The organism is Streptomyces calvus, from assembly GCF_006782915.1.
GTDB classification, from domain to species: Bacteria; Actinomycetota; Actinomycetes; order Streptomycetales; family Streptomycetaceae; genus Streptomyces; species Streptomyces calvus.
The window spans coordinates 115343-172484 of the sequence record NZ_VCNP01000017.1 but is presented as its reverse complement, the minus strand read 5'-3'; the positions used below and the strand labels follow the sequence as shown (position 1 = coordinate 172484).

Annotated in this window: 50 protein-coding genes and 1 pseudogene (1 of these 51 only partly in view); 30 read left to right on the top strand and 21 right to left on the bottom strand. The window is 72.2% G+C overall.

The window, feature by feature from the left end; translation table 11 throughout:
• The 7 genes from FGW31_RS08580 to FGW31_RS08550 all read left to right on the top strand — a co-directional run.
• Window positions 1-2630: the 3' portion of a DNA translocase FtsK gene (locus FGW31_RS08580; RefSeq protein ID WP_182675067.1), read on the top strand. 103 nt of this gene lie to the left of the window's left edge; 2630 of the gene's 2733 nt are visible here — the last part of the coding sequence; its start codon lies off the left edge, out of view; its stop codon occupies window positions 2628-2630.
• Between the two features lie 252 nt (window positions 2631-2882).
• On the top strand, window positions 2883-3716 hold the full coding sequence (locus FGW31_RS08575; protein ID WP_142192776.1) for a helix-turn-helix domain-containing protein: 834 nt from the start codon (window positions 2883-2885) through the stop codon (window positions 3714-3716).
• A gap of 93 nt (window positions 3717-3809) precedes the next feature.
• Complete coding sequence (gene rimO / locus FGW31_RS08570) at window positions 3810-5285, top strand: 30S ribosomal protein S12 methylthiotransferase RimO (RefSeq protein ID WP_142192775.1); 1476 nt, start codon at window positions 3810-3812, stop codon at window positions 5283-5285.
• The gene (gene pgsA, locus FGW31_RS08565) at window positions 5282-6184 is read left to right on the top strand and encodes a CDP-diacylglycerol--glycerol-3-phosphate 3-phosphatidyltransferase (protein WP_142192774.1); all 903 of its coding nucleotides are present in this window, start codon (window positions 5282-5284) and stop codon (window positions 6182-6184) included. The genes rimO and pgsA overlap by 4 nt, the downstream gene beginning before the upstream one ends.
• On the top strand, window positions 6181-6726 hold the full coding sequence (locus FGW31_RS08560) for a CinA family protein (protein ID WP_142192773.1): 546 nt from the start codon (window positions 6181-6183) through the stop codon (window positions 6724-6726). The genes pgsA and FGW31_RS08560 overlap by 4 nt, the downstream gene beginning before the upstream one ends.
• 109 nt (window positions 6727-6835) lie before the next feature.
• Complete coding sequence (locus FGW31_RS08555) at window positions 6836-7216, top strand: helix-turn-helix domain-containing protein (protein ID WP_003993396.1); 381 nt, start codon at window positions 6836-6838, stop codon at window positions 7214-7216.
• 181 nt (window positions 7217-7397) lie between these two features.
• Window positions 7398-7868 carry a Dps family protein gene (locus FGW31_RS08550; protein ID WP_142192772.1) on the top strand — a complete coding sequence of 157 codons (471 nt, stop codon included), beginning with the start codon at window positions 7398-7400 and terminating at the stop codon, window positions 7866-7868.
• 749 nt (window positions 7869-8617) lie between these two features.
• Here FGW31_RS08550 and FGW31_RS08540 read toward each other — a convergent pair.
• Both FGW31_RS08540 and FGW31_RS08535 read right to left on the bottom strand, forming a co-directional pair.
• Window positions 8618-9448 carry an Fpg/Nei family DNA glycosylase gene (locus tag FGW31_RS08540; protein WP_142192771.1) on the bottom strand — a complete coding sequence of 277 codons (831 nt, stop codon included), beginning with the start codon at window positions 9446-9448 and terminating at the stop codon, window positions 8618-8620.
• Window positions 9449-9531: 83 nt separating this feature from the next.
• On the bottom strand, window positions 9532-14478 hold the full coding sequence (locus FGW31_RS08535; protein ID WP_142192770.1) for an ATP-dependent helicase: 4947 nt from the start codon (window positions 14476-14478) through the stop codon (window positions 9532-9534).
• A 90-nt stretch (window positions 14479-14568) separates the two neighbouring features.
• On the opposite strand from FGW31_RS08535, the gene FGW31_RS08530 reads away from it, so the two are divergent.
• From FGW31_RS08530 to FGW31_RS08520, 3 genes are read left to right on the top strand one after another with little or no spacing between them, the layout of a single operon-like run.
• Complete coding sequence (locus tag FGW31_RS08530) at window positions 14569-15567, top strand: AraC family transcriptional regulator (RefSeq protein WP_142192769.1); 999 nt, start codon at window positions 14569-14571, stop codon at window positions 15565-15567.
• Window positions 15468-16184: an AzlC family ABC transporter permease gene (locus tag FGW31_RS08525; RefSeq protein ID WP_142192790.1), complete on the top strand. Its 717-nt coding sequence runs from the start codon at window positions 15468-15470 to the stop codon at window positions 16182-16184. Before FGW31_RS08530 ends, FGW31_RS08525 begins: the two co-directional genes overlap by 100 nt.
• Window positions 16181-16489, top strand: coding sequence for an AzlD domain-containing protein (locus tag FGW31_RS08520; protein ID WP_142192768.1), 309 nt, complete (start codon window positions 16181-16183; stop codon window positions 16487-16489). Before FGW31_RS08525 ends, FGW31_RS08520 begins: the two co-directional genes overlap by 4 nt.
• Window positions 16490-16664: 175 nt before the next feature.
• Here FGW31_RS08520 and FGW31_RS08515 read toward each other — a convergent pair whose 3' ends face one another.
• On the bottom strand, window positions 16665-17609 hold the full coding sequence (locus FGW31_RS08515) for a hypothetical protein (protein WP_142192767.1): 945 nt from the start codon (window positions 17607-17609) through the stop codon (window positions 16665-16667).
• Between the two features lie 78 nt (window positions 17610-17687).
• Here FGW31_RS08515 and FGW31_RS08510 point away from each other — a divergent pair, with 78 nt between their 5' ends.
• Together FGW31_RS08510 and FGW31_RS08505 are read left to right on the top strand one after the other, a co-directional pair.
• Entirely contained in the window at window positions 17688-17882 is a 195-nt protein-coding gene (locus tag FGW31_RS08510) for a DUF3046 domain-containing protein (RefSeq protein ID WP_142192766.1), read from the top strand.
• Window positions 17883-18003: 121 nt separating this feature from the next.
• Window positions 18004-19266 (top strand): AI-2E family transporter, encoded by a 1263-nt coding sequence (locus tag FGW31_RS08505; protein WP_182675069.1) that lies wholly within the window; start codon window positions 18004-18006, stop codon window positions 19264-19266.
• 57 nt (window positions 19267-19323) lie between these two features.
• On the opposite strand, the gene FGW31_RS08500 is transcribed toward FGW31_RS08505, so the two are convergent.
• Genes FGW31_RS08500 through FGW31_RS08485 form a run of 4 tightly spaced genes read right to left on the bottom strand, consistent with a single transcriptional unit; the run spans window position 19324 to window position 22023 of the window.
• Window positions 19324-20220, bottom strand: coding sequence for an ABC transporter permease (locus FGW31_RS08500; RefSeq protein ID WP_142192765.1), 897 nt, complete (start codon window positions 20218-20220; stop codon window positions 19324-19326).
• An 11-nt stretch (window positions 20221-20231) separates the two neighbouring features.
• Window positions 20232-21155, bottom strand: coding sequence for an ABC transporter ATP-binding protein (locus FGW31_RS08495; protein ID WP_142192764.1), 924 nt, complete (start codon window positions 21153-21155; stop codon window positions 20232-20234).
• A complete protein-coding gene (locus tag FGW31_RS08490; protein WP_142192763.1) occupies window positions 21152-21514 on the bottom strand; it encodes a transcriptional regulator in 363 nt (120 codons plus the stop codon). Before FGW31_RS08490 ends, FGW31_RS08495 begins: the two co-directional genes overlap by 4 nt.
• Window positions 21511-22023: a hypothetical protein gene (locus FGW31_RS08485; protein WP_142192762.1), complete on the bottom strand. Its 513-nt coding sequence runs from the start codon at window positions 22021-22023 to the stop codon at window positions 21511-21513. The genes FGW31_RS08490 and FGW31_RS08485 overlap by 4 nt, the downstream gene beginning before the upstream one ends.
• A gap of 312 nt (window positions 22024-22335) precedes the next feature.
• Between FGW31_RS08485 and recA the strand changes: the two genes are divergently transcribed.
• The gene (recA, locus tag FGW31_RS08480) at window positions 22336-23451 is read left to right on the top strand and encodes a recombinase RecA (RefSeq protein WP_142192761.1); all 1116 of its coding nucleotides are present in this window, start codon (window positions 22336-22338) and stop codon (window positions 23449-23451) included.
• Between the two features lie 3 nt (window positions 23452-23454).
• Window positions 23455-24264, top strand: coding sequence for a recombination regulator RecX (recX, locus tag FGW31_RS08475; RefSeq protein ID WP_142192760.1), 810 nt, complete (start codon window positions 23455-23457; stop codon window positions 24262-24264).
• Between the two features lie 175 nt (window positions 24265-24439).
• On the opposite strand, the pseudogene FGW31_RS08470 reads toward recX, so the two are convergent.
• The 8 genes and pseudogenes from FGW31_RS08470 to FGW31_RS08440 form a co-directional block, all read right to left on the bottom strand.
• A pseudogene (locus tag FGW31_RS08470) lies at window positions 24440-24844 on the bottom strand (rhodanese-like domain-containing protein); the annotation flags it as partial.
• Window positions 24841-25395 (bottom strand): cupin domain-containing protein, encoded by a 555-nt coding sequence (locus FGW31_RS08465; RefSeq protein WP_142192758.1) that lies wholly within the window; start codon window positions 25393-25395, stop codon window positions 24841-24843. The gene FGW31_RS08465 and the pseudogene FGW31_RS08470, both read right to left, overlap by 4 nt.
• A gap of 89 nt (window positions 25396-25484) precedes the next feature.
• Window positions 25485-25556 carry a putative leader peptide gene (locus FGW31_RS36065; RefSeq protein ID WP_309544753.1) on the bottom strand — a complete coding sequence of 24 codons (72 nt, stop codon included), beginning with the start codon at window positions 25554-25556 and terminating at the stop codon, window positions 25485-25487.
• Between the two features lie 243 nt (window positions 25557-25799).
• A complete protein-coding gene (locus tag FGW31_RS08460; protein WP_142192757.1) occupies window positions 25800-27449 on the bottom strand; it encodes an FAD-dependent monooxygenase in 1650 nt (549 codons plus the stop codon).
• A gap of 293 nt (window positions 27450-27742) precedes the next feature.
• Window positions 27743-28645 carry an amino acid ABC transporter permease gene (locus FGW31_RS08455; protein WP_142192756.1) on the bottom strand — a complete coding sequence of 301 codons (903 nt, stop codon included), beginning with the start codon at window positions 28643-28645 and terminating at the stop codon, window positions 27743-27745.
• Window positions 28642-29319, bottom strand: coding sequence for an amino acid ABC transporter permease (locus tag FGW31_RS08450; RefSeq protein ID WP_142192788.1), 678 nt, complete (start codon window positions 29317-29319; stop codon window positions 28642-28644). Before FGW31_RS08450 ends, FGW31_RS08455 begins: the two co-directional genes overlap by 4 nt.
• A 115-nt stretch (window positions 29320-29434) precedes the next feature.
• On the bottom strand, window positions 29435-30274 hold the full coding sequence (locus FGW31_RS08445; RefSeq protein ID WP_142192755.1) for a glutamate ABC transporter substrate-binding protein: 840 nt from the start codon (window positions 30272-30274) through the stop codon (window positions 29435-29437).
• Between the two features lie 81 nt (window positions 30275-30355).
• A complete protein-coding gene (locus FGW31_RS08440) occupies window positions 30356-31132 on the bottom strand; it encodes an amino acid ABC transporter ATP-binding protein (RefSeq protein WP_142192754.1) in 777 nt (258 codons plus the stop codon).
• A gap of 285 nt (window positions 31133-31417) precedes the next feature.
• Here FGW31_RS08440 and FGW31_RS08435 point away from each other — a divergent pair, with 285 nt between their 5' ends.
• Entirely contained in the window at window positions 31418-32104 is a 687-nt protein-coding gene (locus FGW31_RS08435) for a response regulator transcription factor (RefSeq protein ID WP_142192753.1), read from the top strand.
• A gap of 9 nt (window positions 32105-32113) precedes the next feature.
• Entirely contained in the window at window positions 32114-33517 is a 1404-nt protein-coding gene (locus FGW31_RS08430) for a sensor histidine kinase (RefSeq protein WP_142192752.1), read from the top strand.
• Between the two features lie 13 nt (window positions 33518-33530).
• Here FGW31_RS08430 and FGW31_RS08425 read toward each other — a convergent pair whose 3' ends face one another.
• Window positions 33531-34526 (bottom strand): TAXI family TRAP transporter solute-binding subunit, encoded by a 996-nt coding sequence (locus FGW31_RS08425; RefSeq protein WP_142192751.1) that lies wholly within the window; start codon window positions 34524-34526, stop codon window positions 33531-33533.
• A gap of 105 nt (window positions 34527-34631) precedes the next feature.
• On the opposite strand from FGW31_RS08425, the gene FGW31_RS08420 reads away from it, so the two are divergent.
• The 3 genes from FGW31_RS08420 to FGW31_RS08410 all read left to right on the top strand — a co-directional run bounded on the left by FGW31_RS08420 (window position 34632) and on the right by FGW31_RS08410 (window position 37484).
• Window positions 34632-35039: a pyrophosphohydrolase domain-containing protein gene (locus tag FGW31_RS08420; protein WP_142192750.1), complete on the top strand. Its 408-nt coding sequence runs from the start codon at window positions 34632-34634 to the stop codon at window positions 35037-35039.
• Between the two features lie 69 nt (window positions 35040-35108).
• On the top strand, window positions 35109-36629 hold the full coding sequence (gene miaB, locus FGW31_RS08415) for a tRNA (N6-isopentenyl adenosine(37)-C2)-methylthiotransferase MiaB (RefSeq protein ID WP_142192749.1): 1521 nt from the start codon (window positions 35109-35111) through the stop codon (window positions 36627-36629).
• An 84-nt stretch (window positions 36630-36713) separates the two neighbouring features.
• The gene (locus tag FGW31_RS08410; protein ID WP_142192748.1) at window positions 36714-37484 is read left to right on the top strand and encodes a class III extradiol dioxygenase subunit B-like domain-containing protein; all 771 of its coding nucleotides are present in this window, start codon (window positions 36714-36716) and stop codon (window positions 37482-37484) included.
• A 75-nt stretch (window positions 37485-37559) separates the two neighbouring features.
• Here FGW31_RS08410 and FGW31_RS08405 read toward each other — a convergent pair whose 3' ends face one another.
• A complete protein-coding gene (locus FGW31_RS08405; RefSeq protein WP_142192747.1) occupies window positions 37560-37832 on the bottom strand; it encodes an antitoxin in 273 nt (90 codons plus the stop codon).
• Window positions 37833-37855: 23 nt separating this feature from the next.
• Window positions 37856-38128, bottom strand: a complete 273-nt coding sequence (locus FGW31_RS08400) for a hypothetical protein (protein WP_142192746.1) — start codon at window positions 38126-38128, stop codon at window positions 37856-37858.
• A 182-nt stretch (window positions 38129-38310) separates the two neighbouring features.
• Here FGW31_RS08400 and miaA point away from each other — a divergent pair, with 182 nt between their 5' ends.
• From miaA to hflX, 6 genes are all read left to right on the top strand, one after another.
• Window positions 38311-39249 carry a tRNA (adenosine(37)-N6)-dimethylallyltransferase MiaA gene (gene miaA / locus FGW31_RS08395; RefSeq protein ID WP_142192745.1) on the top strand — a complete coding sequence of 313 codons (939 nt, stop codon included), beginning with the start codon at window positions 38311-38313 and terminating at the stop codon, window positions 39247-39249.
• A gap of 108 nt (window positions 39250-39357) precedes the next feature.
• Window positions 39358-39861 carry a hypothetical protein gene (locus FGW31_RS08390; protein ID WP_142192787.1) on the top strand — a complete coding sequence of 168 codons (504 nt, stop codon included), beginning with the start codon at window positions 39358-39360 and terminating at the stop codon, window positions 39859-39861.
• Between the two features lie 67 nt (window positions 39862-39928).
• A complete protein-coding gene (gene dapF, locus FGW31_RS08385) occupies window positions 39929-40822 on the top strand; it encodes a diaminopimelate epimerase (protein WP_142192744.1) in 894 nt (297 codons plus the stop codon).
• Between the two features lie 304 nt (window positions 40823-41126).
• A complete protein-coding gene (locus tag FGW31_RS08380; protein ID WP_142192743.1) occupies window positions 41127-43295 on the top strand; it encodes a RelA/SpoT family protein in 2169 nt (722 codons plus the stop codon).
• 132 nt (window positions 43296-43427) lie between these two features.
• Window positions 43428-45032: a M1 family metallopeptidase gene (locus FGW31_RS08375; RefSeq protein WP_142192742.1), complete on the top strand. Its 1605-nt coding sequence runs from the start codon at window positions 43428-43430 to the stop codon at window positions 45030-45032.
• 159 nt (window positions 45033-45191) lie between these two features.
• On the top strand, window positions 45192-46685 hold the full coding sequence (gene hflX, locus FGW31_RS08370) for a GTPase HflX (RefSeq protein ID WP_142192741.1): 1494 nt from the start codon (window positions 45192-45194) through the stop codon (window positions 46683-46685).
• Window positions 46686-46752: 67 nt separating this feature from the next.
• Here the strand turns inward: hflX and FGW31_RS08365 are convergent, their stop codons facing one another.
• Together FGW31_RS08365 and FGW31_RS08360 are read right to left on the bottom strand one after the other, a co-directional pair.
• Window positions 46753-47961 (bottom strand): trypsin-like serine peptidase, encoded by a 1209-nt coding sequence (locus tag FGW31_RS08365; RefSeq protein ID WP_142192740.1) that lies wholly within the window; start codon window positions 47959-47961, stop codon window positions 46753-46755.
• A gap of 131 nt (window positions 47962-48092) precedes the next feature.
• A complete protein-coding gene (locus tag FGW31_RS08360; RefSeq protein ID WP_142192739.1) occupies window positions 48093-49313 on the bottom strand; it encodes a trypsin-like serine peptidase in 1221 nt (406 codons plus the stop codon).
• Between the two features lie 410 nt (window positions 49314-49723).
• On the opposite strand from FGW31_RS08360, the gene FGW31_RS08355 reads away from it, so the two are divergent.
• From FGW31_RS08355 to FGW31_RS08340, 4 genes are all read left to right on the top strand, one after another.
• Window positions 49724-49933 carry a hypothetical protein gene (locus FGW31_RS08355; protein ID WP_142192738.1) on the top strand — a complete coding sequence of 70 codons (210 nt, stop codon included), beginning with the start codon at window positions 49724-49726 and terminating at the stop codon, window positions 49931-49933.
• A 199-nt stretch (window positions 49934-50132) separates the two neighbouring features.
• The gene (locus FGW31_RS08350) at window positions 50133-52079 is read left to right on the top strand and encodes an IucA/IucC family protein (protein ID WP_233452445.1); all 1947 of its coding nucleotides are present in this window, start codon (window positions 50133-50135) and stop codon (window positions 52077-52079) included.
• Window positions 51974-52726 (top strand): GNAT family N-acetyltransferase, encoded by a 753-nt coding sequence (locus FGW31_RS08345; RefSeq protein WP_142192736.1) that lies wholly within the window; start codon window positions 51974-51976, stop codon window positions 52724-52726. The genes FGW31_RS08350 and FGW31_RS08345 overlap by 106 nt, the downstream gene beginning before the upstream one ends.
• 230 nt (window positions 52727-52956) lie before the next feature.
• Window positions 52957-54969: an ATP-dependent DNA helicase gene (locus FGW31_RS08340; RefSeq protein WP_142192735.1), complete on the top strand. Its 2013-nt coding sequence runs from the start codon at window positions 52957-52959 to the stop codon at window positions 54967-54969.
• 197 nt (window positions 54970-55166) lie between these two features.
• Here the strand turns inward: FGW31_RS08340 and lexA are convergent, their stop codons facing one another.
• Window positions 55167-55946, bottom strand: coding sequence for a transcriptional repressor LexA (gene lexA / locus FGW31_RS08335; RefSeq protein ID WP_030845416.1), 780 nt, complete (start codon window positions 55944-55946; stop codon window positions 55167-55169).
• 575 nt (window positions 55947-56521) lie between these two features.
• Between lexA and nrdR the strand changes: the two genes are divergently transcribed.
• Window positions 56522-57079 (top strand): transcriptional regulator NrdR, encoded by a 558-nt coding sequence (gene nrdR / locus FGW31_RS08330; protein WP_142192734.1) that lies wholly within the window; start codon window positions 56522-56524, stop codon window positions 57077-57079.
• The last annotated feature ends 63 nt before the right edge of the window (window positions 57080-57142 follow it).

Sequence of the window (57142 nt, the reverse complement as noted above, 5' to 3'; positions counted from 1 at the left end):
AGAAGGCTCCTGCCAAGAAGGCCGCGGCCAGGAAGCCGGCACCCGCGCCCGCCCCCAACCCGACCAGCGGCGTGTACCGGCTCGCGCGCGCCCTGTGGCTCGGCCTGGCGCACGCCGTCGGCGCCGTCTTCCGCGGCATAGGGCAGGGCGCGAAGAACCTCGACCCCGCACACCGCAAGGACGGCATCGCGCTGCTGCTGCTCGGCATCGCGCTGATCGTGGCCGCGGGCACCTGGGCCGACCTCAAGGGCCCGGTCGGCGACCTCGTGGAGATCCTGGTCACCGGAGCCTTCGGCCGGCTCGACCTGCTGGTACCGATCCTGGTCGCCGTGATCGCCGTCCGCTTCATCCGGCACCCGGAGAAACCCGAGGCCAACGGACGGATCGTGATCGGCCTGTCCGCGCTCGTCATCGGCGTGCTCGGGCAGATCCACATCGCCTGCGGCTCGCCCGCCCGCGGCGACGGCATGCAGGCCGTACGGGACGCGGGCGGCCTCATCGGCTGGGGCGCGGCCACACCGCTGTCGTCCACCATGACCGACGTGCTCGCCGTGCCGCTGCTGGTGCTGCTCACGGTCTTCGGGCTGCTCGTCGTCACCGCCACGCCGGTGAACGCGATTCCGCAGCGCCTGCGGCAGCTCGGCGTGCGGCTCGGACTGATCCACGAGCCGGTGCCGGAGGAGTTCGGCGAGGACGACGAACGCTACGAGGAGCAGTGGCGCGAGGCGCTGCCCGCCGGCCGCCGCAGGCGTCGCCCCGCCCCCGAGGAGTACGACCCCGACAGCGCCGAACAGGAGGCCCTGTCCCGGCGCCGTGGCAGGCCGCGCAGGCCCGCGGCGCCCCGGGCCGGTACGGACCGGCCCATGGACGCCGTCGACGTGGCCGCCGCCGCGGCCGCCGCACTGGACGGTGCCGTGCTGCACGGGATGCCGCCCTCGCCGATCGTCGCCGACCTCACCCAGGGCGTGAGCGTCGGTGACCGCGAGTCGACCACACCGACACCGGTCCCGGCCGCCCGCTCCCAACAGGAGAAGCCGGCCTCGGACAAGCCGAAGGCGGAGAAGCCGCCGGCCGGCGTCCTGGACATGACCAAGGTGCCGCCCCGCGAGCCCCGCGACCTGCCCGCGCGTGCCGAGCAGCTCCAGCTCTCCGGCGACATCACCTACTCCCTGCCGTCCCTGGACCTGCTCCGGCGCGGCGGTCCGGGCAAGGCGCGCAGCGCCGCCAACGACGTCGTCGTCGAGGCGCTGCGGAAGGTCTTCACCGAGTTCAAGGTGGACGCCGCCGTCACCGGCTTCACCCGCGGCCCGACGGTCACCCGCTACGTCGTGGAACTCGGCCCGGCCGTGAAGGTCGAGCGGGTGACCGCGCTGACCAAGAACATCGCGTACGCCGTCGCCAGCCCGGACGTGCGGATCATCAGCCCGATCCCCGGCAAGTCCGCGGTCGGCATCGAGATTCCCAACACCGACCGGGAGATGGTCAACCTCGGCGACGTGCTGCGGCTCGCGGAGTCCGCCGAGGACGACGACCCGATGCTGGTCGCCTTCGGCAAGGACGTCGAGGGCGGCTACGTCATGGACTCGCTGGCGAAGATGCCGCACATGCTGGTCGCCGGCGCGACCGGGTCCGGCAAGTCGTCCTGCATCAACTGCCTGATCACGTCGATCATGATGCGGGCGACGCCGGAGGACGTCCGGATGATCCTGGTCGACCCCAAGCGCGTGGAGCTGACGGCGTACGAGGGCATCCCGCACCTGATCACGCCGATCATCACCAATCCCAAGCGGGCCGCCGAGGCACTGCAGTGGGTCGTCCGCGAGATGGACCTGCGCTACGACGACCTGGCCGCCTACGGCTACCGGCACATCGACGACTTCAACCGCGCGGTGCGCGAGGGCAAGGTCAAGCCGCCCGAGGGCAGCGAGCGCGAGCTCCAGCCGTACCCGTACCTGCTGGTGATCGTCGACGAGCTGGCCGACCTGATGATGGTCGCGCCGCGCGACGTCGAGGACGCCATCGTGCGCATCACGCAGCTCGCGCGCGCCGCCGGCATCCATCTGGTGCTCGCCACCCAGCGGCCCTCGGTCGACGTCGTGACGGGTCTGATCAAGGCGAACGTGCCGTCCCGGCTCGCGTTCGCCACCTCCTCGCTCGCCGACTCCCGCGTCATCCTCGACCAGCCCGGTGCGGAGAAGCTCATCGGCAAGGGCGACGGGCTGTTCCTGCCGATGGGTGCGAACAAACCGACGCGTATGCAGGGCGCGTTCGTGACCGAGGAGGAGGTCGCGGCGGTCGTCCAGCACTGCAAGGACCAGATGGCGCCGGTCTTCCGCGAGGACGTCGTCGTCGGCACCAAGCAGAAGAAGGAGATCGACGAGGACATCGGCGACGACCTCGACCTGCTGTGCCAGGCGGCCGAACTGGTCGTCTCCACCCAGTTCGGATCGACGTCCATGCTCCAGCGCAAGCTGCGCGTCGGCTTCGCCAAGGCGGGCCGGCTGATGGACCTCATGGAGTCCCGGAACATCGTCGGACCGAGCGAGGGTTCGAAGGCTCGTGATGTTCTTGTGAAGCCTGATGAGCTGGATGGCGTGCTCGCGCTGATCCGGGGGGAGTCTGAAGGGTAGGCGGACGGGACACGGTCGTCGCCCCGGGGCACCCTGGTGGCCGATCGTGACCCACCCGTAAGGGATCATTGAGCAACCGTTTCCCGTCGGCGTACGTCAAGTTGAGGGAAGCGAAGCACTATAGGCCCACCATCGGGATGTCGGGCCATTCCGATGGCGTACAAAGTACGACCGCCCGGTTGCCCCACCCTCTCGTACCCCTCCTAGACTGAACCTCCAGCACAGGTGGCTACACGCTCGAAAGGCGCCCCCGTGTCCATCGGCAACTCCCCTGAAGACGAGCGTCCCTTCGAAGACGATTCCGAGGAAGCCCGCCCCTCCGTCGGGCATGCGCTGCGCCAGGCGCGCATCGCCGCCGGGCTCACCGTCGACGACGTCAGTAACGCCACCCGGGTCCGTATCACCATCGTGCACGCCATCGAGGCGGACGACTTCGCGCGCTGCGGCGGCGACGTCTACGCGCGCGGGCACATCCGGACCCTGGCCAAGGCCGTGCACCTCGATCCGGCCCCGCTGATCGCCCAGTACGAGACCGAGCACGGCGGCGGCCGCCCGGCCCCGACCCCGGCCGCCCCGCTCTTCGAGGCGGAACGCATCCGTCCGGAGCGTCGCGGACCGAACTGGACCGCGGCGATGGTCGCCGCGATCGTCGTCGTGATCGGCTTCGTCGGGTTCACCATGGTCAAGGGCGGCGACGACGGCGGCAAGGCGAACGTCGCCGACGGCACCGAACCCACCACGACTCCCTCGCCCACTCCCACCACCAAGAAGCCCGCCGACCCCGAGCCGGAGGCGTCGGACAGCGCGATCGCCGCCGCGCCGCAGGACAAGGTGACGGTCAGGGTCAGCGCCGCCGACGGACGCAGCTGGATCTCCGCCAAGGACCACAACGGCCGCCTGCTGTTCGACGGACTGCTCAAGCAGGGCGAGACGAAGACCTTCCAGGACAGTTCCAAGGTCAACCTGGTCCTCGGCGACGCCGGCGCGATCGACCTGTTCGTGAACGGCAAGAAGATCGAGGACGACTGGCAGCCCGGCGCCGTCGAGCGCCTGACCTACACCAAGGGCGACCCGCAGGCCGGCTGAGCGGTCCCGGGGGTTGGTCCGCCGACGGGGTCGGCCATGATCGGCCAACCCCGTCGACGTGGGGTGTCGGCGGGACGAAGTACTCTAGAGCCCATGCCTGAACGCCGTACCGTCGCACTGGTCACCCTTGGCTGCGCCCGTAACGAGGTGGACTCGGAGGAGCTCGCAGGCCGTTTGGAGGCGGACGGCTGGCAGCTCGTGGAGGACGCCGAGGAAGCCGACGTCGCCGTCGTCAACACCTGCGGCTTCGTCGAGGCCGCCAAGAAGGACTCCGTCGACGCGCTCCTGGAGGCCAACGACCTCAAGGGACACGGGAGAACGCAGGCCGTCGTGGCGGTCGGCTGCATGGCCGAGCGGTACGGCAAGGAACTCGCCGAGGCCCTCCCCGAGGCCGACGGCGTGCTCGGCTTCGACGACTACGCCGACATCTCCGACCGCCTCCAGACCATCCTCAACGGCGGCATCCACGCCTCCCACACCCCGCGCGACCGGCGCAAGCTGCTGCCGATCAGCCCGGCCGAGCGGCAGGACTCCGCCGCCTCCGTGGCGCTGCCGGGCCACGCCCCGGCGGATCTGCCGGAGGGCCTCGCCCCGGCCTCCGGGCCCCGCGCGCCCCTGCGCCGCCGGCTCGACGGCTCCCCGGTCGCCTCGGTGAAGCTCGCCTCCGGCTGCGACCGGCGCTGCTCCTTCTGCGCCATCCCGTCCTTCCGCGGCTCCTTCATCTCGCGCCGTCCCAGCGACGTGCTGAACGAGACCCGATGGCTCGCCGAACAGGGCGTGAAGGAGATCATGCTGGTCTCCGAGAACAACACCTCCTACGGCAAGGACCTCGGCGACATCCGCCTGCTGGAGTCCCTGCTGCCCGAGCTGGCCGAGGTCGACGGGCTGGAGCGGGTCCGCGTCAGCTACCTGCAGCCGGCCGAGATGCGGCCCGGCCTGATCGACGTGCTGACCTCCACCCCGAAGGTCGCCCCGTACTTCGACCTGTCGTTCCAGCACTCCGCGCCGGACGTGCTGCGCGCGATGCGCCGCTTCGGCGACACCGACCGGTTCCTGGAACTGCTCGACACGATCCGCAGCAAGGCGCCCCAGGCTGGTGTGCGCTCCAACTTCATCGTCGGCTTCCCCGGTGAGTCCGAGGCGGACCTCGCCGAGCTGGAGCGCTTCCTGAACCACGCGCGCCTGGACGCCATCGGCGTCTTCGGCTACTCCGACGAGGAGGGCACCGAGGCGGCGACCTACGACGGCAAGCTCGACGAGGACGTCGTCGCCGAGCGCCTGGCCCGGGTCTCCCGGCTGGCGGAGGAACTCGTCTCGCAGCGTGCCGAGGAGCGGGTCGGGGAGACCGTGCGGGTGCTGGTGGAGTCCGTGGACGAGGCGGAGGGCGTGTACGGCCGGGCGGAGCACCAGGCGCCCGAGACGGACGGCCAGGTGCTGCTCACGAGCGGCGAGGGTTTGCGCGTCGGCCGTATGGTCGAGGCGAAGGTGGTCGGCACGGAGGGTGTCGACCTGGTGGCCGAGCCGCTGTTCGAGGGTTCGCTCGCGTGTAGTGAGGAGGCGGGCAGATGACGGGTGTCCCGGCATCGGCGGCAGGAGGCCCCTCCGGCGCGCGGAGGGCGGCGGGTGCCGCTCCCGGTGGCGTTCCCGGGGCGGGAGTCGGCCGCGTGGTCGCGCGTGAGGGCCGGGGGCCGGGCGCGGGCTCGTCCGGCAGCGGTTCCGCGCGACGTGGTCTGTCCGGCCGCGGCCCGGGCGGTGACCGGCAGCACGGCGACGAAGCAGCCCGTGCGGCCGCCGCGTCCCGCGGCGCCGACGACGCAGCGGACACCGGGGACGGGACGAGGCCGGCGCGCGGCGCGAAGATCGCGGCGGCGGCCGTCAACCAGGCCAGCCTCTGGAACATCGCCAATCTGCTGACCATGCTCCGGCTGCTCCTGGTGCCGGCGTTCGTGGCGCTGATGCTCGCCGACGGCGGGTACGACCCGGCGTGGCGGTCACTGGCCTGGGCGGCCTTCGCCATCGCCATGATCACGGACCTGTTCGACGGCCACCTGGCGCGCACGTACAACCTCGTCACCGACTTCGGGAAGATCGCCGACCCCATCGCCGACAAGGCGATCATGGGGGCGGCGCTGATCTGTCTCTCCGCGCTGGGCGATCTGCCGTGGTGGGTCACCGGCGTGATCCTCGGCCGGGAACTCGGCATCACACTGCTGCGTTTCCTGGTCATCCGCTACGGCGTGATCCCGGCCAGCCGCGGCGGCAAGCTGAAGACGCTCATCCAGGGCGTCGCCGTCGGCATGTACGTGCTGGCGCTCACGGGGTGGCTCGCCACGCTGCGGTGGTGGGTGATGGCCGCGGCGGTCGCACTGACCGTGCTCACCGGCCTCGACTATGTGAAACAGGCCATTGTGCTGCGCAGGCAGGGAATCGCCGAGCGCAAGGCCGCGTTGGAGGAGACGGAAGCGTGAGTTCTAGGGCCACCGAGGTGGTGCGACTACTCACCGTGAACGGCGGAACCCTCGCCGTCGCCGAGTCGCTGACCGGTGGCCTGGTCGCGGCGGAGATCACCTCGGTCCCCGGTGCGTCGAAGGTGTTCCGGGGATCGGTGACGGCGTACGCCACCGAGTTGAAGCACGGACTGCTCGGAGTGGACGCCACTCTGCTGGCCCAGCGGGGAGCGGTCGATCCGCAGGTGGCGGCCCAGATGGCGGCCGGTGTGCGCAAGGCGCTGGGTGCCGACTGGGGCATCGCGACCACGGGCGTCGCCGGTCCGGATCCGCAGGACGGACAGGCCGTGGGCACGGTCTTCGTGGCCGTGGACGGCCCTCGCACGGAAGGCTCCGGTTCTGCCGGTGGCGGAAAAGTGGAGCAGCTGCGGTTGAACGGCGACCGCGCGGAAATTCGTATGGAGAGTGTACGGAGCGTACTCGCACTGCTCCTGACGGAGCTTGCGGGCGAACAGACCGGGAATGAGCGGGCACAGGATACGGAACGGAACGGGGGGTTTTGATGTTTGCAGCCCTGAGTGAACACGACATCGCTCCCCGCACGGCCGCGGCGCAAGGCGGTACGGTGGGGCGAGAAGGATGCGGCTACGCGGTCCGAGGAGGGAGCCACCGATGATTCTGCTCCGTCGCCTGCTGGGTGACGTGCTGCGTCGGCAGCGCCAACGCCAGGGCCGTACTCTGCGCGAAGTCTCCTCGTCCGCCCGAGTCTCACTCGGCTATCTCTCCGAGGTGGAGCGGGGGCAGAAGGAGGCTTCCTCCGAGCTGCTCTCCGCCATCTGCGACGCGCTGGACGTACGGATGTCCGAGCTCATGCGGGAAGTGAGCGATGAGCTCGCTCTCGCCGAGCTGGCCCAGTCTGCTGCAGCGACCCCCAGCGAGCCCGTACCCACGCCGGTTCGTCCGATGCTGGGTTCCGTTTCGGTGACCGGTGTGCCACCGGAACGGGTGACCATCAAGGCGCCCGCCGAGGCGGTGGACGTCGTCGCCGCGTGAGCGTGCAGTTCCGCGCCCGCGTGGTGTGAAGGTGTGAGAGGCCCCGGTGGGGCCCTCCCGGGAGATCCGGAAGGGCCGCCGGGGTTTTCGCATGCCCGGAGAGCCCGGAGTGCGTTTGCCGGTGGCGCGCGCGGCGGTCATCGTTGAGGGACGAGGCGGGGGGACAGCCACGGAGGTGCGGATGTACGTCGTGAAGAGCCCCTTGTCCGACGCGAACCTGAAGACCGTGTCCGAGGCGTTGCAGGGCGCCCTGGTCGACCTGGTGGACCTCGCCCTGGTGGCGAAGCAGATCCACTGGAACGTCGTCGGGCCGCGCTTCCGTTCCGTGCACCTTCAGCTCGACGAGGTCGTGACGCTGGCGCGGGCGCACTCGGACACGGTCGCGGAGCGCGCGGCGGCCCTGGGCGTCTCGCCCGACGGGCGCGCCGCCACGGTGGCCGTCGGCAGCGGCATCGGAGTGACGCCGGAGGGCTGGGTCGACGACACGGCGGCGGTGAGCACGCTCGTGGAGGCGCTGGGCGCGGTGATCACCCGGATGCGGGAGCGGGTCACGGCGACCGCGGAGCCGGACCCGGTCAGCCAGGACATCCTGATCGCGATCACTGGCGACCTGGAGAAGCAGCACTGGATGTTCCAGGCCGAGAACGGGTGACGTGGCCGTGAGGGCCCGCGGGCCCTTCGCACGGAGCTCGGGAGCAGTCGGCGCGCCTGTGCGGTGTCCGTGCGCCCTTGCGGGGGTGTTGCGTGCTCCGATGGCGTCGGTCGGGCGGCCGTCGGCTCGGAGGCCGTCGGCTCGGAGGTCGTCGGTCGGGAGGCCTGCGGTCCGGGGGCCGTCGGTCCGTAGGTCGTCGGTCGGGGGGTCGTCGGTCGGGCGTTCGTCGGTTTGGGGGCTGGCTGTCCGGAGGTTGTCGGCTCGGCAGTCGTTGGCCTGGAGGCCGTCGGCTTGGCAGTCGTTGGCCTGGGAGCCGTCGGCCTGGAGGGCGTCGGTACGGGGGCCGTCTGCACGGGGGGCGTCGGCACGGGGGTGCGGGACGTGACGACGGGGCGGGGGGGGCGCTGGGGGCTTGTTGTCGGGGCGGGCGCCCTGTGGTGGTGGGCGGTGACGCGGCTGCTGCTGGTGCCCGGTGCTGGTGCGCTGGAGGGGGCGATCGCGGCCGGCGGGTGGGGGCTCAGCGTGCTGCCGGTGCACTGCGTGCCCAGAGCGAGGGCGGCCGGCGTGCCGGCGGCGGGGCGGTGGCGACGGGCCTGGCGCGCGGGGGACGGGGCCGTGGCGGAGGGCACTGCGGGGCCGCCGGGGTGGGAGGACGGCGGCGCGGGGTGGAGGGAAGAGGGGCCTGGGGGGACGCGCGAGTAGCCGCGGCGGTCGCGGGTGCGGGAGCGTGGCGGTTGCGGGTGGTGCGGTCAGCGGGTGGTGCGGCGGAGGTCGCGGGGCGGTCGGGCGGGGGCCGGTCCGGGCTGGCAGGTGGGGCACCAGTACGTGGGGCGTTCGCGGGAGCCGTCGCCCTGCTCGGCGACCCGCACGGGGGTGCGGCAGCGCAGGCACGGGCGTCGTGCGCGGCCGTACACGAACAGGTCCTGGCCGCGCAGGCCCGTCGTGTTGCGGACCGGGCGTTCACGGTTGGACTCCAGCAGCTTCCGGGCCAGCCCCGGCAGTTGCGCGGCACGGTCGGAGGGCAGGTCCGCGACGGGAAGCCACGGGGTCACGCCGAGCAGGAAGCAGAGTTCGCTCTTGAAGACATTGCCGATGCCGGCGAGGTTGCGCTGGTCCAGCAGGGCCTCGCCGAGGGGGCGGGCCGGGTCCTGCAGGAGGTTGGCCATCGCCAGGCCGGGATCCCAGTCAGGGCCGAGCAGATCGGGCCCGAGATGGCCGACCGCGCGGTCCTCCTCGCCGGTGCGCAGCAGTTCCAGCACCGGGAGCCGGTAACCGACCGCGGTGCGGTCGGCGGTGCCGAGGATGGCGCGGATCTGGTGGGCGGGGCCGCCGTTCCAGCGCTGCCCGTGCGCGTACACCCGCCAGGAGCCGTCCATCCGCAGGTGCGAGTGCAGGGTCAGGCCGCCCTCGACGCGGGTCAGCAGGTGCTTGCCGCGCGGGACGACGTCCAGCACGGTGCGGCCGGTGAGGTCGGCCGTCGCGAAACGCGGCACCCGCAGGTCGCTGCGGGTCAGCACCTTGCCCGCGAGGGCGCCGTGCAGCCGTCGCGCGGCCTGCCAGACCGTGTCTCCTTCGGGCATGCGTCAAGGGTTGCACGTCGGCCCGCGGGACGGTGCTTGCCCGTCGGCCCGCGGGAGGTGGGCGACGGGGCTGCGGCGGCGGGTCAGGCGCGCAGGCGAAGGCCCCGCGGAGTGGCGACGAAACCCGCGGTCTCCAGCAGGGTGCCCAGCGGCGAGGTCAGCGCCGGGGTGCCGTTGACGCGCTCCACGGTGACCGTACCGAGCGAGCCCGCGCGGGCGGCCGCGGCGAGGGCCTCCGCGGCGGCCGGCAGACGGGGGTCGTCGGCGGGCTCGCCGTCGGGGTCGGCGGGCCAGGCCAGCAGCGTCTTGCCGCCCCGCTCCATGTAGAGCGTCAGCTCGCCGTCCACCAGAACCACCAGGGAACCCGCCTTGCGGCCGGGCTTGTGTCCGGCGCCGGTGGGCGGCTCCGGCCAGCCCAGAGCGGCACCGTAGGCGTTCGCCGGGTCGGCGGCGGCCAGGACGACGGCCCGCACGGAACGGTCCGCCCTGGTGGAGCGGCCGGCGAAGGGGTCGTACGACGGGCCTCCGCCGTTCTGCCAGGGCGGAGGCGCCCCCGGGGCCCGGTCGCGCGGTGAGACGTAGTCGCCGGGCGTCAGGCGCGGGTACGGAGAGTCGTCCGCGTCCGGGAAGGCGCCGGGGAAGCCGTCGTGCCCCGGGGCGTGCTCGTGGGCGCCGTCGGTGGGGGAGGCGAAGCCGTGCGCGGTGAACGGGTCGGCGGAGCCGCCGAAGGGGTCCGGCGGGCCGCCGTCGGGGCCGGTGGGGCCCGGGGCGGGCGGCAGGGCGTCGCCCCGCTCCCGCGCGTTGGCCGCCGCGCGGAGGCGGTCCACCGCCCCGTCCATCGCGAACTGTGCGGCGCCCAGCCCTTCCACGACGTAGCCGCGGCGGGCCTGGCCCGTGTCCTCGAAGGCGGACAGGATGCGATACGTCGCCGAGAAGCCGCCCTCGACGCCCTCCGCGGACACGGCGCCGCGGGTCACCACACCGTGCCGGTCGAGCAGGGTGCGCGCCAGGGCGTGGGCGCGGACGGTGGGATCGGCCTCCCGGTCCGGCAGCAGGGACCAGCGGCCGGCGACGGTGGGCGGACCGTTGCGGGAGGCGCTGCGGGCGGCCGCCGTGAGCGAGCCGTAGCGTCCGCGCGGGACCGCGCGCTTCGCGCGGTGGGCCGTGGAGCCCGCGGTGCGGCCGGAGCCCAGCAGGGAGCGCAGGGGCGTGAGCGTGTCGTTGGTCAGCCGCCCGGACCAGGCGAGGTCCCATACGGCGTCGGCGAGTTGGGGGTCGGTGGCCTCGGGGTGGGTGGTGGCGCGGACCTGGTCGGCGATCTGCCGGAAGAACAGTCCGTAGCCGCCGGAGAGGGCGTCCAGGACGGACTGGTGGAGGGCGGTGAGCTCCAGGGGGTGCGGAGGCGGCAGCAGCAGCGGGGCCGCGTCCGCGAGGTAGAGGGAGACCCAGCCGTCCTTGCCGGGAAGCGAACCGGCGCCGGCCCACACCACCTCCCCGGCCGCCGTGAGCTCGTCCAGCATCGCCGGGGTGTAGCCCGCCACCCGGGACGGCAGCACCAGCTTCTCCAGGGCGGAAGCGGGCACGGAGGCGCCCTGCAACTGTTCGACGGCGCGCACCAGGCCGTCGATGCCGCGCAGGGCGTGCCCCTTGCCGATGTGCTGCCACTGCGGGAGGAACTGCGCGAGCGCGGCCGGAGGCACCGGCTCCAGTTCGTGTCGCAGGGCGGCCAGGGAGCGGCGGCGCAGCCGGCGCAGCACGGCGGCGTCGCACCACTCCTGTCCGATCCCGGCCGGATGGAACTCGCCCTGCACGATCCTGCCCGCCGCGGACAGCCGCTGCAGGGCGCCCTCGGTGACCGCCACGCCCAGGCCGAAGCGCGCCGCCGCGGTGGCCGACGTGAACGGGCCGTGGGTGCGTGCGAACCGCGCGAGGAGGTCACCGAGCGGGTCCTTGACCGGTTCGGTGAACGCCTCCGGCACGCCGACCGGCAGCGCCGTGCCCAGCGCGTCGCGCAGCCGGCCCGCGTCCTCGATCGCCGCCCAGTGGTCGGCGCCGGCGACCCGCACCCGGATGGCGCGCCGCGCGGAGGCCAGCTCCCGCGCCCACTGCGGATCGGCGCCCCGCTCGGCCAGCTCGGCCTCGGTGAGCGGACCGAGGACACGCAGCAGGTCGGCCACGCCCTCCGCGTCCTTGACGCGCCGGTCCTCGGTGAGCCACTGCAGCTCGCGCTCCAGCTCGGTCAGCACCTCGGCGTCGAGCAGCTCCCGCAGCTCCGCCTGGCCGAGCAGCTCGGCCAGCAGCCGCGAGTCCAGCGACAGTGCGGCGGCGCGGCGCTCGGCGAGCGGGGAGTCGCCCTCGTACAGGAACTGGGCGACGTAGCCGAACAGGAGGGAGCGGGCGAAGGGGGACGGCTCGGGGGTGGTGACCTCGACGAGGCGCACCCTGCGGGACTCCAGGTCGCCCATCAGCTCGACGAGCCCGGGCACGTCGAACACGTCCTGGAGGCATTCGCGGACCGCCTCCAGGACGATCGGGAACGAGCCGAACTCACCAGCCACCTGGAGGAGCTGGGAGGCGCGCTGACGCTGCTGCCACAGCGGGGTGCGCCGGCCGGGGTTGCGGCGCGGGAGCAGCAGCGCGCGAGCGGCGCACTCGCGGAACCGGGAGGCGAACAGGGCCGAGCCGCCGACCTGGTCGGTGACGACCTGGTCGACCTCGCCCTTGTCGAAGACGACGTCGGCGGCGCCGACGGGCGCCTGGTCCGCGTCGTACTCGCGGCCGGCCTTCACCGGTTCCTGGTCGAGCAGGTCGAGGCCCATCAGGTCGGCGTCCGGCAGGCGCAGCACGATGCCGTCGTCGGCGTGCATCACCTGGGCGTCCATGCCGTACCGCTCGGAGAGGCGGGCGCCGAGCGCGAGCGCCCACGGGGCGTGCACCTGGGCGCCGAACGGCGAGTGCACGACGACCCGCCAGTCGCCCAGTTCGTCGCGGAACCGCTCCACCACGATGGTGCGGTCGTCGGGGACGTGGCCGCAGGCCTCGCGCTGTTCGGCCAGGTACGACAGGACGTTGTCCGCGGCCCAGGCGTCCAGTCCCGCCGCGAGGAGCCGCAACCGGGCGTCCTCCTCGGAGAGCGAGCCCACCTCGCGCAGGAAGGCGCCCACCGCGCGGCCGAGCTCCAGCGGGCGGCCCAGCTGGTCGCCCTTCCAGAACGGCAGCCGGCCCGGCACGCCCGGCGCCGGGGAGACCAGGACCCGGTCGCGCGTGATGTCCTCGATGCGCCAGGAACTGGTGCCGAGCGTGAAGACATCGCCCACGCGGGACTCGTAGACCATCTCCTCGTCGAGCTCGCCGACCCGTCCGCCGCCCTTCTTGGGGTCGGCGCCGGCCAGGAAGACCCCGAAGAGGCCGCGGTCGGGGATCGTGCCGCCGGAGGTGACGGCCAGGCGCTGGGCACCCGGCCGTCCGGTGATCTCTCCGGTGACCCGGTCCCACACCACGCGCGGGCGCAGCTCCGCGAAGGCGTCGGACGGGTAGCGGCCGGCGAGCATGTCCAGCACGCCCGTGAACGCGGACTCCGGCAGCGACGCGAAGGGCGCCGCGCGCCGGACCGTGGCGAGCAGGTCGTCGAACTGCCAGGTGTCCATCGCCGTCATGGCCACGAGCTGCTGGGCCAGGACGTCCAGCGGGTTCGCGGGGACGCGCAGGGACTCGATGGCGCCCGTGCGCATCCGCTCCGTGACCACCGCCGCCTGCACCAGGTCGCCCCGGTACTTCGGGAAGACCACGCCCGTGGAGACCGCGCCGACCTGGTGCCCGGCGCGGCCGACGCGCTGCAGCCCGGAGGCGACCGACGGCGGCGACTCGACCTGGACCACCAGGTCGACGGCGCCCATGTCGATGCCCAGCTCCAGACTGGAGGTGGCCACCACCGCGGGCAGCCGGCCCGCCTTGAGGTCCTCCTCGACCAGGGCGCGCTGCTCCTTGGACACCGAGCCGTGGTGGGCGCGGGCGATGACCGCGGGCGCGCCCTGCGCGGCTCCGGAACCGCCCATGAGCTCGGCCGGGGAGTGGTGCTCGTCCAGGGGCTCCCCGGTGGCCCGCTCGTAGGCGATCTCGTTGAGCCGGTTGCACAGGCGCTCGGCGAGGCGGCGGGAGTTCGCGAACACGATGGTCGAGCGGTGCGACTGCACCAGGTCGGTGATCCGCTCCTCCACGTGCGGCCAGATCGAGGGGCGCTCGGCGCCCTCCGAGCCGTCGGCGACCGGTGAGCCGCCCAGCTCGCCCAGGTCCTCGACCGGCACCACGACGGAGAGGTCGAACTCCTTGCCCGACTCCGGCTGGACGATCTTCACCTTGCGGCGCGGGGACAGGAACCGGGCGACCTCGTCCACCGGCCGCACGGTCGCCGACAGGCCGATGCGGCGGGCCGGGCCGGGCAGCAGCTCGTCCAGCCGCTCCAGGGAGAGCGCGAGGTGCGCGCCGCGCTTGGTGCCCGCGACCGCGTGCACCTCGTCGAGGATCACGGTCTCCACGCCCGCCAGCGCGTCGCGCGTGGCGGACGTCAGCATCAGGAACAGCGACTCCGGGGTGGTGATCAGGATGTCCGGCGGCCGGGTGGCCAGGGCCCGGCGCTCGGCCGGCGGGGTGTCGCCGGAGCGGATGCCGACCTTCACCTCGGGCTCGGGCAGGCCCAGGCGCACGGATTCCTGCCGGATGCCGGTCAGTGGACTGCGGAGGTTGCGCTCGACGTCGACGGCCAGGGCCTTCAGCGGCGAGACGTACAGGACGCGGCAGCGCTTCTTCGGGTCGGCGGGCAACGGCGTGGACGCCAGCTGGTCCAGCGCCGCGAGGAAGGCGGCCAGGGTCTTCCCGGAACCGGTGGGGGCGACCACCAGCACGTCCGACCCTTCCCCGATGGCCCGCCACGCACCGGCCTGGGCGGCGGTGGGCGCGGAGAAGGCACCCGAGAACCAGCCGCGGGTCGCGGGGGAGAAGCCGTCGAGGGCCCGGTGCGGATTGCTGACCATGCGTCCATCGTGCACCCGACCACTGACAATGCGGCCGAGCAGGGCGTACGGGGTGTTCGACGGCCGCGGTGGCCGCGTGACAATGACCGTGTGGCGGAGACACGCAGGGAGCGGGCGCGGCACTGGCGGTACGACGAACTGCCCGGTGTCGATCTGCTGCGCGCCCGCTACATACGGAAGACGTTCGTCCGGCACACCCACGAGAACTTCGTGATCGCCGCCATCGCCGACGGGGTGGAGGTCTTCCACCACGGCGGTGGCGACGTGTACGCGGGTGCCGGAGCCCTCGCGCTCGTCAACCCGGACACCCCGCACACCGGCCGGGCCGGCGTCCCCGAGGGCTGGCGCTACGGGGCGGTGTACCCGTCGCCGCAGGTGGTGGCGGCGATTGCCGCGGAGACCACCACGTTGCGCGGCACACCCGGGTTCGCCACGCCGGTCCTCGACGACCCGTACACCGTCCGTCTGGTGCACCAGGTGCTGCGGGCCACCGACGACGGCAACGCGCTCGCCGCCGACACCCTGCTCAGGGTGGCGGTGACCCGTTTGCTGCGGCTGAACGGCGGGACGCTGCCGCGACGCGAGGTGCGCACCGCGGGCGCGCGGATCGCGGCACGCGCGCGTGCCCTGCTGGAGGAGCGGATGGCCGCGCCCCCGACCCTGGAGCGGCTGGCCGCCGAACTCGGCACCGGCCCGTTCGCCCTGCTGCGGGCGTTCCGGGACACCTACGGCATGCCGCCGCACGCCTGGCTCACCGACGCGCGCGTGCGGCGGGCGCGGCGGCTGCTGGACGCGGGCGCGGCGCCCTCGGAGGTCGCCGTCACCGTCGGGTTCACCGACCAGCCGCATCTGAACCGGCACTTCAGCCGGATCGTCGGCGTCCCGCCGGGCGCCTACCAGCGCGAGCGCAAGAACGTACAAGACGCGCGGAGCGGCCCGCCCGTACCGTCCGGGACGTGGCAGCAGAACGGACAGCAGCACTCGCGGACATGCACGACGACGGAGGAGGACAGCGGGACGGTGCCGTCGTACGGGACGCCCTCGGGGTCGGGATCGCCGTCGGACTCTCCGGGTTCGCCTTCGGCGTGACCTCGGCGGGCAGCGGCCTCACGCTGCTCCAGACCTGTGCGCTCAGCCTGCTGGTGTTCACCGGCGCGTCCCAGTTCGCGCTGGTGGGCGCGCTGGCGGCGGGCGGAGGCCCGTTCACGGCCGCCGCGGGCGCGTTCTTCCTCGGGGTGCGCAACGCCTTCTACGGGCTGCGCCTGTCGGAGTTGCTGGCGCTGCCGCGCGCGGTGCGGCCGTTCGCCGCCCAGTGGGTCATCGACGAGACGGCCGCCGTCTCCCTCGCCCAGCCCACCCGGCGCGCCGCACGCCTCGGGTTCGTGGTGACCGGGCTCAGCCTCTACCTCCTGTGGAACCTCACCACGCTGCTCGGCGCGCTCGGCGCCGAGGCCCTCGGGGACACCGACGCGTGGGGGCTGGACGCGGCCGGTCCCGCGGTCTTCCTCGCGCTGCTCGCCCCCATGCTGCGGACCGGCACCGAGCGTGCCGTCGCCGGACTCGCCGTGCTGCTGGGCCTCGGTCTGCTGCCCGTCCTGCCGGCCGGCGTGCCGGTCCTGGTGGCCGCGCTCGCGGCACCGGCCGTCCTGTGGGCACGGGGACGCCGGAACACGCCGCGCGGGGACGCACCGGGGGAGGAGCGTTGAACATCTGGATCGCGATCGGCGTGACCGCCGTGGGCTGCTACGCCGTCAAACTCGCCGGGCTGCTGGTGCCCGCCGGGGTTCTCGAACGTCCCCTCGTCCGGCGCCTCGCCGCGCTCCTGCCGGTCGCCCTGCTCGCCGCGCTGACGGCCCAGCAGACCTTCTCCGACGGGCAGTCCCTGATGGTGGACGCCCGCGCGGCGGGGGTGGCGGCCGCCGCCGTCGCACTGATGCTGCGCGCCCCGTTCCTCCTGGTCGTCGCGTCGGCCGTGGTCGTGACGGCGGGAGTGCGCGCGCTGGGCGGGTGAGGCGGTGGGGACGGACACCTGGGCTGGTGAACAGCGGCGGCTGCCGGTTGGACGGGTGAGGCGGTGGCGGTGCCTGCCGGGCGTGCGGCGGTGCGGGGCGGCTGATACGCGGATGCGTCGGACGGCGCATCCCGGCCGCCGTCCCTCCCCGGCAGGGGTTTCGGCCGCCGTCCCGTCAGCGGACACGGCGGCCGTACGCCTCCAGGGTGTGCAGGGCGTCGATCGTCACCATCGGGCGCGCCTCCATGGCGGGCGCCGGGGCCCACTGCCGCCACCGGATCGGCCAGCCGCCGTCCTCCTGCTGTTCGGCCGCGAGGAAGTCCAGGGAGCGTTCCATCTCCTCGTCCGTGAACCACGCGCGTGCCAGCGACCGCGGCGTACGCGCGTAGTCGTGCGGGAAGTGGTGCTCGCCCGGCGCGTAGCCCGGCGCGACCGGGTACGCGTCGAGGTCGTCCGGGTCGAGCACGGCGAGCCGCTGCCGGCGCACCAGCCGGCCCAGCCGGTCGGCGGCGGCCTCCGCGCGGGCGCGGTCGGGGGCGTGGTCGAGGAACGCCACGGCGGCCTCCACCTCGTAGGGGTGCGACCGCTCCAGCGACTCCACGGCCTGCAGACAGAAGTCCGTGGCACGGAACAGCCAGGCGTGCCAGACCTCGTTGCGGTGCAGCAGCCCCACCACCGGCCCGGTGGCCAGCAGCGATCCGGGCGGGTCGTCCTCGACCGGCACGAACGGCGCCGCCGGATAGCCGCGCTGACCGGGATGGATCGCCGGAAGCGCGCCGTCCGGCGTGGAGACGGACGTCAGATAGCGGCACACGTCCTCCGCGCGGCGGCCGCCGCACCGCCCCACGGCGTCCAGCACGCGCAGCGCGCGGGCGGTGTGCAGCGGCTGGCTGACCGGACCGCGCAGGTCCGGTTCGAGGCCGTGCCCGTATCCGCCGTCCGCGTTGCGGTACGCCTCCAGGGCCGCCTCCACCGGGTCGGCACCGCCGTCCCGGAAGTGGTACGCGAAGAGGTGCTGTTCGAGCACGCGCGCGGTGAGCCAGACGAACCGCTCCGCCCGCGCGAGCGGGCCCTGCGGCGGGGTTGTCGGGGGTGCTGGGGCAGCTCCGGTGTCGGCCATGGATCCGACCGTAGGCGCAAAGCGGCGCGGGCAGGCGCACCGGCTCGGGGCCACCCCCGCAGGCGGGATACTGGGGGCATGCGGTTGACGGTTTTCTGGGAGCGGATGGCGGAGCACTTCGGCGCGGGATACGCCGACACCTTCGCACGTGACCATGTCATGTCGGAGCTCGGCGGGCGTACCGTGCACGAGGCGCTGGCGGCCGGCTGGGACGCCAAGGACGTCTGGCAGGTGGTCTGCGCCGTCATGGACGTACCCCTGGAGAAGCGGTGACCCGCCCAGGAGAGGCGACCCGCCCCGAAGAAACGTCGACCGTCACCGTGGAGAAGTGCTGATCGTGACAGAGATCCCCGGTGGGCGGACGGCCACCGTCGGCGTGGGCGAGACTTGAGCCGTGGCAGCCACTGACGAAACCGGGCGGACGGCCCGGCAGCCCAGCGCGCCCGGAGCGCCGCCGCCCACCGGACCCCCTCCGGTGGGCCACGCGGCCGAGCCGGGCGCGCGCATGCCGCGCTGGCTGCCGCGCGCCATGGTGCTGGCGCTCGCGCTGATCGCCGTGTTCCAACTCGGCAGCTGGGCGTTCCACCAGCTCACCGGGCTGCTGATCAACGTCCTCATCGCCTTCTTCCTGGCGCTCGCCGTCGAACCCGCGGTGAGCTGGATGGCCGCGCGCGGGGTGCGCCGGGGCCTGGGCACCTTCCTCGTCTTCCTGGGCGTGTTCGTCACGGCGGCGGGTTTCGTCACCCTGCTCGGGTCGATGCTTGCGGGACAGATCATCACGATCGTCGAGGACTTCCCGGACTACCTCGACTCGGTGATCAACTGGGTCAACGCGCACTTCCACACCGAGCTGCGGCGGGTGGACGTCCAGGAGGGCCTGCTGCGCTCCGACTGGCTGCGCGACTACGTCCAGAACAGCGCCACCGGTGTCCTCGACGTGTCCGCGCAGGTCCTCGGCGGTCTGTTCCAGCTGCTCACCGTCGGCCTGTTCTCCTTCTACTTCGCCGCCGACGGCCCGCGCCTGCGGCGCACCGTGTGCTCCCTGCTGCCGCCCGCCCGCCAGGCCGAGGTGCTGCGCGCGTGGGAGATCGCCGTGAACAAGACCGGCGGCTACCTGTACTCGCGCGGGCTGATGGCGCTCATTTCCGGCCTTGCGCACTTCGTGCTGCTGGAGGTCCTCGAGGTGCCCTACGCGCCCGTGCTCGCCGTGTGGGTGGGCCTGGTGTCGCAGTTCATCCCCACCATCGGCACCTACCTCGCGGGCGCGCTGCCCATGCTGATCGCCTTCACGGTCGACCCCTGGTACGCGCTGTGGGTGCTGACCTTCGTGGTGTTCTACCAGCAGTTCGAGAACTACGTGCTGCAGCCCAAGCTGACCTCCAGGACCGTCGACATCCACCCGGCGGTCGCCTTCGGCTCGGTCGTCGCGGGCACCGCCCTGCTCGGTGCCGTCGGCGCGCTCATCGCCATCCCCGCGATCGCCACGCTCCAGGCGTTCCTCGGGGCGTATGTGAAGCGGTACGACGTCACGGACGACCCCCGGGTGCACGGCCACCGCGGACCCGGAGGCGGGCCCGGGCTGCTCCTGCGCGTCCGCGGGCTGTGGGCCCGCCGCCCGGACACGACCCGCCCGCGCGTCGAGGACGCGGGATCCTGAGGAGGCCCGACCGATGGGCGGGGCTCCTCGGTCGGGTCCGGCGGGCGGAAGCCCCGTCTAGGCCGGCACCGCGCCGTTCCGGGCGGCCTTGCGGTGGCGGTCGGCCAGGCGGGAGCCGGACTCGCGGCGGGCCGCGCGGCGCAGCAGGGGCACGGCCAGGAGGAACCCGAGGACCGCCCACGCGGTCAGCACCAGCGCCACCATGGGCAGCTCCCAGGAACCGGCCGCCTCGGCGGTCCGCGCGGCGTCCGGCAGCAGCGCCGAGCGCACGCCCTGGGCCGTCCACTTGAGCGGGAAGACAGCGGCCACCTGCTGCACCGGAACGGGCAGCGACGTGAGCGGGAACATCGCTCCCGAGATCAGCAGCAGCCCCATCGTCGGCAGCACGATCAGGGCCAGCGCCTCGCGCGGGTTGGGCAGCACGGCACCCAGGGCCGCGCCCAGCGGGACGACGGCGAGCAGCCCGAGCGTGGTGACCCACAGCAGCGTCAGCCAGTCGTCCGTCCCGCGCGGCAACGGCCCGTCCGCCAGCAGCGCCGCGGCTCCCAGCAGCAGCACCAGAGTGCCGACCGCCGTGACGACCACCAGCAGACACTTGGCGACCAGGTAGGCCGGTATTCCGCCGGGGGTGGCGCGCAGCCGCAGCAGCACTCCCTCCTCGCGCTCGGTCACGAGCATCTGCGGGACGTTGAGCAGCCCGATCTGGAACAGCAGGTACGCGGCGAAACCCGCGATCACCAGATGGGCCATCGGCGTACGGGTCCCCGGTACGTCGTCACTGATGTAGGCGGCGACCAGCAGTGCGACGCCGACATTGGTGAGATGGCCGGTCATCTCCTTGGGATTGTTCAGCAGGTGCCGCACCTCGATGGCGCCGCGCAGCAACCCCGCGCGCCAGGCCGTGCGGCGCGGCCTCGGCACCCCGCCCGCCGCCCGGGCCGTCCCGTTCGTCATCCGCCCGTCCCTCATGCGGCCCCCGCCTCCTCGTCCACCACTTCGTCCACAGCCCCGCCCGTGCCGTCGGCCTGCCGGTGCACCATGTGCAGATAGGTGTCCTCCAGCGTCGGACGCCGGACCTCCAGACCGGGGATCGGCCCGTCCGCGTCCCGGTGGAGCTCCCACACCAGCCGTGACGGGTCCGCGGTCCGGGCGCGGTGACGCGTGCCGTCGTCCGCGGTCCAGCGGACCTCGGCCTGAGCGGCGGCCTGCCGGGCCAGCTCCGACGGGGTGCCACAGGCGCGGATCCGGCCGCCGACCAGCATGCCGATCCGGTCCGCGAGCCGTTCGGCCTCCGCCAGGTCGTGCGTGGTGAGCAGGACGGTGACGCCCTCGTCCCGGGCCAGCCGTTCGACCAGGGAATGGAACTCGTGCCGCGCCTCCGGGTCGAAGCCCGTGGTCGGCTCGTCCAGGAACAGCAGCTCCGGCCGCCCGACGATGCCGAGCGCGACGTCCAGCCGCCGCCGCTGACCGCCGGACAGCAGTTCCACCCGCTGGTCGGCCTGCCCGGTCAGCCCGGTCAGGCCCAGCAGCTCGGCCGGGTCGCGGGGGTCGGGGTAGTACGTCGTGAAGTGCGACAGGAGCTCGGCCACCCGCCAGCGGCGGTGGTCGCGCCAGGACTGCAGCACCAGTCCGATGCGTCCGCGCCAGACGTCGTCGCCCCGCTCCGGGTCCGCGCCGAGGACGCTGACGTCACCGGCGGAGCGCTGCCGGAAGCCCTCGAGGATCTCCACGGTCGTGGTCTTCCCGGCGCCGTTCGGCCCGAGCAGGGCGAACACCTCGCCGCTGCGGATCTCCAGGTCGACGCCGCAAAGGACGTCGACGGCGCCGTACGACATGCGCACGTCGCGTGCCCGGACGACGGACCGGTCGGTGGAGGTGGCGGAAGTCATCGCCCCGCCTCCGCGTGCTGCTGCGTGACCGGACCGGACTCCGCCGCGCGGGAGCCGGGGCCCGCGCCTGCGCCGTCGACGATCGCCCGCAGCGCCGCCACATGCCCGTCGAAGGCGCTGCGGCCGCGGTCCGTCAGCCGGACCCTCGTGCGCCGCTTGCGGCCGCCGCCCTCCTTCAGGACTTCCAGATATCCGGCGTCCTCCAGGGTGTGTAGCTGTTTGGAGAGCGCGGAGTCGCTGAGCGAGAGGCTCTCGCGGACGAAGGCGAAGTCCGCCCACTCGGTGGTGGCGAGCAGCGCCACCACCGACAGCCGGGTGGCGGGATGGATCAGTTCGTCGAAGCCTTCGGGAGTGCTCATCGTCCCTCACCCTCGCGGGCCGTCCGTTCGGCGTGCCCGCGCAGCGAGCCGACCGCCCAGCGGCTCGCCGGCCCGACGAACAGCAGGAACGCGGCCGTCGTGACCGTGGCCTGGATCAGTCCGGCGAGCGGTGCGTCGAGCGACTCGACCAGCCGGCCGGACAGCAGGACCGTCCCGCCGGTCACCAGCGCGCCCCCGGCGAACGTGACGAACGTCCGCTTGTTGTAGCGGGAGTGGTGCAGCTGCATCCGGCTCCTGCGGCTGTGGACCACGGCGAGTGCGCTCAGCAGTACGACGTAGGCGACCAGGGACAGCAGGACGCCCCACAGGGGGAGGTCCAGGCTCGTGCCGACCAGGAAGACCCACATGAGCGCGGCCGCGGCGTAGGTGGCGCCGGGGCCGCCGGAGGCGGACCGCTCCATCTCGTCGTACACCCGCTCCTGCGGCACTCGGATGCGCTGCAGATCCTTCCAGGCCTGTTCGGCATCCACCGGTGCGCTCACGGCCATCTCCTCCCCTGGCGACGTGCGACAGTTAACTTTCCTGGTGGGAAAGTTACCTTTGACTTTCCGGGTAGGCAAGTCAGGGGTGGGAGGTGGTGAGGGTCGTGGATGTGCCGCGCGGTGCGGCTTGACACAAAAATCGAACATCCATTCTTATGGAGGTGCCGGTGAGGCTCAACGGCGGGTGTTCTGCTCCGGTTTGGGTGGAAAAGAGGCCGCGTTGTCCACAGGCCGGAGGTGCGTCGGGGCGCGTTGTCAGTGGCAGGCGTTAGCGTCTTTGACGTGAAGCGATCGACTCAAGCAAATCGGGTGGAACCCATGGCAGGAACCGACCGCGAGAAGGCGCTCGACGCCGCGCTCGCACAGATTGAACGGCAATTCGGCAAGGGCGCGGTCATGCGCATGGGCGAGCGGTCGAAGGAGCCCATCGAGGTCATCCCGACCGGGTCGACCGCGCTCGACGTGGCCCTCGGCGTCGGCGGCCTGCCGCGCGGCCGTGTGGTGGAGATCTACGGACCGGAGTCCTCCGGTAAGACGACCCTGACGCTGCACGCCGTGGCGAACGCGCAGAAGGCCGGCGGCCAGGTCGCCTTCGTGGACGCGGAGCACGCCCTCGACCCCGAGTACGCGAAGAAGCTCGGCGTCGACATCGACAACCTCATCCTCTCCCAGCCGGACAACGGCGAGCAGGCCCTGGAGATCGTGGACATGCTGGTCCGCTCCGGTGCCCTCGACCTCATCGTCATCGACTCCGTCGCCGCGCTCGTCCCGCGTGCGGAGATCGAGGGCGAGATGGGTGACAGCCACGTCGGCCTGCAGGCCCGTCTGATGAGCCAGGCCCTGCGGAAGATCACCAGCGCCCTCAACCAGTCCAAGACCACCGCCATCTTCATCAACCAGCTCCGCGAGAAGATCGGCGTCATGTTCGGTTCGCCGGAGACCACGACCGGTGGCCGCGCGCTGAAGTTCTACGCCTCGGTGCGTATCGACATCCGTCGCATCGAGACCCTGAAGGACGGCACCGAGGCGGTCGGCAACCGCACCCGCTGCAAGGTCGTCAAGAACAAGGTGGCCCCGCCCTTCAAGCAGGCCGAGTTCGACATCCTCTACGGCCAGGGCATCAGCCGTGAGGGCGGCCTGATCGACATGGGCGTGGAGCACGGCTTCGTCCGCAAGGCCGGCGCCTGGTACACGTACGAGGGCGACCAGCTCGGCCAGGGCAAGGAGAACGCCCGCAACTTCCTGAAGGACAACCCCGACCTCGCCAACGAGATCGAGAAGAAGATCAAGGAGAAGCTGGGCGTCGGCGTGCGGGCCGAGGAGCCCTCCGCCGAGCCGGCCGCGGATGCCGCGGCTTCCCCGGCCGAGGCGGCCGCGGTGCCGGCCCCGGCGGCCAAGTCCACCAAGTCCAAGGCCGCGGCGGCCAAGAGCTGACCCGTGACCCGACGAACCGACTGGGCCGAGTACGAGTTCGCCGCCTCCGGTGTCCCACGGGGGAGGGACACCGTCGGCGGCGACGGCTCAGCCGTGGGCGAGGACACGGCGTACGACAGCACCGGCGCGGGCGGCTTCCCGGACGCGGACTCCGGGAGCGGCCGGCGGCGCGACGGGGGCGCACGGGCGGGCGGCTCGCGTGACGGCGGGCCGCGCGGTGGACGCGGGCGCAGACGCCGGGCCTTCGGCGAGGCGGCCGCGGCGGACGGAGGTGCCTCTTCCTCGTCGAGGGCAGAGCGGGAGGAGCCTTCGGGGGACCCGGTCGAGCGGGCGCGGGCGATCTGTCTGCGCCTGCTCACCGGGACCCCGCGCACCCGGAAGCAGCTCGCCGACGCCCTGCGCAAGCGGGAGATCCCGGACGAGGCCGCCGAGGAGGTGCTATCCCGGTTCGAGGAGGTCGGACTCATCAACGACAGTGCCTTCGCGGACGCCTGGGTGGAGTCCCGGCACCACGGCCGGGGGCTGGCCCGGCGGGCGCTCGCCCAGGAACTGCGCACCAAAGGCGTCGACCCCACGCTGATCGACGAGGCCGTCTCCCAGCTCGACTCCGAGCAGGAGGAGGCGACCGCGCGCGAGCTGGTGGCCCGCAAGCTGCGCGCCACCCGAGGACTCGACCGGGACAAGCGGATCCGTCGCCTCGCGGGCATGCTCGCCCGCAAGGGCTACCCCGAGGGCCTCGCCCTCCGCGTGGTCCGACAGGCACTGGAGGAAGAGGGCGAGGACACGGAGCTCCTCGGAGACGAGGGTTTCTGACACCGGCGGGAACGCGGCGGCACCGCACCGACGCCCCGGCACGACGCGCCACGGGGGCGCGTCGTCCCGGCACGTCCTACGCGGGCCCAGGCGTGTACTGGGCAGGCCCCGGCGTGTCCTGCGCGGGCCCCGGAGTTTCATGCGCGGGCCCCAGCGCGTCCTGCGCGGACGCGGGTACGACCGGCAGCCCCGCCGCCGACCAGGCCTGGAACCCGCCGACCAGATCGGTGGCCCGGTGCAGTCCCAGCCGGTGCAGGGACTCCGCCGCCAGGCTGGAGGCATAGCCCTCGTTGCAGATCACGACCACACGCAGATCGTGGTCCGTGGCCTCGGGAAGGCGGTGGCTGCCCTGCGGATCCAGGCGCCACTCCAGTTCGTTGCGCTCGATGACCACAGCCCTCGGGATCAGCCCGTCCCGCTCCCGCAGGGCGGCATAGCGGATGTCCACCAACAGTGCCTCGCCCGCGCGTGCCGCCTCGTAGGCGTCCCGGGGCCCCACACGCTCGTAACCGGCGCGCACCCGCTCCAGCAGCGCGTCGATGCCCGTCGTGCCGCCGGGCCGTTCCTCCGTCCCGCTCACTGCCAGTCCTCCGGGCGCTCGACCTGCTCCAGTCGGAGAATGCCGCCGCTGCGGCTGTAGCGGCGGATCCGCGGCAACGGCGGATAGTAGGCGTGCACGGAGATCGCGTGCCGGTCCGGGGACTCGTTGAGCACCTCGTGGACGTGATGCCGCCCGAAGGCCCTGCCCTGCCCGGCCGGCAGCCGGCGTTCCCGGTCGACGCCGTCGGTGAGTTCGAGGGTCTTCCAGCCGTCGGTGGGCAGCCGCGCGGCGAGTGAGTTCTCCTTCAGCTCGCCCGACGCGGTCATGAAGGCACCGACGGAGTCGGCGTGGTCGTGCCAGCCGGTGCCGGTGCCTGGCGGCCAGCCGATCAGCCAGGCCTCACTGCCGCCTGGCCCGTCGAGCCGCACCCAGGTGCGGCCCTGCGGGTCGAGGGGAAGCGAGGCGATCAGCTCGGCGTCGGCAGCGGCACGCCGTACGAAGTCGAGGAGTTCAGCCTGGGTGGGCGCGGAGACAGGGGGCGGAGCCGGGGAGGTGGTGGAGACCGCGGGGGAGCCGGGGGAGACAGACATGTGCACCGTCCTGAAGAAGGGTTCGCTCAGGCGCGCGGCGGCGGCACGAAGGGCCGTGCCAGGCGCGCGAGAAGAAAGGAAGAGGCGAATCAACAGGACGGACGACACACGCAGCCCGCGTAGCGGACGAGGTCCATATGGACCCTCCGCCACAGGCGCACACAGGTGTCGGTCACGCTCGGGAGTACACCACGAGCCCGGACACCGATTCAACTCGTCGCCACCCTGCGGACGGGACCGCCCGGTGAGGAACCGCCTTGCCCGGGACGGTGGCGCGCACCCGCAACAACCGGCAGCCGGCAGCCAGCAGTCGGCGGTCGGCGGTCGGCGGTCGGCGGTCGGCGGTCGGCGGTCAAGCCGCAGGCGTGCCCGCACACGTACCCGCACGCCCGCGCCCCGCGTCCTCAGCGCGAACCGGCCCCCGCATCGGCCCTGGCATCGGCCTTGGCCCCGGCCCCGTTCTTCTCCCCGGCGCCCGTCTCCGCAGCCGGCGACCCGCCGAGTGCCGCCTCCGCCGCCGCGTACAGATCCGCCGGTCGGACCCCGCTCAGTGCCGTCACCAGGTGGCCGTCCGGGCGTACCAGCAGCACCGTGTGGGCCGCCGCGCCCGGATAGCTCTCGGCGACCAGCAGTTCGGCCGGGTGGGGCAGTGCCGAGACGGCCGCCGCCAGCCGGGGCATGATCCCCGCGGACACCCAGTGCCTGCGCTCCCACACCCCCGTACCCGGCGCGATCAGCACCACCAGCAGCGCTCCCCGGCCGAGCCGGCTGCGCAGCCGGACGAACGTGCCGTCCTCCGCGGTGACGACCACATCCGTCACCGCCGCACCGGGAGGTGTCGCCACGGGCGCCTCGCCCTCCAGAGGCCCGGGCGCGAGCGGCGAACCGGCGTAGGACCCCGGCGCACCCAGCGCGCCCCGCCCCAGATGACCGTCCATCAGCAGCACGTCGTGTCCCCGCGACGAGCCGGGAACGTAGGAACGCAGTCCTCCGCCGCCCCGCAGCAAAGGCAGCGCCTGGTCGGCGGCGCGCAGCCGGGAGGCGACGATCGCGCGGCGCTCGGTCTGGTAGCTGTCCAACAGCGCCTCGTGCGGGCCGTGGTGCCAGGCCAGCGCCAGCTTCCAGGCGAGGTTGTCGGCGTCCCGCAGCCCCTCGTCCAGACCGTGGGTGCCCAGCGCACCCAGCAGGTGCGCCGCGTCCCCGGCGAGGAACACCCGGTCGGCCCGCCAGCGCCGGGCCAGCCGGTGGTGCACGGTGTGAACACCGGTGTCCAGCAGTTCGTACGGCGGTGTCGTGCCGCCGGCCCAGCCGGCCAGCGTCTCCCGGACGCGGGTCAGCAGCAGTTCCGGAGTGACCAGTTCCTTGCCCGGCGGCAGCAGCCAGTCCAGACGCCACACACCGTCGTGCAGCGGTCGCGCGCTGATCTCGCCGGCCGAGGGGCCGGACGTACGCCACGGCGGTGTGCGGTGCAGCAACGCTTCGTCGTGCCAGGGAAGCTCCGTGCGCAGCGCGGCCACGGCGTGACGTTCCACCGCCGTGCGGCCCGGGAAGCGAATGTCCTGGAGTTTGCGCACGGTCGAACGCGGACCGTCGCAGCCGACCAGGTAACTGCCGCGCCACCAGGTGCCCTTGGGGCCGCGCGTGTGAGCGGTGACGCCGGAGGGCTCCTGCTCCAGGGCGTCCAGACGGCTGTCCACGGCGATCCGGACGAGGCGTTCACCGGCCAGGGCCGCCCGCAGGGCTCCTGTCAGGACGTGCTGGGCGATGTGCAGCGGAGCCGGCTCGGCGTCGCCGAACGCGACCTCGCACATCACCTGCTTGCGCCGCATCGACCGCCATCCGGCCCAACGCAGACCCTCGTGCGCGAGCGGTACGCCGGTCAGCCGTTCCAGCAGGGCTGCGGTGTCGTCGCGCAGCACGACCGTGCGTGCCGGACGGGGCTCGTCCTTGCCCGGCCCTTCGTCCAGGACCACGCACGGCACCTCCTGGCGCGCCAGCGCCAGCGCGAGCGTCAGCCCGACCGGGCCCGCTCCGACGATGATCACCGGGTCCACGGCGCTGCGCCCCCTGCTCGAAGTGACGTCCGAAGGGACGGAGAGGAACAGGAAGATGGAGCAGGGTGCACGATCACAGAACGTATGCAACCCATTGCCGGTGCTTGCGTCAAGTGACCGAAGGCCAGTGGCGATCATGACATGCCGCCGGGCGTGTCACACCACTTGACTGTTCATCACACCGGTCCGGGGCGCATCGCTCTCCCGGCCCGTTGAGAGCGGCCCGTCACGCGACATGACTGTGGCCCGCCGGGAAACGGCGGGCCACAGTCATGTCGTACGGCAGGCAGGTGTCAGAGGACGCCGCCGGTCTTGTGCGGGCCTCCGACCTCAGCCGCGTTGAGGTCGTCGACATCCTCGGCGCCGAGCACCGCACCCGTGCTGCGCTTGCTGCGCCGCAGCCGTCCCTCGAGCCAGGAGGCGAACGAGGTGAGGATGAAGTTGAGGACGATGAAGATGACCGCCACGACGATGAAGCTGGGGATGACGTTGGCGTAGTTGGCCGCCAGCGTGCCGCGTGTGTTCAGCAGCTCGGTGAAGCCGAGCATCACGCCGCCGAGCGCGGTGTCCTTCACGATGACGACCAGCTGGCTGACGATCGCCGGGAGCATCGCCGTGACCGCCTGCGGGAGCAGGATGCTGGACATCGTCTGGCTCTTGCGCAGACCGATGGCCTGGGCCGCCTCCGTCTGTCCCTTGGGCAGCGAGAGGATGCCGGCCCGGACGACCTCGGCGAGGACCGAGGCGTTGTAGAGGACCAGGCCGGTGACGACCGCGTACAGGGGGCGGTCTGTGCTGCTGACGTTCGTGGAACGGGCGAAGAACTCGTTGGCGAACAGCATCAGCAGCAGCACCGGGATGGCACGGAAGAACTCGACCACCGCGGCGGCCGGAACCCGTACCCACCGGTGGTCCGACATCCGGGCGATGCCGAGCACGGCGCCCAGCGGAAGGGCGATGATCATGGCCAGGGCCGCGGCCTTGAGCGTGTCCCCCAGACCGGGAAGCAGATATGTCGTCCAGGCCTCGGACTCGGTGAACGGCTTCCAGAGGGACCATTCCAGCTGGCCCTTGTCGTCCATCGTCCGGTAGACCCACCACAGGACGAGGAGCAGGACGGCCACGAAGACGACCGAGAGGATCACATTGCGCCGCTTGGCCCGGGGGCCCGGGGCGTCGTAGAGAACGGAGGTCACCGCTTCACCGCCAGTCGCTTGCTCAGCCAGCCGAGGATGAGGCCGGTGGGCAGGGTCAGTACCACGAATCCGAAGGCGAAGACCGCACCGATGAGCAGCGTCTGCGCTTCGTTCTCGATCATTTCCTTCATCAGCAGGGCGGCTTCCGCCACGCCGATCGTTGCCGCCACCGTGGTGTTCTTGGTCAGCGCGATGAGCACGTTGGCGAGTGGTCCGATGACCGAGCGGAACGCCTGCGGCAGCACGATCAGGCTGAGTACCTGGCTGAACTTCAGCCCGAGTGCGCGGGCCGCCTCGGCCTGTCCGACCGGCACGGTGTTGATGCCGGAACGCAGCGCTTCGCAGACGAAGGCCGCGGTGTAGGCGATCAGACCGAGCACCGCGAGCCGGAAGCCCTGGAGCGCGAAGTCGTCCCGCGCGCCCATGGTCACGCCGAAGATGTCGGCGAGGCCGAGCGAGGTGAAGACGATGATGACCGTCAGCGGAATGTTCCGGACGATGTTCACGTAGGCGGTGCCGAAGCCCCGCATCAGCGGGACGGGGCTGACCCGCATCGCCGCCAGCAAGGTGCCCCAGACCAGGGAACCGATGCCCGAGAACACGGTGAGTTTCACCGTCATCCAGAACGCACCCAACAAGGTTGGATCGTCATAGTCAGAAATAAAGTCGAACACGATCTCCCGCGCTTCCGGGTGTGTGGCGTACGTGGCGGACATGGCGTGCCGCCGCCCTGATCGCGACGGACGGCGGCACGTCTCAGAGACCCCGCGTTACTGGACGGCCCTGGGGCTACTTGACGATGTTGCCGATCTTCGGGGCCGGCTCGTTCTTGTAGTCGGCCGGACCGAAGTTGTCCTCGACCGCCTTCTCCCAGGACTTGTCGCTGACCATCTTCTCCAGGGCAGCGTTGATCTTGTTCACGGTCTCGGTGTCGCCCTTCTTGACACCGATGCCGTAGTTCTCGTTGCTCAGCTTCAGGCCGGCGAGCTGGAACTTGCCCTTGTACTGGTCCTGCGCGGCGTAGCCGGCGAGGATCGAGTCGTCCGTGGTCAGAGCGTCCACGGCACCGCTCTGCAGGGCGGCGAGGCACTCGGAGTAGGTACCGACCTGCTTGAGCTGGGCCTTCGGCGCGAAGTCCTTCTTGACGTTCTGCGCCGACGTGGAACCGACCACGGAACAGAGCTTCTTGTCGTTCAGATCCGTGGCCTCGGTGATGTCCGAGCCCTTCTTCACCAGCAGGTCCTGGTGGGCCAGCAGGTACGGGCCGGCGAAGTCGACCTTCTGCTTGCGCTCGTCGGTGATCGAGTACGTGGCCGCGATGAACTTCACGTCACCGCGCGCGAGGGCGTTCTCGCGGTCGGCGCTCTTGGTCTCGACCCACTCGATCTGGTCGGCCTCGTAACCGAGTTCCTTGGCGACGTAGGTCGCCACGTCCACGTCGAAGCCGGAGAAGGAGCCGTCCGGCTGCTTCAGGCCGAGGCCGGGCTGGTCGTACTTGATGCCGATCTTGATCTTGTCGCCGCCACCGGACGAACCGCCGTCACCACTGTCGTCACCACCGCAGGCGGTGGCGGTCAGGGCAAGGGCGAACACGGCGGCCGAGGCGGCGGTGACCTTGCGGAGCTTCATGGTGCACATCCTTTGACTGGTGAAGTGATGCGGCCCGGTCGGTGTCCGGTGACGCGAGTCGTCAGGGCGCGGGCAGCGCCGTCAGTGGTGAAGGATCTTCGACAGGAAGTCCTTCGCGCGGTCGCTGCGCGGATTGCTGAAGAACTGGTCCGGCGAAGCCTCTTCGACGATGCGACCGTCCGCCATGAACACCACGCGATTTGCCGCCGAACGGGCGAATCCCATCTCGTGCGTGACGACGATCATCGTCATGCCGTCGCGGGCGAGCTGCTGCATGACCTCCAGCACCTCGTTGATCATCTCCGGGTCGAGAGCCGACGTCGGCTCGTCGAAGAGCATGACCTTGGGCTCCATCGCCAGGGCCCGCGCGATGGCGACGCGCTGCTGCTGGCCACCGGAGAGCTGCGCGGGGTACTTCTCCGCCTGCGCGCCCACGCCGACCCGGTCGAGCAGGGCACGGGCCCGCTCCTCGGCTGCCTTCTTGTCCTTCTTGCGGACCTTGACCTGGCCCAGCGTCACGTTCTCGAGCACGGTCTTGTGCGCGAAGAGGTTGAAGGACTGGAAGACCATCCCGACGTCGGCCCGCAGCCGGGCGAGCTCCTTGCCCTCGTGGGGCAGGGGCTTGCCGTCGATCGTGATCGAACCGGAGTCGATCGTCTCCAGGCGGTTGATGGTGCGGCACAGGGTGGACTTCCCGGACCCGGAGGGTCCGATGACCACGACGACTTCGCCGCGGGCGATCGTCAGGTCGATGTCCTGGAGTACGTGCAACGCGCCGAAGTGCTTGTTGACATTCTTCAGGACGACCAGGTCGCCGGTTGCGGCCACACCTTCCTTGGCCACCGATACTTCGGTCATCGCTCTCAGGCTCCGTCCTCCTCGGTTTCGGAGGACAGTAGTGATCCTCCGGACCTGCGTCATTACATCTGAGGGGAATCTGAGGATCACGATCCGATAGCAATCGGACACGTGTCGTAGCACTTGTGAGCAGGGCGCATTTCGGCCGGGTAACGGTACGAAAGCGCAACCGGAAGCCCCTTGACGCCGTACGCGTCCATCGGCGTCACTGCAAGGTGCGCACGCGTGTGCATGAGTTTTTGTACTCATGGAGAGCGTACGGCCGATGAACGGAAAGGGACCCGGGTGAGACTGCTCCTCGTCGAGGACGACAACCACGTCGCCGCCGCTCTGTCCGCGGTGCTGGCGCGGCACGGCTTCGACGTCACGCACGCGCGCAGCGGCGAGGAGGCCCTCCAGGCGCTGGTCCCCGAGGGCAACGGCTTCGGCGTCGTCCTGCTCGACCTGGGACTGCCCGACCAGGACGGCTACGAGGTCTGCGGCAAGATCCGCAAGCGCACCAGCACGCCGGTGATCATGGTCACCGCGCGGTCCGACGTGCGCTCCCGCATTCACGGCCTCAACCTCGGCGCCGACGACTACGTGGTCAAGCCGTACGACACCGGGGAACTCCTCGCGCGGATCCACGCCGTCAGCCGCCGCACCGTCCACGAGGAGGCGGCCGGCGGCACGGAGACCGAACTGCGGCTCGGCCCGGTCCGCATCGAACTGCCGACCCGCCAGGTCAGCGTGAACGGTGCGGTGGTCCAGCTGACCCGCAAGGAGTTCGACCTCCTCGCCCTGCTCGCCCAGCGGCCGGGCGTCGTCTTCCGCCGGGAGCAGATCATCAGCGAGGTGTGGCGCACCAGCTGGGAGGGGACCGGACGCACCCTGGAGGTGCACGTCGCCTCCCTGCGCGCCAAGCTGCGCATGCCCGCGCTCATCGAGACCGTACGCGGCGTCGGCTACCGGCTCGTCGCGCCGGCGTCGTAGCGGGGCCGGGTGCACACTCGTCTGCTTCCGCTGCTCATCGTCCTGATGGCGGCCGTGCTGCTCGCGCTGGGCGTCCCGCTGGCGGTGAGCCTCGCCGGCGCGCAGCAGCAGAAGGTCGTCGTCGACCGGATCGACGACACGGCGCGCTTCGCCGCCCTCGCCCAGTTCGTCACCGAGCCCGCCGACCCGGCCGGCGGGGACATCAACGAGCGCCGTGAGACGCTCAGCAGCGAGCTGCGCAGCTACCACGAGGTCTACGGCATCCGCGCGGGAGTCTTCTACCGCAACGACTCGCCCATGGCGCACGCCCCGGACGACTGGTTCCTGCCCCGCGCGGGCGAGGTGCGCGACGCCTTCGAGGAGGCGCTGCTCAGCCGCCGCAGCCACGACCCCGAGCAGGTGTGGCCCTGGCAGCGGAGCAGCCTCGTCGTGGCCTCGCCGGTGATCCGGGACGGCGACGTCGTCGCGGTCGTCGTGACCGACTCGCCCACCGGGCAGATGCGCTCCCGCATCCTCCAGGGGTGGCTGGTCATCTTCGCCGGGGAGGCGGCCGCGATGCTGCTCGCCGTCGGCGCGGCCCTGCGGCTGACCGGCTGGGTGCTCAAACCCGTGCGGGTCCTCGACGCCACCACCCACGACATCGCCACCGGACGGCTGAAGTCCAGGGTCGCGGCGGCCGGCGGACCGCCGGAACTCAGACGGCTCGCCCACTCGTTCAACGAGATGGCCGACAACGTGGAGAGCGTGCTGGAACAGCAGCGCGCCTTCGTCGCCGACGCCTCCCACCAGCTGCGCAACCCGCTCTCGGCGCTGCTGCTGCGCATCGAGCTGCTCGCCCTGGAGCTGCCCGAGGACAACGAGGAGATCGCCTCGGTACGGGCCGAGGGCAAACGCCTGGCGCAGGTCCTGGACGACCTGCTCGACCTGGCGCTCGCCGAGCACAGCGAACCCCATCTCCAGGTCACCGACATCGGCGCGCTGGCCGCCGAGCGCGTCGCCGCCTGGGCGCCCACCGCCGAGGCGAAGGGCGTCCGCCTGACCGGGACCTGCCCGCCGACCACCGCGTGGGCCGACCCGGTCACGCTGTCCAGCGCCCTGGACGCCGTCATCGACAACGCGGTGAAGTTCACGCCCGCAGGAGAGACCGTCGAGGTCACCGTCACCTCCAACGGCGACACCTCCACGGTCGTCGTCACCGACAACGGCCCCGGACTGACCGAGGAGGAGCTCACCCGCGTCGGTGACCGTTTCTGGCGCAGCGGACGGCACCAGAACATCAAGGGCTCGGGCCTCGGCCTGTCCATCTCCCGGGCCCTGCTCGCCGCGGGCGGCGGCTCGATCGCGTACGAGCGCCACGAACCGCACGGACTGCGGGTGATCGTGACGGTGCCGAGGAGCGGATCCGGCGCCTGACGCCCGCGCCGGGCTACGGCTTCACGGAACGGTAGTAGCGGCGGGCGCCCTCGTGCAGCCGGAGCGGATCCGTGTAGATCGCGGTGCGTACGTCGACCAGCTGCGCGGAGTGGACGTGCGCGCCGATGCCGTCCCGGCTCCTGAGCACGATGCGGGTCAGCCACTCGGTGAGCCGCGGATCCGCGTCCGCACGCGTGATCAGCAGGTTGGAGACCGCCATCGTCGGCACGGCCGAGCCGAGCTGACTGCCCGGATAGGCCGACTCCGGCATGTTGGTCGCGCGGTAGTAGCGGGTGGCGCCGCCCTGCTTGTGCAGCTCGGTGACCAGCTCGGCGTCGATCGGCACGAACCGCAGCGCGGACTTCTCGGCGAGCGCCCTGAGACCGTCCGTGGGCAGCCCGCCGGACCAGAAGAAGGCGTCCAGCCCGTGCCCCAGCCGCTCCGGGCCGGTGTCGATGCCGTCCGCGGAGGGGCTGATGTCCGTCTCCGGGTCGATCCCGGCCGCTTCGAGGACCTGGTTGGCGATGAGCCGCACCCCGGACTTCGGCGGGCCTATGGCGACCCGCTTGCCCCGCAGGTCCGCGACCGAGCGGATGTCGGAGTCCCGCGCGGTGACCAGCTGCACGTAGTCGTCGTAGAGGCGGGCCACGCCGCGCAGCCGGTCGGCGCCCTTCCGGCCGCCCAGCCGGTACGTCTCCACCGCGTCGGCCGCGGCGATCGCGAAGTCGGCCTGTCCGGTTGCCACCCGCCGCACGTTCTCCTGCGAGCCGTCACTCGTGGTCAGCCGCACCTCGAGGTCGGGCATGTGCTTGCCGAGCGAGCTGCGTAGCAGCTCACCGTACTTCTGGTAGACGCCCGCGCGGGTACCGGTGCTCAGGGTGACCGTCCCGCCCGGCGGCTCCTCGCTCCACGGCACCAGCCACCACAGCAGCAGTCCGAGCGCCACGAGAACGGCGGCCGCGCCCCGCAGGGCCCGCCGCCTGCCGAGCCGGGACAGCGCGTTGGACATGCGCGCGATCCTGCCAGGCCGTGTGCCCGCTGACCAGGGCAGGGCCCACACTGGCGCGCCCGGCACGGCCCGGGGAGTGTCCGAGGCGGCCACTACAGTCGCGGCATGAGTTCCTCGCCCGCCGACCTGGTCCGTGACTTCCACCGCGCCTTCGGGCTGGACGCCCGCGACACACCGTCCGAGGTGCCGCCGGAGCTGGCCGCCCACCGCGGCGAACTGCTCGCGGAGGAGGCCAGGGAGGTCGCCGAGGTGTCCGTGACCGGCCCGCTCGACCGGCTCGCGCACGAACTGGCGGACGTGGTCTACGTCGCGTACGGCACGGCGCTGGTGCACGGCATCGACCTCGACGCGGTGATCGCCGAGATCCACCGCTCCAACATGACCAAGCTGGGCCCCGACGGCCAGGTCAGCCGCCGCCCCGACGGCAAGGTCCTCAAGGGCGACCACTACGAGGCCCCGGACGTGTCGGCGGTGCTGCGCCGGCAGGGGTGGGTGCCGCGCCGGGAGGCCTGAGCAGCCGCCGGGCGGCCGGGCGGCCGCCGTGGCGGAGGGCTGTCCGTGGTACCGCCTACCCTTATGGGCATGAGCAGCATCGACCGGAGCCAGTCAGTGGGCGGCACGCGCACCTACGAAGTACGCACCTACGGGTGCCAGATGAACGTCCACGACTCCGAGCGATTGGCCGGGCTGCTGGAGGACGCGGGCTACGTCCGCGCCCCCGAGGGTGCCGACGGCGACGCGGACGTCGTCGTCTTCAACACCTGCGCCGTCCGTGAGAACGCCGACAACAAGCTGTACGGCAACCTCGGCCACCTCGCCCCGAAGAAGGCGAGCCGGCCCGGGATGCAGATCGCGGTCGGCGGCTGCCTGGCGCAGAAGGACCGCGACACCATCGTGAAGCGGGCCCCCTGGGTGGACGTCGTCTTCGGCACGCACAACATCGGCAAGCTGCCCGTCCTCCTGGAGCGCGCCCGCGTCCAGGAGGAGGCGCAGGTCGAGATCGCCGAGTCGCTGGAGGCGTTCCCGTCCACGCTGCCGACCCGGCGCGAGAGCGCCTACGCGGCCTGGGTGTCGATCTCCGTAGGCTGCAACAACACCTGCACCTTCTGCATCGTCCCGGCGCTGCGCGGCAAGGAGAAGGACCGCCGTCCCGGCGACATCCTCGCCGAGATCGAGGCCCTGGTCGCCGAGGGCGTCTCCGAGATCACGCTGCTCGGCCAGAACGTCAACGCCTACGGCTCCGACATCGGCGACCGCGAGGCGTTCAGCAAGCTGCTGCGGGCCTGCGGGCGGATCGAGGGCCTGGAGCGGGTTCGCTTCACCTCCCCGCACCCGCGCGACTTCACCGACGACGTCATCGCGGCCATGGCCGAGACGCCCAACGTCATGCCGCAGCTCCACATGCCGCTCCAGTCCGGTTCGGACACGGTCCTGAAGGCCATGCGCCGCTCCTACCGGCAGGAGCGCTACCTCGGCATCATCGAGAAGGTCCGCGCCGCCATCCCGCACGCCGCGATCAGCACGGACATCATCGTGGGCTTCCCCGGCGAGACCGAGGAGGACTTCGAGCAGACGCTGCACGTGGTGCGCGAGGCGCGCTTCGCGCAGGCGTTCACCTTCCAGTACTCCAAGCGGCCCGGTACCCCGGCCGCCGAGATGGACGGCCAGATCCCCAAGAAGGTCGTCCAGGAGCGCTACGAGCGGCTCGTCGCCCTCCAGGAGGAGATCTCCTGGGAGGAGAACAAGAAGCAGGTCGGCCGGACCCTGGAGCTGATGGTCGCCGAGGGCGAGGGCCGCAAGGACGACACCACCCACCGCCTGTCCGGCCGCGCCCCCGACAACCGACTGGTGCACTTCACCAAGCCGGAGCAGGAGGTCCGCCCCGGCGACGTGGTCACCGTCGAGATCACCTACGCGGCCCCGCACCACCTCCTCGCCGAGGGCGCGGTGCTCGACGTGCGCCGTACCCGCGCGGGCGACGCCTGGGAGAAGCGGAACGCCGAGAAGGCGGCGCCGCAGCCCGCGGGCGTGATGCTGGGCCTGCCGAAGATCGGCGTCCCGGAGCCGCTGCCGGTCGCCGCGAGCGGCTGCGGCTGCGACTGACGCGGCGGGACCCGGACGGGGCGACGGCCGGCGGACGGGCCCACCGGCGCGGCCGGCCGTCCCACGGGGGCTACGCTGCCGATCATGCTTGTCGCCGCCGCAGTCTGCCCCTGCCCGCCGCTGCTCGTGCCCGAGGTCGCCGCGGGTGCCGCTCCCGAGCTGGACACCGCGCGTGCCGCCTGCACGGACGCGCTGGGCGTGCTCGCCGCCGCCCGGCCCGACCTGCTCGTGGTCGTCGGCCCGGCGGACACCGCCGGGCCCGAGACCTACCCGCAGGGCACACCGGGGTCCTTCCACGGCTTCGGCGTCGGCCTCGACGTACGGCTGGGAGCGGATGTCCCGCCGGAAGCGGGCGTACGGCCGGGGTCGGAGGTACCGCACGGGGCGGACCGGGGCACGCCGGCCGGTCCCGCGCTGCCGTACGGGCTCGCCGTGGGGGCCTGGCTGCTCGGCCGGACCGGCTGGGCCGACGCACCGGTCGAGGGACGGGGCGTGGGCGAGCACCTCACCGCCGAGCGGTGTGCCGAGGAGGGGCGGGCCGTCGCCGCGCGGGCGGACCGGGTGGCCCTGCTGGTGATGGGCGACGCCAGCGCCTGCCGCACGCTCAAGGCGCCCGGGTACCTCGACGAGCGGGCGGCCCCGTTCGACGCGGAGATCGCCCGCGCGCTGGGTGCGGCCGACACCGGGGCGCTGCTCGGGCTGGACACCGGGCTGGCGCGCGACCTGAGGGTGTCCGGCCGCGCCCCCTGGCAGGTGCTCGCCGGCGCGGCCGCCGGAAACGCCTCACTGGGGGGCGCGCTGCTGTACGAGGACGCCCCGTACGGGGTCGGCTACCTGGTGGCCACCTGGTCCTGACCACCGGCCTCCCACCGGGACGGCGGACGGCCGTGGAGCCTTTCGTGCGCTCCACGGCCGTCCGCCGTCCACCGTTCAGGAAGCGGGCGGGGGCCCGGCCGGCGGTGTGGTGGTGCCGCCCGCGTCCGGACCGGGGTCCTTCCTGTGCGCGAAGCGGTCCACGGCCTCCTTGGCCTTGCCCGTACCCGACTGGATCCGGTCGCTGTACTTGCCCTTGGTCCGCTGGTCGACGGTCCGCGCGGCCCGTTCCAGACCGTGCTGGATCTTGTCCTCGTGCTGTTGCGCAAGACCGGACGCCTTGTCCTTGGCCGGCCCGAGTTTGGCCTTCAGACTGTCCAGGAGCCCCATGACACACCTTCCCTCGCGGCGATCTACGTGCGGGCGCCCTCGCCGGTCTCGCTGTCGGCGGCGTCGGAGGACTGCTGCTGCTTGGGGATGTCGACGCTCTCGCCGGTGACCCCCTCGGCCTCCTTCACGGCCGGTTCGGCGGTCTTCGGCGCCTCGTCCGACGCCTTCGGCTCCACGGCCCCGGCCGCGTCCTCCGTACGAGGAGGCTCGGTCGCCGCCCCCTCGGCCCCTGTCCCTGCGGCCTGCGTCTCCTCCGTGGTCTTCGACCTCCGAAAAATCCGTGCAAAAACGCCCATATCCACTCCATACGTTACTCGTGCGGGCGAAATCCCGCGTTGCCCGGCGTGTCCATGCGTGCGACCCGGGCCGCCGCCCCTGTGATCCGGCGGCAGGAATCTCGCAACGGGCAACGACCCGGCGACGGTCGCGTCACGTAACCCGTTCGAGAGCGGGGTGCGAGGTTTGCGAGACTGGATCAGTGAGCAGCGCACCCCTCGCCCCCCGCGTCATCGCCGTCGTCGGCCCCACGGCGGCCGGAAAGTCCGATCTGGGCGTTTTTCTTGCCCAGCGGCTGGGCGGCGAAGTCGTCAACGCCGACTCCATGCAGCTCTACCGGGGGATGGACATCGGCACCGCCAAGCTGACGCCCGAGGAGCGCGGAGGAATCCCGCACCACCTGCTGGACATCTGGGACGTCACCGTCACCGCGTCCGTCGCCGAGTACCAGCGGCTGGCCCGCGAGCGCATCGACGCGCTGCTCGCCGAGGGACGCTGGCCGGTCCTCGTCGGCGGGTCCGGCCTCTACGTCCGGGGAGCCGTCGACAACCTGGAGTTCCCGGGCACCGACCCCGAGGTCAGGGCCCGGCTGGAGGAGGAGCTCACGCTGCGCGGCCCCGGCGCCCTGCACGCCCGGCTCGCCGTCGCCGACCCCGGGGCCGCCCGCGCGATCCTGCCGAGCAACGGCCGCCGCATCGTCCGCGCCCTCGAGGTCATCGAGATCACCGGCCGCCCCTTCACCGCCAACCTCCCCGGCCACGACTCGGTCTACGACACCCTCCAGATCGGTGTCGACGTGGCCCGGCCCGAACTGGACGAGCGCATCGCCCGCCGCGTCGACCGGATGTGGGAGGCGGGCCTCGTGGACGAGGTGCGCGCACTGGAGGCGCAGGGGTTGCGCGAGGGGCGTACGGCCTCCCGCGCCCTCGGCTACCAGCAGGTGCTCGCGGCGCTCGCCGGGGAGTGCACGCTCGAGGAGGCACGGACCGAGACCGTGCGTGCCACCAAGCGCTTCGCGCGCCGCCAGGATTCATGGTTCAGGCGCGATCCGCGGGTGCACTGGTTGAGTGGGGCCGCGGCGGACCTCGGGGAACTTCCGCAGCTCGCGTTGTCGTTGGTCGAACGACCGGTTACAGCCTGATCACGTCCTGGCATCGGGACGCCCAGGCCGTCATCCGGTTCTGTGGCGCCGTGCCATCATCGACCTTCGATCGACCAAGTGGAGTCCTAGTTGGGAGGGCGCGTGGCGATGGAGGCCGGCCCTCGCGACACCGCACACGGCACCGAACACCTCACCACCGAGCGGGGTGCTCCGGAGCAGGAAGCCGACCGTCTCAGCCCCGACGGGCCGGAGGAGACACAGGGCGGTGTGACCGACGACGGCCCCGAGCCGGACGAGATGTTCGCGGGCGGCGACGAGGTCGAGGTCGAGCTGCGCCCGCAGCGCCGGCTGCGCATCTGGCAGCTCGCGCCCATCGTCGGGCTGGCCGCGGTCGGCTCCCTGATGTTCGCCTTCCCGCTCGCCTTCGACTTCGGCGACAGCGGCGCGGTGATCGCCATGCTGGGTCTGCTGATCTGCTCCTGCGCGGCCGGCTGGGGCATGACGGCCGCGCGCAGGGTGGGCTACACCTGGCCCGGACTCCCGGCCCGGGGCTCCGGACGCAGACCCGACTGGCGGGTCGTGATCGGCTACGCCGTGATGGTCGCCGCCGTGGTGGCGCTCGCGGTCTGGCGGGTCGCCCGGCTCCGCTGACCGCTCCCGTGCGGGGGCGGTCCGCCGACGGCGACGCGCTGTCACCGGCACCCCGTACGATCGAGGAATGAGCACGCGGATCGCCTTCCTCAAGGGGCACGGCACGGAGAACGACTTCGTGATCGTCCCGGACCCCGAGAACGCCATCGACCTCCCGCCGGCCGCCGTCGCCGCCCTGTGCGACCGCCGCGCGGGCATCGGCGGCGACGGACTGCTGCACGTCGTGCGGTCCGCGGCCCACCCCGAGGCCCGGCACATGGCCGGCGAGGCCGAGTGGTTCATGGACTACCGCAACGGCGACGGTTCCCTCGCCGAGATGTGCGGCAACGGAGTGCGTGTGTTCGCGCGCTATCTCCAGCGCGCCGGACATGTGACCGAAGGGGACATCGCGGTCGCCACACGCGGAGGCGTGAAGAGCGTGCACATCGCCAAGACCGCGTCCGGCAGCGGCTCCGCCACGGGTGACATCACCGTCGGCATGGGCAGCGCGCTGCTCCCCGAGGGCGACGTCACCGTCAGCGTCGGCGCGCGCAGCTGGCCCGCACGGAACGTCAACATGGGCAACCCGCACGCCGTGGCCTTCGTGGACGACCTCGCCCACGCCGGTGACCTGTACACCCCGCCCCCGTTCAGCCCGGCCGACGCCTACCCGGACGGCGTGAACGTGGAGTTCGTGGTCGACCGCGGCCCGCGGCACGTGGCGCTCAGGGTGCACGAGCGCGGGGCCGGCGAAACCCGCTCCTGCGGCACCGGCGCGTGCGCGGTCGCCGTGGCGGCCGCCCGCAGGGACGGAGCCGACCCGCGCGTCACCGGCACCCCGGTGACGTACACGGTGGACGTGCCCGGCGGCACCCTGGTGATCACCGAACGGCCCGACGGCGAGATCGAGATGACCGGCCCCGCCGTGATCGTCGCCGAGGGAGAGATCGACGCCGAGTGGCTGGAGAACGCCCTTCGCTGACCGCGGCGGCACCCCGCTGTCCCAGCCCTCCGGCCCGCCCGGTGGGGTGATCCGAAGGCCCCGGGGCCCGGTGCGGCTTCGAGATGACGGCTGATCGTCGGTCCCATGGCGTAAAAGCGACGCTCCGGCGGCCTTCGCTCGAAGGGGTGATCCGTTTCACGCTCGGCCGGAGGCGGTGAGCCCGGTGGCTCCGGGCTCGGTAGCATCAAGCACCGGCCCGGACGGTGGGGGACGATCGCCGTCCCCTGAGCCCGAGTCCGCCCTGGGGCACACCGTCCGCCGGTCCACGCAGCCGGAGGTGTCCATGAACGCGGAGGCCGTCAATCCCGCGAGCCCAGGTCCGGTGACATCGGGTCACGTCACCGCCGCGGGTTCCCGCAGGAAGGCCCGCCCCCGGCTCGACCTGCGCCGACTGGGCCGTGCGGCACTCCTCGGCCCCGCCGCCCGCGACCGCCTCCCCGACGCCATCGGGCACGTGGTCGACGCCCATCGCGCCCACCACCCCGACGCCGATCTCGAACCCCTGCGCCGCGCCTACCTGTTGGCGGAGTCCTCCCACCGCGGCCAGATGCGCAAGAGCGGCGAGCCGTACATCACGCACCCCCTCGCCGTGACCCTGATCCTCGCCGAACTCGGCGCGGAGACGACGACGTTGACCGCGTCCCTGCTGCACGACACCGTCGAGGACACGGACGTGACGCTCGACCAGGTGGGCGAGGAGTTCGGCGAGGAGGTCCGGTATCTCGTCGACGGCGTCACCAAGTTGGAGAAGGTCGACTACGGCGCCGCCGCCGAGCCCGAGACCTTCCGCAAGATGCTCGTCGCCACCGGCAACGACGTCCGGGTGATGTCGATCAAACTCGCCGACCGGCTGCACAACATGCGCACCCTCGGGGTGATGCGCCAGGAGAAGCAGGAACGCATCGCCAAGGTCACCCGCGACGTCCTGATCCCGCTCGCCGAACGCCTGGGCGTCCAGGCGCTCAAGACGGAGCTGGAGGACCTGGTCTTCGCCATCCTGCATCCCGAGGAGTACGCACACACACGGGAGTTGATCGTCGGCAACGCGGCCCGCGCGGACGATCCGCTCGCCGAGGTCGCCGAGGACGTGCGCACGGTGCTCCGCGAGGCCGACATCACCGCGGACGTCCTCATCCGCCCGCGCCACTTCGTCTCCGTGCACCGCGTGTCCCGCAAACGCGGGCGGCTGCGCGGCGCCGACTTCGGCCGGCTGCTGGTGCTGGTGAACGAGGACGCCGACTGCTACGGCGTCCTGGGCGAGCTGCACACCTGCATGACGCCCGTGGTCTCGGAGTTCAAGGACTTCATCGCCGTACCGAAGTTCAACCTGTACCAGTCGCTGCACACCGCCGTGGCCCGCGAGGACGGCCAGGTCGTCGAAGTCCTCATCCGCACCCACCAGATGCACAAGGTCGCCGAGGCCGGAGTGGTCGCGCTCGGCAACCCCTACGCCGCCCCGCCCGAGGAGCAGTCCACGAGCGACGGCGAACGCGTCGACCCCACCCGGCCCGGCTGGCTCTCCCGGCTCCTCGAATGGCAGCGGGGCGCGCCCGACCCCGACACCTTCTGGTCCACCCTGCGCGAGGACCTCGCCCAGGACCGCGAGATCACCGTCTTCCGCCCCGACGGCGGCACACTCGGCCTGCCCGAGGGGGCGACCTGCGTGGACGCCGCCTACGCGCAGTACGGCGAGGACGCGCACGCGTGCATGGGCGCCAGGGTCAACGGACGGCTGGCCACCCTGAGCACCGTCCTGAAGGACGGCGACACCGTCCAGCTCCTCATGGGCCAGGACCCCGCCTCCGAACCGTCCAGGGAGTGGCTGGAACACGCCCACACCCCCGCGGCCCGGATCGCCATCCAGCGAAGGCTCACCGCCCGTCCCGCGCCCGACGAAACGGCCGCGCCCGAAACGGCGGCGGCCCCGCGGCCAGCGGCCGTCGCCTCCGCCGCTCCCCGGGCGCCCGAGCCGTCGGAAGCGGCGCCCGGCCGACCCGCCGCCGCCCAGGTGCTCGTCGACCGGCCCGGCGCCACCGTCCGGCTCGCCGGCTGCTGCACACCCGTACCGCCCGACGAGGTGACCGGCTTCGCCGTACGCGGGGGAGCGGTCACCGTGCACCGGGCCGGGTGCCCGGCGGTGGCGCGCATGAAGGGCGCCGGGCGCGCGGAGGTCGGTGCGCGCTGGGGGGAGGGTGCCGAATGCCGGGTCACGCTGGTCGCGGAATCGTTCGTCCGTCCGCATCTGCTCGCGGACCTCACCGAGGCCATGGCCCTCGAAGGCGCCGAGATCGTCTCCGCGACCGTCGAACCGCCGGACCGGCAGCAGGTACGGCACACGTACACCGTGCAGCTGCGGGACGCCGCACGGCTGCCCTCCCTCATGCGTGCGATGCGCCACGTCGCCGGCGTGTACGACGTCAGCCGGGCCCAGTCGCACACTCCGGGCGCCTGACGCCGCTTCCCGGTAGCGCCCGTGGAGGGCGTCGGGCGCTCGGCGTACCGACATGGCGGTGTGATGATCCGATCGGGTGGGGTGGGAGCGCGCCGTCGTCGCGACACACGCATGCGCTGATAGCCGTGACGCATGCCGCCCTCCCCCCACCGACACGCCCCGAGCGGTCAGGCCCCCCACCGGATCCGCCGCGCGGGCACCGGCCACGCAGGCCGCCGACGCGCCGCCACGGCCGTGCTCGCCTCCGCCGTCTCCGTCTGCCTGGTCGCCGCCGGCGCCCCCGTCGTCCCGCTGGGCATCGGCGACCGCCTCTTCCCCCACCTGGGCAACCCCGGATACGACGTGCTGTCGTACGACATCGCCCTCGACTACCCGGGCCGCAACGACAGGCCCCTGCGGGCCGTCACCACCCTGGAGGCCCGCACCACCGCCGACCTGGAACGGATCAACCTCGACTTCGCCCACGGCACGGTCCACTCGGTCGACGTCGACGGCGAACCGGCCGCCTTCACCAGCGCCGGCGAGGACCTCGTGATCACCCCCGAGGACGACCTGGACGAGGGCCGCTGGACGCGCATCACCGTGCGGCACACCAGCGACCCGGTGGCCGCAAGCGGGGAGGGCGGCTGGGTGCGCACCGCGGACGGACTCGCCCTGGCCAACCAGGCCGACGCCGCCCACCTGGTGTTCCCCTGCAACGACCACCCCTTTGACAAGGCGGACTTCACCTTCCGGATCACCGCCCCCGACGGCCACACCGCCGTCGCCAACGGACTGCCCGCCGGAGTCGACCGCACACGCGGCGCCACCACCTGGACGTACCGCACCCTGCACCCCATGGCCACCGAACTGGCCCAGGTGTCCATCGGCCGTTCCGCGGTGCCGCGCCGCACCGGCCCGCACGGCCTGCCCCTGCGGGACGTCGTCCCCACCGAGCACCGCGCGGCGCTCGAGCCGTGGCTGGCGAAGACCCCCGCGCAGATCTCCTGGATGGAGAAGCGAGTCGGGCGCTACCCGTTCGCCACCTACGGGCTGCTCGTGGCCGATGCGTCCACCGGCTTCGCGCTGGAGACCCAGACGCTCTCCCTCTTCGAACACGGCCTGTTCACCGACCCCGCCCACCCCGCCTGGTACGTCGAGTCGATCATGGTGCACGAGCTGGCGCACCAGTGGTTCGGCAACAGCGTCAGCCCCCGCACCTGGTCCGACCTGTGGCTCAACGAGGGACACGCCACCTGGTACGAGGTCCTGTACGCGCAGGAGCGGGGCGGTCGCTCGCTCGAAGCCCGGATGAAGGCCGCGTACGAGGCGTCCGACGGCTGGCGCGCCGACGGCGGACCGCCCGCCGCGCCGAAGGCCCCGGAGCCGGGCCGCAGGACCGGCATCTTCCGGCCCAACGTCTACGCCGGCGGCGCCCTCGTGCTGTACGCGCTGCGCCAGGAGATCGGCCGCAGCGCCTTCGAGCGCCTGGAACGCGCGTGGGTCACGCGCCACCGCGACGGCACGGCCACGACCTCCGACTTCGTCCGCCTGGCATCCGAGACCGCCGGACGCGACCTGACCGACTTCCTGCACCCCTGGCTGTACGGGGCGAAGACCCCGCCCATGCCGGGCCACCCGGAGTGGACGTCCACGGCCCGGGCCGCCACCCCCGACCCGCGGCCCGGCACGCGCGAGCACCGTGCCGACCTCCCGTCGGGCACGGGCCCGCATCGACCGGACGGGAGCGGGGAATAACACGGTGACCGGACGGGCCGCGCCGTGCGACCATCGTCGGGTTCGCACAACGCGGGACACGGGAATCTCCCGGGGCCCCCGGACGTTGTGCACAGTGACGGAAAGGTCCCCGGACCCGGTCCGTCGCCGCAGACGGTTTCCCAACGACGTAAGGACCCAATGACCTCCTCTTCTTCCCCTTCCCAGGACACCAAGCGCCTCGCGCACACCTACCCCGAGGGTCTTCGGGCCGATGCCCTGATGGAAGAGGACGTCGCCTGGAGCCTCGACACCGACTCGGAGCGGGACGGCGACCAGTTCGACCGCTCGGAGCGTGCGGCCCTCCGCCGGGTCGCGGGTCTGTCGACCGAACTCGAGGACGTCACCGAGGTCGAGTACCGGCAGCTCCGTCTGGAGCGCGTCGTCCTCGTCGGTGTGTGGACCTCGGGAACCGTGCAGGACGCGGAGAACTCCCTCGCGGAGCTCGCCGCCCTCGCGGAGACGGCCGGTGCGCTCGTCCTCGACGGCGTGATCCAGCGCCGCGACAAGCCGGACGCGGCGACCTACATCGGCTCCGGCAAGGCCGAGGAACTGCGCGGCATCGTGCTGGAGACGGGCGCGGACACCGTCATCTGCGACGGTGAGCTCAGCCCGGGCCAGCTGATCCACCTCGAGGACGTCGTCAAGGTCAAGGTCATCGACCGCACGGCGCTGATCCTCGACATCTTCGCCCAGCACGCCAAGTCCCGAGAGGGCAAGGCGCAGGTCGCACTCGCGCAGATGCAGTACATGCTGCCGCGACTGCGCGGCTGGGGTCAGTCGCTGTCCCGGCAGATGGGCGGCGGCAAGGGCGGCGGCCTCGCCACCCGTGGTCCCGGTGAGACCAAGATCGAGACGGACCGGCGCCGGATCCGCGAGAAGATGGCGAAGATGCGCCGTGAGATCGCGGAGATGAAGACCGGCCGCGAGATCAAGCGCCAGGAGCGCAGGCGCAACAAGGTGCCGTCCGTGGCCATCGCGGGCTACACCAACGCAGGCAAGTCGTCCCTGCTCAACCGCCTCACGGGCGCGGGTGTGCTGGTCGAGAACGCCCTGTTCGCGACCCTCGACCCGACCGTGCGCCGGGCCGAGACCCCGAGCGGACGGCTGTACACGCTGGCCGACACCGTCGGCTTCGTCCGGCACCTGCCGCACCACCTGGTCGAGGCGTTCCGCTCCACCATGGAGGAGGTCGGCGACTCCGACCTGATCCTCCACGTGGTGGACGGTTCGCACCCGGTCCCGGAGGAGCAGCTGGCCGCCGTGCGCGAGGTGATCAGGGACGTCGGCGCCACCGGTGTGCCCGAGATCGTGGTGATCAACAAGGCCGACGCGGCCGACCCGCTGACGCTCCAGCGCCTGCTGCGGGTGGAGAAGCGTTCGATCGCCGTCTCGGCCCGCACCGGCCAGGGCATCGCGGAACTGCTCGCGCTGATCGACAACGAGCTGCCCCGCCCGTCGGTGGAGATCGAGGCGCTCGTGCCGTACACCCACGGCAAGCTGGTCGCCCGCGCCCATGACGAGGGCGAGGTGGTCTCCGAGGAGCACACCGCGGAGGGCACCCTGCTCAAGGTGCGGGTCCACGAGGAACTCGCGGCGGAACTCACGCCGTACGTTCTCACCCCGGCCGGCTGACCGGCCCCCGGCAGTACCGAGGCCCCCCCCCCCCCCGGGGGGGGGGGGGGCCTTCGTCATGCGCGGATCACTGACCGCCGTAGGTCTTGCTCATGTTCTGGTACAGCGCCTCGGCGTCCCGGCCCAGCTGCGGGCCCGCCAGCCAGGTGTTGTCGGTCGGGCCGATCGAGGTGTTGGAGACCAGCACCGTCTTGCCGTCGAGCACCCGGAACCAGCCGCCGCCGGACGAGCCGCCGGTCATGGTGCAGCCGATGCGGTACATCGTCGGCAGGCCGGTGCTGAGGGAGAAGCGGCCCGGGGCGTCGAGGCACTTGAACATCTGCAGGCCGTTGTAGGGCGGCGCGGCCGGGTAGCCCCAGGCGCCCATCTCGCCCGCCTCGGCCGCGGACGGGGCGGAGAAGTCCACGTCGAGCGCGGCGCCGACGGTCTCCTCCAGTGACTTGCTGCCCTGCTCCGGCTTCACGTGCAGCACGGCGTAGTCGTACGCCGCTCCGTCGCCGCCCGTCTCCGAGCCGCCCTGGATCCAGCCGTTGGAGGTGGAGGCCCAGTCCGCCCACCAGTTGCCGTAGGGCGCGATCTCGGACGCGTTGGCGTTGCCGAGCTCCGCCTCGGACTTGCCGAGGTCGTTGTAGGCGGGGACGAAGACCAGGTTGCGGTACCAGCCGCCGTTGCCGCCGGCGTGGACGCAGTGCCCGGCCGTCCAGACCAGGTTGGACTTGCCCGGGTGGTTGACGTCCTTGATCACGGTGCCGGAGCAGACGCTCGGGCCGTCGGGGGAGTCGAAGAACACCTTGCCGACCGGGGCCGCGTTCTCGTGGTACGGCGTCTTCTCGGCCTGGGCCTCGACCGGGGCCGGCTCCGGGTCACTGACGCCCTGGGCCGCCGAGGCGTCCTTGGTCGTGACGGTCTTGTCCGCCTCCTCGGCGGAACGCATCCGCTCCGGCTTCCACAGGCCCTCGATCACCGGGTTGACGAAGTCCTTGGCCTCCCTGAGCCACTTGTCCTTGTCCCAGTCCTCCCAGCCGCCGTTCTTCCACTGGTCGGCGTCGATCCCGTGCTCCTTGAGCTTGTCCGCTATGTCGGACGGGATCCGGACCTTGCCGCCGTCGCTGTCGGCGGCCTGCGAGGTGCCGGCGTCGGGCTTGCCGCTCGCCTTGTCCTCCTCGGAACCGCCGCACGCGGTCGCGGTGAGCGCCAGGACGGCGACGAGGCCGGTGGCGGTGAGGACGGTGCGACGTCCACGCCTGAGCGGAGCGGACGTACGAGTGGAACGCATGGTGCGATGACCCCCGTTGTGGCGAATAAATGTCCTGCCGCGCGTGCATCTTCCGCTCGGGCGGCGACGTCCGGCGTCGCCGCCCGGCCCGGTCCCGGGCGCGCGGCCGTACCCGGGACCGGGCACGTCGGTCACTGGCCGGCGAACTTCTCGCTGACCGAGTCGTACACGCCCTTGGCGTCCTCACCCAGCCGCGGACCGGCGAGCCAGCCGGAGGTCACCGGGCCGATCGAGGTGTTGGACACCAGCGCGGGCTTGCCGTCCGAGCCCGCGGCGACCCAGCCGCCGCCGGACGAACCCGCCGTCATGCTGCACCCGATGCGGTACATCGTCGGGTCGGAGGAACTGATCGACAGCCGGCCGGGCCGGTCCTGGCAGCGGTACAGCGTCTGCCCGTCGTACGGCGGAGCGGCCGGGTAGCCGATCGCCGTCATCTCCTTCACCTTCGGCACGGCGGGGGCGTTGAAGTCCACCGGGAGCGCCGAACCGACCGTCTCCTCCAGCGACTTGCCGTCACCGCCCTTCTCCGGCGTGACATGGATGACGGCGAAGTCGTACGAGGCGCCGTCACCGCCGGTGGAGCCGCCCTGCTCGATCCACTGGTCGGAGGTCTGCGCCCAGTCACCCCACCAGACGCCGTACGGGGCGATCTCCTCCTTGGTGGCGCTCTCCAGCTCCTTGGCCGACCTGCCCGCGTCGTTGTACGACGGCACGAAGGCGATGTTGCGGTACCAGCCGCCCTTCTTGCCCGCGTGCACGCAGTGGCCGGCCGTCCACACCATGTTGGACTTGCCGGGGTTGGCCGGGTCCTGCACGACCGTCGCCGAGCAGACCATGGTGCCCTCGGGCGAGTCGAAGAACACCTTGCCCGCGGCGGGCGCGCTGGTGTGGTACGACGGCGGAACGGCCGCCGCCTGCACCGGTTCCGGCGTGGGGTCGGTCACGCCCTGGTCACCGGAGATGTCGTTCTCGTCGACCCCCTGGTCGGGTTCCTCGGCGTCCCGCATGCGGTCCGGGTCCCACAGGTCCTCGATGATCGGGTTGACGTAGTCCTTGGCCTCCCTGAGCCACTTGTCCTTGTCCCAGTCCTTCCAGGCGCCGTCCCGCCACTTGTCGATGTCGATCCCGTGCTCCTTGAGCCGGTCCTTGATGTCGTCCGGGATCTTGAGCTTGCCGTCGTCGGTACCGGCTGTGGCGGAGGCGTCGGCGCTCGCGTCGGTGTCTCCCGACTCGCAGGCGGTGGTCGTGAGGGCGAGCGCCGAGACGAGCGCGATGGCGGCCAGCACGGGGGAGGTCCTGCGGCGCGTCCTCCCCCCTCGGTGAGCGGTGGACGACGGCCGTATGGATCGCATGATCTGACTCCCCCTGAAATGAACGAACATGGCGCTTTCGGCCGCGGACCCGCCTGGATCCGACACGGAACTCGCAGGCACTCCCGCGGCCTTCGGGAACGGCACCACACACTATGCGCTGGCTGTGGGGGACGTCCGACGGAACGGCAACGGTTCGGCTACAAGCCGCCTGACCTGGCCAATCGTCCGTAGTTCGGCCGTTTTGAGGCCGTGGGCCCGCCCTGTCACCGCGGACCGGGAGGGGCAGGGACCGCAGCGCGACCGTAACCCGGCGAGCGGTCCGGGGTTGGTAGCGATGGGGTCCGCCCACCTGCGTGCGGAGCCCCGTGGCCGCGGCCGGGCGGCCGCACGGCGGAGGGCGGAGCACGATGGCGGAACCAACGGATCGGACAGCGTGTACCGGGCGGACGGTGGAAGGCACTGCCGTGCCGCCGGTGGACGCCTCTCCGGTGGCTGAGGGCGGGGCGCACGGCCGGTCCGCCGCGGCGGACCGTCGCGCCGGGGCCCTGCCACTGGCTGCCGGGCGGGTGCGCGGCGTGGCCGTCGCGGGCGTGCCGCTCATCGACGCGAGCCCACCTCCGCACGTCCACCAGGCGGCGGTCCAGGCGCGGGCCGGCTGAGGCTGAGGCACGTCCGAGGCCGCACAGCCGCGGCCGTTCGCCTCTCACCTCCCGGTCGGGCCGCGGCCGGCAGATCCGAGACCGCCCGTCGGCCGTGCCCGTAGCCCACGCCTGCTCCGGCACCGCGTTCCCCGGAACCACTCCCTGAGGACCCGCCTTGCACCCCACCGCCCCCGCTCCGGCCGACCTCACTCACCCTGTGCTTCCGCACCAGGGCCGGGAACGGCCCGGCACCGAACGGCTCCCGGCTTTTCGAGGGTGTCCCCTGGAGGACCCCGACCCCCAGAGGGCGGCCCAAGCCGCGGCCACGGAGAACCTGCTGCGCTGCTGGGCGCGGGAGACCGGCCTTGCCCCGCCGGACGGCGACCTCCTGTGCATCCCTCTTCCGTCCAGCGGCACGACCCTGCTGGTTCCCGTCCGGTACTGGTCCCCGACGGGTTGGCACCGCTTCGGCCTCCCGCAGTTGGCCGACGCCCGGACCACCGCCCCACCCGTCGACGCCGCCCTGCTCGCAGCCCTTCTGAGCAGGGAAAGCACCGGCCTCCAGCATGCGGCTGCGCCCCGCACCCGACCCACACCGGCCCTCGAACCGCCGTACACCACTGGCACCTCGTCCTCCGTTCCCACACTCGGCGACGGCGCCGACCTCGTTTCACGTGTCGCCGACTCCGTCCGGCGCGTCGCCCGCTTCATCACCGACCGACGGGCGAACCCGGCCGACCCTCCCGACCTCTTCCTCGCCGCCGAGCAGGCACTCGTCCTGGGCCATCCGCTGCACCCGGCCCCGAAGAGCCGCGAAGGTCTCTCCGACGTCGAGGCGCAGCGCTACTCACCCGAGCTGCGCGGTACCTTCCCCCTGCACTGGGTGGCTGTCGCTCCCTCCCTGCTCGCCACCGACTCCGCCTGGACGGAGCGCGGACGCCGAGTCCCCGCGGCCCTGCTCACGGCACGGCTCGCCGGAGCCGAACTGCCCCTGCCGGACGGGTTCGTGGCCCTTCCCGTACACCCCTGGCAACTCCGCCAGGTCCGCCACCGCCCCGAGTTCGCCGCCCTGCTGGCCGCCGGGCTGCTCCGCGACCTCGGCAGTCACGGCGCCCCCTGGTACCCCACCTCCTCCGTGCGCACCGTCCACCGGACCGGCGCTCCCGCCATGCTCAAGCTGTCGCTGGGCCTGCACATCACCAATTCCCGGCGGGAGAACCTCCGCAAGGAACTCCACCGCGGTGTCGAGGTCCACCGTCTGCTGCGCACCGGTCTGTCCCAGCGGTGGCGGGCCGCCCATCCCGAATTCGACATCGTGCGCGACCCCGCCTGGCTCGCCGTGAACGGCCCGTCCGGTGCACCGCTGCCCGGGCTCGACCTGGTGATCCGGCACAACCCGTTCCGGCCGTCCGACGACGTCGCCTGCGTCGCCGGTCTCGTCTCTCCCCTCCCTCAAGTGCTCTCGCACGCTGGTGATGACGCTTCCGGGCCGGAAGCACAGGCCGGCACGATCCCGGTCCGGACGGACCCGTCCGGGCCGTTCATGCGGTCCCGGCTGGCCGGGCTCATCGCCCGGCTCGCCGCCCGAACCGGGCGACCCGCGCCAGCCGTTGCCGTCGAGTGGTTCCTGCGCTACCTCGAACACGTGGTGCGTCCCGTGCTGTGGCTCGACGGGGAGGCCGGGGTCGCGCTGGAGGCGCACCAGCAGAACACCCTGGTCCTGTTGGACCCCCACGGCTGGCCGGCGGGCGGCCGCTACCGCGACAACCAGGGCTACTACTTCCGCGCGTCGCGACGCGCGGAACTCGATGCCCGGCTGCCCGGTATCGGCGAGCACAGCGACACCTTCGTGCCCGACGAGGTCGCCGACGAACGCTTCGCCTACTACCTGGGCGTCAACAACGTCTTCGGTCTGATCGGCGCCTTCGGCTCCCAACGCCTGTGTGACGAGCGGCTGTTGCTCGCCGCCTTCCGCCGCTTCCTCGCCGGGTCCGCGTCCGGCCCGGCCCGGACGCGCAGCACCCTGCCCGCCCGTCTTCTCGACTCACCCGTCGTGCGCTGCAAGGCCAATCTGCTGACCCGGCTGCACGGCCTCGACGAACTCGTCGGCCCGGTCGACACCCAGTCCGTCTATGTCTCCCTCACCAACCCCCTGCACTCGTGACACTCCGCCGTTCCCGCGCCCCCTCCCGTGACGAGACGCCCGCCGACGACGGACCCCAGGCCGCCGCCGACGTCCACGACACGGTCGACCACCTCGACGTCTGGGCACCGGCACGCACACCCGCGGGCGTGTTCCGGCTCGTCCCGGTCCGCCTCGAACGAGACCTGCCCCTGCTCGCCCAGTGGATGAACGACCCCGCCGTGGCCGCGTTCTGGGAGTTGTCCGGACCGCCCGCGGTGACGGCCGACCATGTGCGCGCCCAGTTCGACGGCGACGGCCGAAGCGTTCCGTGCCTGGGCATCCTGGACGGTGCGCCGATGAGCTATTGGGAGATCTACCGCGCGGACCTCGACCCCCTGTCCCGCCACTACCCCGCACAACCCCACGACACCGGGGTCCACCTCCTCATCGGCACCGCCGGCGACCGGGGGCGGGGCCTCGGCGGCATTCTGCTCAGAGCTGTCGCCGACCTCGTCCTCGACAACAATCCCGCCTCGGCACGGGTCGTCGCGGAACCCGACCTGCGCAACATCCCGTCCGTCACCGCCTTCCTGAACTCCGGTTTCCGTTTCGCCGCCGAACTGGATCTGCCCACCAAGCGGGTCGCCCTCATGGTCAGGGACCGGTCCCTGCGACATCTGATGTAGCGATCCGTGTTCGATCTGTCACATGGCGTACGCATGATGAGCCGCCGGAGTTCCCGACCGCGTTGCAGATTTTTTTGCCGGTCCCAGGCACCGGCGCGGTCCGACCATCCACGCCCGGGATCTCCCGCGGCCCCACCGCATCCCGGCCGAGGCGCCGCCGTCCTGATCGCATCCCCGGCACTCGTCGTGAGCGCACGAATGTCAGTGCCGGGCCGTAGGGTGGTCGCGCTATGACGAAGCCCTCACTCCCCGAACTCCTGCACGCTGCCGTCACTGCCGTCGGCGGCACGGAGCGTCCCGGCCAGGTGGCCATGGCCGAAGCCGTCGCCGAGGCGATCGACGACGGAGCCCATCTGCTGGTCCAGGCCGGTACCGGCACCGGAAAGTCGCTGGGCTACCTGGTGCCCGCGCTCGCGCACGGGGAACGAGTCGTCGTGGCCACGGCCACTCTTGCGCTCCAGCGCCAGCTCGTGGAGCGTGACCTTCCGCGCACGGTCGACGCGCTGCATCCGCTGCTGCGCCGCCGTCCGGAGTTCGCGATGCTCAAGGGCCGCTCCAACTACCTGTGCCTGCACCGCCTCCACGAGGGCATGCCGCAGGACGAGGAGGAAGGGCTCTTCGACCAGTTCGAGGCGGCGGCTCCCACCAGCAAGCTGGGCCAGGACCTGCTGCGCCTGCGGGACTGGTCCGACGAGACGGAGACCGGTGACCGGGATGACCTGACCCCGGGTGTCTCCGACCGGGCCTGGTCCCAGGTGTCGGTGTCGTCGCGGGAGTGCCTGGGCGCCACGAAGTGCGCCTACGGCGCCGAGTGCTTCGCCGAGATGGCCCGCGAGCGCGCCAAGCTGGCCGAGGTGGTCGTCACCAATCACGCGCTCCTCGCGATCGACGCCATCGAAGGTGCTCCGGTGCTTCCGCAGCACGAGGTGCTGATCGTCGACGAGGCCCATGAGCTGGTATCCCGGGTCACCGGGGTCGCCACCGGGGAGCTCACCCCGGGACAGGTCAACCGCGCGGTGCGCCGTGCCGCGAAGCTGGTCAACGAGAAGGCCGCCGACCAGCTCCAGACCGCCGCCGAAGGATTCGAGCGGCTGATGGAGCTGGCGCTCCCCGGCCGGCTGGAAGAGATCCCGGAGGATCTCGGATACGCGCTCATGGCGCTGCGCGACGCCTGCCGGACGGTGATCTCCGCGATCGGGGCCACCCGTGACAAGTCCGTGCAGGACGAGGACGCGGTCCGCAAGCAGGCGCTGGCGTCCGTGGAGAGCGTGCACGACGTGGCGGAGCGGATCACCCACGGCTCCGAGTGGGACGTCGTCTGGTACGAGCGCCACGACCGGTTCGGCGCGTCCCTGAGGGTCGCTCCCATGTCCGTCTCCGGTCTGCTGCGGGAGAAACTCTTCACCGACCGTTCCGTCGTGCTGACATCGGCGACGCTGAAGCTGGGCGGTGACTTCAACGGCGTGGGGGCGTCGCTGGGGCTCGGTCCCGAGGGGGCGGAGGGCGACGATCTCCCGCAGTGGAAGGGAGTGGACGTCGGTTCGCCGTTCGACTACCCCAGGCAGGGCATCCTGTACGTCGCGAAGCACCTGGCGCGTCCGGCCCGTGACGGTGACCGCGCGGACATGCTGGACGAGCTCACCGAGCTGATCCAGGCGGCGGGCGGCCGCACGCTGGGGCTGTTCTCGTCGATGCGTGCGGCGCAGCTCGCCGCCGAGGAACTGCGCGTCCGCATCCCCGAGTTCCCGATCCTGCTCCAGGGCGAGGAGACGCTCGGCGAACTGATCAAGAACTTCGCGGCCGATCCCAGAACCTGCCTCTTCGGCACGCTGTCGCTGTGGCAGGGCGTCGATGTGCCGGGTCCGAGCTGCCAGCTGGTGGTGATGGACAAGATCCCGTTCCCGCGCCCGGACGACCCCCTGATGAGCGCCCGCCAGAAGTCCGTTGAGGAGGCCGGCGGCAACGGCTTCATGGCGGTCGCCGCGACCCACGCGGCGCTGCTCATGGCGCAGGGCGCGGGCCGTCTCGTACGGGCTTCGGGAGACCGCGGTGTCGTCGCCGTACTCGACCAGCGGCTGGCGACCGCCCGCTACGGGAGCTATCTGAAGGCTTCGCTGCCGGACTTCTGGTACACCACGGACCGTAACCAGGTCAGGAAGTCGCTGGCCGCGATCGACGCGGCTGCCCAGCAGGCGGAGGCCGAGGCGGAAGCCCGAGAGCAGGCGCAGACGGAAGCGCAGTGACCGGGGCGGTGGCGCGTCGTCCCGCGGCGACACGCCACCGCTCGACGACGGGATCCGGACGACCACCGGCGGGTCGGGTGTCCGTCCGGGCCATCGCCGACCCCGAGTCCGGACAGCACAGGGCCCCGGAACCGGCGCAGGGGTTCCGGGGCCCGGTCAGAGGGCGGGGCGGCGGCGGAAGCCGACCCGCGCTGTGCTCAGACGCGGCGCAGAACGGCCACCACCTTGCCGAGAATGGTCGCGTCGTCGCCGGGGATCGGCTCGTAGGCCGCGTTGTGCGGGAGCAGCCAGACGTGCCCGTCCTCGCGCTTGAAGCGCTTGACGGTCGCCTCGCCGTCGAGCATCGCCGCCACGATGTCCCCGTTCTCGGCGACCGGCTGACGGCGGACCGTGACCCAGTCGCCGTCGCAGATCGCCGCTTCGATCATGGAGTCACCGACGACCTTCAGGACGAACAGCTCGCCGTCGCCGACGAGCTGCCGGGGCAGGGGGAAGACGTCCTCGACGGACTCCTCGGCGAGGATCGGGCCACCGGCGGCGATGCGGCCGACCAGCGGCACATAGGACGCGGCCGGCTTGCCGGCGGTGTCCGTCGGCTGGACGGAGGCGGCCTGGTCGGAACCGCGCACCTCGTAGGCCCGCGGACGGTGCGGATCGCGGCGCAGGAAGCCCTTGCGCTCCAGTGCCATCAGCTGGTGCGCGACGGAGGAGGTGCTGGACAGGCCGACCGCCTGGCCGATCTCACGCATCGAGGGCGGGTAGCCCCGCCGCTGCACCGAGTCCCTGATGACTTCGATCACTCGGCGCTGGCGATCGGTGAGTCCGGAGCTGTCAGCCCGGATGCCGGGAGGTCGGCCCGGCAGGGAGCGCTTGTGCCCCTCGGGATTGGTGGCTTCGTTCATCGCATGTACCGGCTCGAGTCGGCCCTGGGAGCGGTCCTGGGCGGTAATGGCGGCACTGTCTGCGGTGGTGGTCACGTCGGCCCCTCTCGATGGTCTCCCTGCAGCACAACGGTAGATGCTTTCGAAAGGTTGCGCCAAACACACGTTCGAGTGAAAAAACGCGAATTCCCTTACGCAATCTCTCGTCGCCATGTATTGGCTGTGACGACTCCCGCCGGACAAACGGGCCTATTGTTGTACTCTTCACCGCCGGGGCGATGACCTGCTGCATTGCGGGGTCCAGTCTGCCATCGGGCGTCCCGGGGCGCGGGGAGAGGCCCTCGCTCTCTTCGGGAGCCGCACGCCTCCTCCCCGCCTCGGCCACCGCATCTCCTCATTCGCGTGGAGTTCCCGGAGGAGTGGGGCGGGCGCGCGCGGGTACCGCGGAGGCGGAAGCGGCGCGGCGCCCGCTCCGATCGGCGCGACACGCGTGCCGGGCACGGATGTATGCGCCAATCCCCACATCTAGTGGTTGGATTGCAACAGCAGCCCAGAAGTTGTGGTCCCCCGGGTCTTCGCGCCCTCTGCGATCGCCTATGCTGGTGCTGCTTCGTGAGGCCCAAGAGGCCTGGCGAGGTCATTGAGTCTGCTGTGAGGAAGGTAGGGAGTTCATGCACTGCCCCTTCTGCAGGCACCCCGACAGCCGTGTCGTCGACAGCCGTACGACCGACGACGGCACGTCGATCCGCAGGCGCCGCCAGTGTCCGGACTGCTCCCGTCGTTTCACGACCGTGGAGACGTGTTCGCTCATGGTGGTCAAGCGGTCCGGAGTCACCGAGCCGTTCAGCCGCACCAAGATCATCAACGGTGTGCGCAAGGCATGCCAGGGGCGGCCCGTCACCGAGGACGCCCTGGCGCAGCTCGGCCAGCGGGTCGAGGAGGCGGTGCGGGCCACCGGAAGTGCCGAGCTGACCACTCATGACGTGGGGCTGGCCATACTCGGCCCGTTGCAGGAGCTCGACCTCGTCGCCTATCTGCGGTTCGCGTCCGTCTACCGGGCGTTCGACTCGCTGGAGGACTTCGAGGCGGCGATCGCGGAACTCCGGCGGGCGGAACGGCCCGCCGAGGGCGACGGGGACGGCGAGGGGGCCGGCCCGGGGAGCCAGGAAGACGACAGCGGGTCCGGAGGGGCCGTCCAGGTCCCCGAACCCGCCACCGCCGCCGGCTGACCGGCGGGCGGTCCCGCGCGTCAGGTGCGGGAACCGGCCGGACGGCGGCGATGAAGAAGACCT

Excerpts from the sequence above, each read along its gene's own strand:
- rimO (WP_142192775.1), top strand. The coding sequence starts at position 3,810 with ATGCCTGAACGCCGTACCGTCGCACTGGTCACCCTTGGCTGCGCCCGT.
- pgsA (WP_142192774.1), top strand. The coding sequence starts at position 5,282 with ATGACGGGTGTCCCGGCATCGGCGGCAGGAGGCCCCTCCGGCGCGCGG.
- FGW31_RS08555 (WP_003993396.1), top strand. The coding sequence starts at position 6,836 with ATGATTCTGCTCCGTCGCCTGCTGGGTGACGTGCTGCGTCGGCAGCGC.
- FGW31_RS08550 (WP_142192772.1), top strand. The coding sequence starts at position 7,398 with ATGTACGTCGTGAAGAGCCCCTTGTCCGACGCGAACCTGAAGACCGTG.
- FGW31_RS08540 (WP_142192771.1), bottom strand. The coding sequence starts at position 9,448 with ATGCCCGAAGGAGACACGGTCTGGCAGGCCGCGCGACGGCTGCACGGC.
- FGW31_RS08535 (WP_142192770.1), bottom strand. The coding sequence starts at position 14,478 with ATGGTCAGCAATCCGCACCGGGCCCTCGACGGCTTCTCCCCCGCGACC.
- FGW31_RS08525 (WP_142192790.1), top strand. The coding sequence starts at position 15,468 with ATGCACGACGACGGAGGAGGACAGCGGGACGGTGCCGTCGTACGGGAC.
- FGW31_RS08515 (WP_142192767.1), bottom strand. The coding sequence starts at position 17,609 with ATGGCCGACACCGGAGCTGCCCCAGCACCCCCGACAACCCCGCCGCAG.
- FGW31_RS08510 (WP_142192766.1), top strand. The coding sequence starts at position 17,688 with ATGCGGTTGACGGTTTTCTGGGAGCGGATGGCGGAGCACTTCGGCGCG.
- FGW31_RS08500 (WP_142192765.1), bottom strand. The coding sequence starts at position 20,220 with ATGACGAACGGGACGGCCCGGGCGGCGGGCGGGGTGCCGAGGCCGCGC.
- FGW31_RS08495 (WP_142192764.1), bottom strand. The coding sequence starts at position 21,155 with ATGACTTCCGCCACCTCCACCGACCGGTCCGTCGTCCGGGCACGCGAC.
- FGW31_RS08490 (WP_142192763.1), bottom strand. The coding sequence starts at position 21,514 with ATGAGCACTCCCGAAGGCTTCGACGAACTGATCCATCCCGCCACCCGG.
- FGW31_RS08485 (WP_142192762.1), bottom strand. The coding sequence starts at position 22,023 with ATGGCCGTGAGCGCACCGGTGGATGCCGAACAGGCCTGGAAGGATCTG.
- recA (WP_142192761.1), top strand. The coding sequence starts at position 22,336 with ATGGCAGGAACCGACCGCGAGAAGGCGCTCGACGCCGCGCTCGCACAG.
- FGW31_RS08465 (WP_142192758.1), bottom strand. The coding sequence starts at position 25,395 with ATGTCTGTCTCCCCCGGCTCCCCCGCGGTCTCCACCACCTCCCCGGCT.
- FGW31_RS08445 (WP_142192755.1), bottom strand. The coding sequence starts at position 30,274 with ATGAAGCTCCGCAAGGTCACCGCCGCCTCGGCCGCCGTGTTCGCCCTT.
- FGW31_RS08440 (WP_142192754.1), bottom strand. The coding sequence starts at position 31,132 with ATGACCGAAGTATCGGTGGCCAAGGAAGGTGTGGCCGCAACCGGCGAC.
- FGW31_RS08425 (WP_142192751.1), bottom strand. The coding sequence starts at position 34,526 with ATGTCCAACGCGCTGTCCCGGCTCGGCAGGCGGCGGGCCCTGCGGGGC.
- FGW31_RS08420 (WP_142192750.1), top strand. The coding sequence starts at position 34,632 with ATGAGTTCCTCGCCCGCCGACCTGGTCCGTGACTTCCACCGCGCCTTC.
- miaB (WP_142192749.1), top strand. The coding sequence starts at position 35,109 with ATGAGCAGCATCGACCGGAGCCAGTCAGTGGGCGGCACGCGCACCTAC.
- FGW31_RS08410 (WP_142192748.1), top strand. The coding sequence starts at position 36,714 with ATGCTTGTCGCCGCCGCAGTCTGCCCCTGCCCGCCGCTGCTCGTGCCC.
- FGW31_RS08405 (WP_142192747.1), bottom strand. The coding sequence starts at position 37,832 with ATGGGGCTCCTGGACAGTCTGAAGGCCAAACTCGGGCCGGCCAAGGAC.
- FGW31_RS08400 (WP_142192746.1), bottom strand. The coding sequence starts at position 38,128 with ATGGGCGTTTTTGCACGGATTTTTCGGAGGTCGAAGACCACGGAGGAG.
- FGW31_RS08390 (WP_142192787.1), top strand. The coding sequence starts at position 39,358 with ATGGAGGCCGGCCCTCGCGACACCGCACACGGCACCGAACACCTCACC.
- dapF (WP_142192744.1), top strand. The coding sequence starts at position 39,929 with ATGAGCACGCGGATCGCCTTCCTCAAGGGGCACGGCACGGAGAACGAC.
- FGW31_RS08380 (WP_142192743.1), top strand. The coding sequence starts at position 41,127 with ATGAACGCGGAGGCCGTCAATCCCGCGAGCCCAGGTCCGGTGACATCG.
- FGW31_RS08375 (WP_142192742.1), top strand. The coding sequence starts at position 43,428 with ATGCCGCCCTCCCCCCACCGACACGCCCCGAGCGGTCAGGCCCCCCAC.
- hflX (WP_142192741.1), top strand. The coding sequence starts at position 45,192 with ATGACCTCCTCTTCTTCCCCTTCCCAGGACACCAAGCGCCTCGCGCAC.
- FGW31_RS08365 (WP_142192740.1), bottom strand. The coding sequence starts at position 47,961 with ATGCGTTCCACTCGTACGTCCGCTCCGCTCAGGCGTGGACGTCGCACC.
- FGW31_RS08360 (WP_142192739.1), bottom strand. The coding sequence starts at position 49,313 with ATGCGATCCATACGGCCGTCGTCCACCGCTCACCGAGGGGGGAGGACG.
- FGW31_RS08340 (WP_142192735.1), top strand. The coding sequence starts at position 52,957 with ATGACGAAGCCCTCACTCCCCGAACTCCTGCACGCTGCCGTCACTGCC.
- nrdR (WP_142192734.1), top strand. The coding sequence starts at position 56,522 with ATGCACTGCCCCTTCTGCAGGCACCCCGACAGCCGTGTCGTCGACAGC.